A 55,076-nucleotide genomic window follows, 5' to 3' on the forward strand; every position below is an offset into this window, starting at 1 on the left:
CGACGGGGCGGTGTAGACGCCGGGCGCCAGCGTGAGTCCGCCGATCTCGGCCGAAGCGAGCACGTTCCCCGGTCCCCGGCCTGCCGCGTCGTTGTAGGCGGTGACGAGGTCGTTCTTCGCCTGAAGGGCGGCGGCGTTGGGGGCGATGCGTTGCACTCCGTTGACGATGCCGGGCGGAAAGCCGGTCACCGATGTGCCCGGATAGAGTCCCAGGTCGCCGTTGATGATGGTGGGGGTGTTCGTGTTGGTGACCGTCGAACCGGCCAGAACCGCGTAGTTGGTGGCGGTCCCCAGTCCCACGGGGGCTTCCGCGGCGTGAGCGTATTGCGGGACCAGAGTGGCCGCCGCAAAGAGCGCGGTGGGAAGCAGGAAGATGGTTCCCCGTTTGAGCAGTCTTTGTTGAGGCCTTCTGTCGGGTGGATCCGACTGAATGGCATCCAAGGCCATAGCAGGACCTTTCTGTTGCTTCGAGCCTCAGTCCTCCCGAAGGAGAACCTCGGGCGCCCGTGACGGTCACTGGACAGGGCGGAGGCCCCCCACCTGCGATCCCTCGTGGAGGCTCACCCTGGGCGGGGCGAGCGAACTCCCTGCCAGAGGTAGTAATACGCCGTTACCCGGCATTTCCCACGCATATTGCAGGGCAATACCCCGCATATCGTAAAAATGGGTCTACATGGGTGACAGAACGCCAGGATGCCGGAATTATCTCGTACACATATCCGAATCCATCGCTTCGACCATGCGCCCGACGATTCACCGGAAGGCGCTCCGTGAGCGCGAACTGGCGATGCTCTACCGCCCTTTGGGCACGAGGCGGCCGTGGCCCCGTACCGAAGGTGCCTGCCCGGAAACCCCATCGGACTTCCCTGCGCGAGGCCGGGCCGGCGGGGATGGATCCCTGTCGGGCTCGCTATTCGTGATCACAGCCTCAGCGCCACCTGAAGTCGGCGGGGCCGTGGTGAATCTGGTGCCGGTCGCAGGGCCGCGGGAGACTGGCGCACCCTACGGAGAGGGGCAGCGGTGTCGATGGACCGATGGCCTATGGATCTTGCGGCATATGTGGAGCGCACGCGGAGCGGTCCGTGCTTCGTCTGTGCCTTCCTCGCCGGGAACCCGGACTACTCGCACGAGACGGTATTCGAGGATGCCGATCACGTGGCGTTCCTGGATAGGTGGCCCACTGTGCCGGGCAAGGTTCTCGTTGCGCCGAAGGCTCATGTCGAGCATGCCGTGCGCGACCTGGGCAAGGAGGCTTACACCCGGCTCATGCTTTTCGTCCGGGAGGTCGCCCTTGCCGTCGAGGCTGTCTGCGAGCCGGAGCGGACGTACCTCTACTCACTCGGCAGCCAGCAGGGCAATGCGCATCTGCACTGGCACGTGGCCCCCCTGCCGGCCGGCGTCCCGTACTCGAAGCAGCAGTTCCACGCTCTGATGACGGAGAACGGTGTCCTGTCACCGTCGCCGGACCAGGCGGCCGAGACCGCCGCGCGACTGCGCGAGGCGCTCATCGCCCGAGGCATCGCTACGGAGGGGTAACCGCCTTTCAGGGAAGGAGACTTGCGAGAGTTCAGGCGCCAGGCCTTGCAAGGGTGAGAGGTCTAGACAACGACGAAGCCCCAGGTTGCTGACCTGGGGCTTCGTAGAAGAGCGGATGACGGGAATCGAACCCGCGCTATAAGCTTGGGAATCCCCGCTCTGTCGACCTTGATCATGCCCTTGACCTGTTGGTTATGGGGTGTGACGTTCCTCTTGCGGCCTGGCGCTTGACCGTCATTTGCCGCACGTGGCCGTCCCATGTGGTGCGCAAGTGGTGCGGTGGCAAGCCAGGTGCTGTCTACTCAGGCAGTACCTACTCGTTGACACCTAGAGTTGTGCGGGCCTGGTCGATAAAAGTGGTCATGGCCTCACGGTGCTCCTCCTGGCGCCGGGCACGCAGGGGGCCCAACTCGACCTTCACACAATCGAAGAGCAGAGAGTGCTTCTCCGCCGAGGTCAGGTCGGAGAGCTGCGAAAGAGCTGACTGGGCCTCGGAGAACAGCGCCTCTACGTCGTCGGCCTCGCTCAGGAATGCAGTGCGGAAGGCATCCAGCACTGGGCCGACGCCCGTGTACTCAGATCTGTAGCCGCCCACGGTGATCAGGCGCTCCCGGGCCCGTTCGGCTTCGGCCCGGTCTCGGGCGAGGCTGGCCAGCCGCTGAGCGGTCTCCACTACGCGGGTTGCAGCAGTGGTGAGAGCGATGGGAGCGACAAGCTCGACGGCTCCTTGGGCGTGGAAGAAGTCCTTGTAGGCCCTGTCCACGGCATCGCTGTCCGGCTGCGTGTACAACAGGTCGAGAGTTCGGGTGAAGTCCCGCACTGTGCGGAGCAGGTCCGTTATCGCGCTGGTCCTCTGGTCTCGTAGGGCGGCGGCGTGCGCGGCAGTCGCTGCACGGTCGGCTTGCTCCCGCACGGCCTGGAGGGTTGCGGTGGCGGCTGTCTCGGCAGCGTCCTTGGCAGCCTTGGCCTGTGCGAGGCCACCGCCGGCCTGGACCTTAGCGCCGAGCCACGCACCCCCGAAGCCGACCAGCACCGGAAAGACGGCGAGCAGGATCGTTGCGTGCTCTTTGAGGAAATCCATCACGCCCTTGATCCTGCCGTGCGGCAGAAGCAGGAAGGTCACGATTTCGCGCGGGATTGGCTCCTGTCGAGGCGAGTTGACCACTGGGCGTGGCGATGAGGAGCATGGCAACGGCGAAGCGTGGTGCCGACCCGTTCCGCCCCGCTGCTCGATGGCAGGGACGGGGTCAGGCAGGAGAGCTGAAGGCGTCGGCGACCTCCTGCATGCCCAGCACCACCACGTCCGCGCCGGCCTCCTTCAGGGATGCCCGATTGGGTTGCTTGTTCGCGTACCCGACGCTCCTCGCGCCAGCCGCACGCGCTGCTTCGATGGCTGTGACCGAGTCGCCCACGAGCACGGTGGCGCCAGGCGCCACTCCGAAACTCGAAGCGGCGGTGAGCAGTGGGTACGGCGATGGCTTCATCAGGTCAGGCCGCAGAGGGGGGCGCCCGATGATCTCGTCTACGACTCCCGCGATCCCGTGCTGATCGAGGTACTCCCGCACGCACTCGGTCGAATTGTTGCTCACGATGGCGACATGCCGGCCGGTGTCGTGTGCTGCGCGAAGGGCCTGAACGGACCCCGGCGTGGGGTTCCCAGCGACTTCCACGGCCCTGATCTCCGCGGCTGTGAGGGCAGCCTCCACAGCCGCGAGGACTGTATCGCCGCCCTCTTGGGAGAGGCGATGAACCTCCATTGGATCGTCCGTGCCTCGCGCGGCAGCCGCCAGGGCTGGAGCGAGGCGGGCAAGGAGGTCGCTCACGAGCGGGAGATCGCGACGGTGGAACAGGTGGATGCGCTGGCAGAAGCGATCGGCATTCGGTGGCGGCTGATGGTCTACCTCGGGGCATACGGCCCGATGCGTCCTGAGGAGCAGGCAGAGCTGCGACGGAAGGACGTGGACCTCGACGCGATGACGATCCGCGTACGGAAGGCGGCCCCGGAGCTGAACACCGGGAAGAGGGCCGAAGGTCCCACCAAGTCGGAGGCGGGTAAGCGGGTCGTCGTCCTGCCTGAGTTCCTTCGGGAAGACCTGCGCCGGCACGTTGCGTGGTACGCGGAGAAGGGCCCGGAAGGCCTCCTCTTCGTGGGGGAGAAGGGGGCGCCGTTCCGGCGTACGACCTTCGGGCGTAAGTGGGCCAAGGCGCGGGTGAAGGTGGGGATGCCGAAGTCGTTCAGGTTCTACGACCTTCGTCACACCGGGCACACCCTGTCGACGCGTTCCGGGGCCACACTCAGGGACACGATGGTTCGGGCCGGGCAGTCCTCCGAGAAGGCGGCGCTGATCTACCAACACTCAGACCACGAGCGCCAGAAGGAGGTGGCCGGCGGACTGGACGGGATGGTGCGGGCCGCCCGGCAGAAGGCCGCTGAGCAGGCCGAGAAGGAGTCAAGTGATGCGCAAGTGGTGCGGGACTCCTGAATAGGTCTAGGCAACGACGAAGCCCCAGGTCGCTGACCTGGGGCTTCGTAGAAGAGCGGATGACGGGAATCGAACCCGCGCTATAAGCTTGGGAATCTACTGCACGGAACACGGTTTCAGGGCCAGGCTGGCGTGAGCTGTCCAGAGTGCCTGCGAGTTGCCGTCGCTGGTAGGTGTCTGCCGCCTGGGATTGCTTCCGTGACCGGTCGACCGGGCGAGGCGGAGCGGTCTCTGAGCCCCGGGCCGCGACAAGCTCCCTGAGCCCCAGGGGATCGGGTGGGCGACCCAGGGAAGCCGGGCAACCGCTATGCCCTCGGCAGGATTCGAACCTGCGACACCCGCTTTAGGAGTGGGATCGAAGCCGTGCCGGGCGGCTCCGGACCGTGCCGCCTGATGCCGAACTTCTCCGTCCGCTCGCGCATCGCGCACGCATTCGGCCGGTGCACGCACGGGTGACGTTGCAGATCAGAGGCTCGTCCACGCGTCGAAGAAGGCTTTCCGCCTGGATGGGTCGGCTGATTTGTGGTCCGCGTGGAGGACGCGCCAGGCGGTGAGTTCGAGGTCGCGGAGCCACAGCTCGCCGATGACCTGTGTTTTGAGGTCGGGGAGGTGGTCGGACTCGGCGAGTGCCTGGCCGATGACCTCTCCGGCTGCGATGCGCTGGGGCGGGGTCATCTCGTCGAAGGCCGAGAGGATCTGGCCGGCCAGGCCGGTGCCTTCTCCTGCCAGCGAACTCAGTACGCACGCTTTGATGTTGGCGGGCAGTAGGTAGAGGGAGCCCGAGGACCTCCACAGTTCCGACCAGAAGTGCTCTCCGGACGCGGTGGGGGCGGGGAGCGCGGCCAGGAGGCCGAGGAGGTGTGCGGTGGCCGCGTAGCCGTCGGAGTGGGCCGATGCGACGACGGCGATGTCCGCGACGCGCTCCACGTCGATGTGGCCGGCTTCGAGACGTGGATCCAGCCCCAGCCGCTGTTCCAGCTGATGGCAAAGGGGGGCGGACGCGTGGGAGCGGAACTCGGGAAGCATCGGCGGTCCTTGGAGCGTAGGAGAGCGGAGAGGCCCGTTCGGAAGCCCAGATCGTTCCCCTGGCCCGCCGAATTACACGAGTTCCACGGATCCGGTTGGAGGAGTGCTGGCAGGACCGCGACTCAAGGTCGGTCGAACCGGCCGCACCCGGCTATGCCGCGCCGGAGGCTGGAGCCCACCTCGGGCGATGCCGCTCCGGACCGGCTCCTAGCATGGACTCATGGTTGCCAGTGACGCCCAGCAGCACGTATCAGGACGGGAAGCAGCGCCCCGGGACGACGCCGGAGCCGGCCATGTTGTCTCCGCACCGACGGATGGGGGAAGCGAGGGCTCCGAGCCTCCCGCCGACCTGCTCGGGCGAGCCGCCGATCTGGTGGAGCCGATCAAGCCGAAGCTACGGGGCTGGCTCCATGCCGGCATGGTCCCCACGTCCCTGGCCGCAGGCATTGTCCTCATCTGTCTGGCAGGAACACCGCAGGCCACTGCGGCGTGCACCGTGTACGCCGTCACCGCCTGGCTGCTGTTCGGGACGAGCGCCGTCTACCACCTGGGCACCTGGGGACCACTCGGAGAGGCCGTCCTGCGCCGCCTCGACCACGCCAACATCTTCCTGATCATCGCCGGCACCTGCACCCCGCTGGCCGTGCTCCTCCTCGGCCCTGATCAGCGGTCCGTCCTCCTGTGGGTCGTGTGGTCGGGCGCTCTGGCCGGCATCGCCTTCCGCGTCCTGTGGATCGGGGCGCCCCGCTGGCTGTACACGCCCTGCTACCTGGCCCTGGGCTGGGCACCGGTGCGCTACCTGCCCGATTTCCTGCACAGCGGCGGCGCGGCCGTCCTCACCCTGATCGTGACGGGCGGGCTGCTCTACAGCGCGGGCGCCGTCGTATACGCCCTCCGGCGCCCCGACCCCTCACCCCGCTGGTTCGGCTACCACGAGGTGTTCCACGCCCTGACCGTGGCAGCCTTCACCGCGCACTACATCGCCGTCTTCCTCGCTGCCCGCTGAGCACGACGACGTATCGATGCAGGCCCACCCATTCGTGCGGTGGCGGTGAGTTGCCGACCGGCTTCGGGTCAGGGCGCGGACGGCCGGTGCAGGGAGACGTAGTACTCGCCGACAGCGGACAGGTAGTCGTGTTCGGCTGTTTCGCTGTCGGTGATGAACCGTGGCGCGGCCTTGATCTCTTCCTGCGTGGCCGAGACCCTTACCGCCTGCACTTCGGCATCGATGCGCGTGACGGCGCCGGCCGGGATCAGGACGCTCTTGCCGAACACCCACACGCCGGTGTCGACCACCAGGTGTTGCATGCCGGACTGGTCCTGCTGGCGGTCCACGTGCCCGATGGCACCGTCAGCGGCTTCCACGGTGAATCCCACCAATGACTGCGCGGGCGTGTATCCGCTGTCCTGCGCGTACATCCACATCCTGCTCACAGACCGTCTCCTCGTCCCAGGCGACCGGCCGTGGTGGCTCGGTGCCCGACCGGTTCGCGCCTGCCCGACCGCATGCCCCGGTGCCCGCTGCGCGACCGGGTCCGCAGAGGATTCCTGGCGGGTACGCCAGTGCTGACCTCGCAGAGGCCTCGGCGCCCGAGTACCGCCCCGTCGCGGAGCCCAGGCTGCGGCGAGTAGGACGACGAGGCCGCGGTGGTGCGAACGTCGGTCCCCGGGCCCGTGCGGCGGGCGCAGCGAGCCATTCGGGTCCGGCCTGCGGTGCCGGAGGGTGGCGCCAAAGGGGCGGGCACGATCACCTCAGGCCGAGGTCGATGGAGCCGGCGCTTCGCTGGCTCGGCGGTACCCGGCGTTGATGCGTTGGGCTTCTTCGAGTTGGTCTTCGAGGATGATGATGCGGCAGGCGGCGTCGATCGGGGTGCCTTGGTCGACGAGTTCGCGGGCGCGGGCGGCGATGCGCAGCTGGTAGCGGGAGTAGCGGCGGTGTCCGCCGGCGGAGCGGAGCGGGGTGATGAGGCGGGCTTCGCCTAGGGCGCGGAGGAAACCTTGGGTGGTGCCGAGCATCTCTGCGGCCCGGCCCATGGTGTAAGCGGGGTAGTCGTCGTCGAGACGGCCGAAGGAGTCGTCTGCTGTCATTGAACCTCTTTCTGGAACGCGTGGAGGGGCCCTGGTGCCTATGGCACCAGGGCCCCGAAGGAACTGCTACACCATCTGCCAGCCCTCATACTGCGCTGGCTCTCTGTGTCCGCAGACCCGACTCATACGTGATCGGGGTGCGGGGATCGCGGTTGCTCGACCGGAGACCACCTCACTAGCGATGTCCTGCGGTACCCGGGCTTCAATCTGCCGGCCCGGCGATCCTGATGGCGGAAAAGCTCCTCCGTTCTTCCCTCGGTGATCAACTGCTTACCAAGTGGGGTACTTCGTCATGCGGGTAATACGTACTGCGAACCGCTTGTATTGCTCGCGGCCTGACCCAGCGCCGCTTCGGCAGCCAGCCCCGTCGCCCGTCCTGCGTCTGCTCTGGCTTGGAACCCCACTGCCGAACCTCCTGGTGGCCGCGCCTGCACTCGACGCCTTCACCAAGGTGCTGCTCACTGACTTCACTGCTGGGTACTGCACCTACGAGAACTGCACTTACAGGTACTGCCACTGCGTCAACTGCGGTACCGCTCGTGGTGGCCCCTGATGGCTGCGGGCCACCCGGTCCGGTCGTCAGTCCCGTCGCCGTCCTGCACCAGCCCTGGCTTCGGAACTCCACCACCGCACCGTCCTGCGCACTGCAACTGCGGGTACTGCGTGTACTACTGCCGGCAGTTCGTCTCTGCCAGGCCCTGCTGTCTCGCTGGGCTACGAGAGAAACCATAACCACGCCACGGCCCAATGTCTACTCCGGCCGAGATAGATTTGCTCTTGCCTGGTCAGGAGGTAATCGGGCTCGAATATGGCCGCTCCCTGAGGCTGCCGAGCTGGACCTGGACACCGGGCGCGCCGCCGAGTTCGCCACGCCACTGCGGCGAGCGGTTGTCGATCCCGGCCGCTCCAGAGGAGCGGGGGGAGGGGCCGTTGCGGCCAACCGGAAACGGTGTCCAACGGGGTGGAAGAATCGTTTTGACGAACGTGACGGATGACCATCGGGCATACCTCGACCGCAGTGCTCAGGCCGGCAGCGGCAAGCGCAGAGCCGCTGCCCGCCTTCCGGAACAGCTGCGCCGGTGGCCTTCCCCGTAGTCCGGCGCACGCCGGTGGGCAGGCCGGTGGAGAGGTCCCGGACGAGAACACACCGCTGTACGCGCGGCCGGCCGAGGAGTGGGCGGCCCGCGGCGCCACCGTCCCCTGATGCCCACCCTGCTGACGGCGCGGCCGCGTCGGTTCGATCGGAGGCACTCGCGTGATCCACGGCTCGCTGGTGTGCCGGGGCTGTTCCGGCACCCTCTACGCGGTTTCCACCACCTGCGCCCACTCGGCACCCATGCCCACCTGGGAAGTCGATCACGACCGCACCCGGTCTCCTGCCCCTTGCGGCCTCTCCTGCCCCTGGAAGGGGCGGCCGCTCACGTCTCCGAGCTCGTCCGCGCCGCTCACGTCCTGACCGAACCGTCCTGACGCGATCCCGGGTCACCGCCATGGCCCTGACCCGGGTCCTACGGCCTGCCGGCCACGGGCCCGCCCAGCCGGTCCGGTCCTGCGTACAAGGCACGGACCATCCGGGCGCGGCCTTGGACACGTGAGGTTCCCCCGGGATGCGGAGAGTGTTGACATCGGGTCAGATGGGACTCATGAGAGGACCAGTGGCCATGGCTGCACCCCGGAAATACTCGCTCGAGTTGCGTGAGCGTGCGGTACGGATGTATCGCACCGCGGAGCCGAAGCCCCAGATCAAGAAGCTGGCTGTCGACTTCGGCGTGCATCCCGAGGCCCTGCGCGGGTGGATCCGCCAGGCGGAGGCGGATGCCGGCGAACGCGATGACCGGCTCACCACCGACGAACGCGCCGAGCTCGCGGCCCTGCGCAAGGAGAATGTCCAGCTCAAGCGGGCCAACGACGTACTGCGGACGGCCTCGGCGTTTTTCGCGGCGCAACTCGACCCGACCCGGCCCAGGTGACGGCGCTCGTTGACGAGCACCCGTGCCTGGGAGTCGAGTGCGTACTTCGGGAACTGCACATCCCCTCCTCCACCTACTACCGCTGGCGCCGTGCAGAGGCCGAGCCGTGCGAGCGAAGGCGCCGTGACGTCGAGCTGACCGAGCGGATCAAAGAGATCCACGCGGATTCCGGCGGCAACTACGGCTCGCCGCGGGTACACGCCGTCCTCAAGCGTGAGGGTGTCCACGTGGGCCGCAAGCGGGTCGAGCGCCTGATGCGCGAGGCCGACATCGCGGGGGTCAGCCCACGGCGCAAGGGCTTCACGCGCCGGGACCCGAAGGCCACCCTGGCCCCGGACCTGGTCAACAGGGACTTCACCGCACCGGCTCCGAACCGGTTGTGGGTCACCGACCTCACCATGATCTCCACCGGTGAGGGGCCTCTGTGGCTCTCGGCGATCCGCGACGCCTTCTCCCGCCGGGTGGTCGCCTGGGAGACTTCCGCCCGCGCGGACGCCGACCTGGTGCTGACCACCCTGGAGTACGCCCTCGCGTCCCGCGAGGTCGAGCCCGGCCAGCTGATTCATCACGCGGACCACGGCTGTCAATACACGTCTATCAAGCTCACAACCCGGCTAATGAGAGCTGGAGTTGAAGCGTCCATGGGCTCGATCGGCGACTCATACGATAACGCTCTCGCGGAGAACCTCTGGATGCTCATCAAAACCGAGGGCCTCCGTGGCCGGACCTTCACCACCCGGGCTGAGGCGAACCTCGCGCTCTTCGAGTACATCGATGGCTTCTACAACTCCCGTCGCATCCAGGAACGGCTCGGCTTCCTCAGCCCGATCGAGTACGAAGAGAAGCACTACGCCAACCAGGCGACGGCCGAACCAGCGAACCTGAACACCCGTCAACCCCTCCTGACCAGCTAATCAGCAACTCCCGAACAACGGGGGAACCTCAACGGCGCACGCCGTCCTCCACCGAGATGACGGTCGCCGGTCTGTCTTCCCCGTCGGCCGGTCCCGCTCCAGACACGGATCAGGGCCGCGCGGCAAACGCTGCGCGGCCCTGATTCAGTACTCCTTGGATCCCGCCGGCCTCACAGACGTCCGCTGCCTCGGCGCCTGCGGGCTGTACGCACAGCCGTGAGCGCCGATCGCGGCGGCCGCGCGGGCGGGGTGGGGAGGGTCAGGCCGGATTGATGTTCTCGGCCTGGGGGCCCTTCTGGCCCTGGGTGACGTCGAACGTCACGACCTGGCCCTCTTGGAGCTCGCGGAAGCCCGAGGAGTTGATCGCGGAGTAGTGGGCGAAGACGTCCGGGCCTCCACCGTCCTGGGCGATGAAGCCGAAGCCCTTTTCAGCGTTGAACCACTTCACAGTTCCCGTAGCCATGTCTCATGCCTTCCAGTCGATGAACGCCTCCCGCTCCATGCGGAAGACGGAGGTGATCGTCCTGGTTCCTGCGGCACTGCACAGCAAAACGCCCACACCAAGGCGTGGGCAAGGGGGACTTCCGAACCACGACAGCTGACGCAGACGCTACACGCCCCCAACGGCCCGTCACCATAGGAAACAAGGTGCGTCATACCTCCGACACGCGCGGGCGGGAGTGCCCACCGCGATCGGCGGGCACGTCCACCTCAGGCCGCCGTGCGCGGGCGCCCTTCGGACGCGGGGGATTGGTGCTCGGCGTTGACGCGCTGAGCTTCCTCAAGTCGGATCTCCAGCATCACGATCCGACAGGCGGCCTCAATGGGAGTGCCCCGGTCGACGAGTTCCCGGGCGCGGGCGGCAATGCGCAACTGCGAGCGGGAGTAGCGGCGGTGGCCGCCCTCGGAACGCAGCGGGGTGATCAGGTGGGCCTCTCCAATGGCGCGGAGGAAGGCCTGGGTGGTGCCGAGCATCTCTGCGGCCCGGCCCATCGTGTAGGCGGGGTAGCCGTCGTCGTCGAGACGGCTGAACGAGTCGTCTGCTGTCATCGCACCTCACTGCGAAACAGGTGGAGGAAGGGGGGTCGGAACACGGGGAGGGGCCCTGGCGCGTACGACACCAGGGCCCCGAAGGAACTGCTGCACCATCTGCCGGCCCTGTTACTGCGCCGGCCATCTGTTTCCGCCGACCCGGCCGAGATGCTGCCGGGAACGCGGGGATCGCGGTTGCTTGACCGGAGACCACCTCACTATCGATGTCCTGCGGTACCCGGACCGAGGCTTACGTCCGGGCGATCCTGATGGCGCTTCAACTCCTCCGTTCATCCCTCGGTGTCAACTGCTTGAAAAGCGGGGGACCGCGTACTGCTGGTACTTCTTTCTGTACTGCGAACCGCTGTTACTGCTCGTGACCTGCCCTAGCGTCACGTTCGGCAGCCAGCCCCGTCGCCCGTCCTGCGTCTGCTCTGGCTTGGAACCCCACTGCCGAACTTCCCGGTGCGCGCGCCCGCAGCCGACGCCTTCACCGAGGTGCTGCTCACTGACTTCGCTGCTGGGTACTGCTCGTGGTGGCCCCTGATGTCTGCGGGCCACCTGGTCCGGTCGTCAGTCCCGTTGCCGTCCTGCACCAGCCCTGGCTTCGGAACTCCACCACCGCACCGTCCTGCGTACTGCACCTACGGGTACTGCCTGTACTGCTGCCCGGCAGTTCGTCTCTGCCCGGCCCTGCGGTCTCTCTGGGTTACGAGAGAAACCATAACCACGCCACCGCCCAATGTCTACTCCAGCGAGGATAGATTTTTGAGTGCGTGTCACTGAGGTAATCGGGTCCCGTCAGGTTGAACAGTCGTGGGTCAGGGAACAACGACCGGGCAGGCAAGGCCGGACACCGACAACAGACCCGGAGCGCGCGATGACCACGATGAGCGCCGAGTGCACAGCCCTTGCTTCGCCCTCCGCCGTCGCCGAGGCGCGCCAGGCCACCCGGACATTCCTCGGAGCCCTTGGGCCGTGGGGCATCGATCGGGATTGCGCCGACACCGTGATCCTGGTCGTCTCCGAACTCGTCACCAACGCCCTGCGCCACGGCGGCGGCGCCCACACGCTCCGGCTGGCCGTGCACCCCGACACCATCGAGGTCGCCGTCGAGGACTCCAGTCCCCACCCGCCGCGCATGCGCACACCCGACCTCGTCGACGGCACCGGCGGGTTCGGCTGGCCCATGGTCAAAGACCTCGCCCACGCCACCATCGTCACGCCCACGCCCGAAGGCGGCAAGACCGTACGAGCCCTCCTGCCCCGTCGGACGGGCGGATAGGCGGCGAGCCCGCGGGCGGGTAGCCGATCCAGGGCCCCTCCGCGCGGAGTCCTGGCGGTCAGGACTCGGGGCCGGGCTTGGCGGGGCGGTCCACCCGTCTGCGCTTCCATGCGGGTATGCGGAAGGGCCCGATCGGTGTGTGCCGGTCGGGCCCTGTTCGCTGTTCGGGTGGCGGCGTGCGCCGGCCTACCGGTCAGGCGGTGACGGGGGTGCCGAGCATCGCGGAGGCTCGCTGGAGCGGGCTGAGTACGCGTGTGGCGATGGCGGCCCGGGGAATGCTGCTGCCGCGGCAGGTGAAGCCGAGCTGGGTCATGGCGCGGAGGACTTCGCCGGCGCTGAAGTCGCGGCGGTCCTGGCGGGTGAGGACCTGGCCGACCTGCTTGACGGGGTAGGTGCGGCGGCCGATGATCACAGAATCGCCGATGACCTGCTCGGGCTTGATGCCCTTCATGGACTCCAGGACACCGCTCTTGGTCAGGTCGAACGGGAAGCGGGCGATGACACAGCGCATGATGCCTCACAGAGAGAAGAAGGGAACGGTCCGGCCACGGTGAGGTGGTTCAGCGGGCGAGGGCGAGGACGCCCAGAGCGCTGCCTTGTTCGTCTACGACGGCCAGGGCGGCAACGTTGCGGTAGCGCATCGCGTGCTCGGCCTCGGCCATCGCGGTCGTGGGCGAGGCGAACGGCTGGCCGTGGCCGAGGACATCGCGCAGACGGAGCCGGTCGGTGTACGCGGAGCTGTCGCGGATGGCGCTGAGCCGCGTCCGCGTGATCAGTCCGGTGCAGAGGCCGTCCTCGTCGCAGACGAGCAGATGATCCGTGCGGGAACCGGCCGTGACGGCCAGGGCCACCTCGACGGTCATGTCGTCGCAGACCTGCGGACCGGCCGCCTCCATGGCGTCGTCCACCGTCCTGCCGACGATGTCGACGTGCGGGGAGCGGGGCTGCATCTGGACCAGCGTCAAAATCTGCCTCCTGCAGAGATGGGTCAGTTTCCTGATCACGTGGTTCTCAGGCCGCCGCATCAAAGGCGGACTGCCGCGCGCTCGCACGCCGTGCGGCCGAAGCGGGACCGCGGCGGCCGCGGGAGGCCGTACTGCGCTTGGCGCGTTCGACGACCGGGGCGGTGATGGTGACCGGGATGCCGGAGGGTGCTTGCGCGCCGGTGATGCGGTTCAGGACCTCGTCGCCCGAGTGGACCTGAGTGGTTTCCGGGCTGATCCCGGCGGCCTGCATGAGGCGTGCCATCTCGCGGCGCTGGTTGGGGGTGACCAGGGTGACGACGCTGCCGGACTCGCCTGCGCGGGCGGTACGGCCGCCGCGGTGCAGGTAGTCCTTGGGGTCGGTCGGCGGGTCGACGTTCACGACGAGGTCGAGGTTGTCGACGTGGATGCCGCGCGCCGCCACGTTGGTGGCGACCAGGACGCTGACGTGCCCGCTCTTGAACTGGGTGAGGGTACGGGTCCGCTGCGGCTGGGACTTCCCGCCGTGCAGGGCCGCGGCGCGCACTCCGCTGCTGAGCAGGTGCTCGGTGAGGCGGTCCACGGCGTGCTTGGTGTCCAGGAACATGATCACGCGGCCTTCGCGGGCGGCGATCTCGGTCGTGGCGGCCTGCTTGTCGAAGCTCTGCACGTGCAGGACGTGGTGCTCCATCGTGGTGACCGCACCCTGCGAGGGGTCGACGGAGTGCACGACCGGGTCGGTCAGGTAGCGGCGCACCAGCAGGTCGACGTTGCGGTCCAGCGTCGCGGAGAACAGCATCCGCTGGCCCTCGGGGCGCACCTGGTCCAGGAGCGCGGTGACCTGGGGCATGAAGCCCATGTCGGCCATCTGGTCGGCCTCGTCCAGGACGGTGATCCCGACCTGGTTCAGCCGGCAGTCACCCCGGTCGATGAGGTCCTTGAGCCGGCCGGGCGTGGCGACGACCACTTCCGCTCCGGCGCGCAGCGCCTGCGCCTGCCGGTAGATGGGCATGCCGCCGACGACGGTGGCCAGGCGCAGCTTGACCGCCCGGGCGTAGGGGGTGAGGGCTGCGGTGACCTGCTGGGCGAGCTCACGCGTCGGTACGAGGACCAGCGCGAGCGGCTGACCCGACTCGGCGCTCTGCCCGGCGGTACGGGCCAGCAGGGCGAGGCCGAAGGCCAGGGTCTTGCCGGAGCCGGTGCGGCCGCGGCCCAGCACGTCACGGCCCGCGAGGGTGTTGGGCAGCGTGGCGGCCTGGATCGGGAACGGCGTGGCCATGCCCTCACGGGTGAGCGTGGCGAGCAGCTGGGCCGGCATGGCGAGGTCGGCAAAGGCCTCGACGGCGGGCAGCGCGGGGGTGATCGTCTTCGGCGGGGCGAACTCCCCCTGCAGTGCGGCGGGGCGACGGCCGAAGCCTCCGCCACCGGAGCGCTTGTGGCCGCTGGAGCGGCTGGGGGCCGGTGAGCCGAATCGGCTGACCCGACCCGAACCGGAGCCGGCGGCGAAAGCGGGGCCGCCGGTGCGGCTGCGGGTGCGGGAGGAGCGGTCGTTCGTACGTGTGGGGTTCATGCGGAACCTTCCTTGATGCGGCACGTATCAAGGAATTCCCGCAGCGTAGGAGCGGCGCAGGGAATTGCGAGAACGGGCCGAATTTGATGCGAAAGCGGATCTGGCAGACAGGAAATCTGTACGGGCTCAGGCGCTGGAATACGGTGGCGTCATGCGGACGCGACAACCAAAGCAATTGGCTCGGTGTGGCTCAGAGAGGGCCGGTCGGCCGAGTGTCTCCATGATCGATACCGCGGGTGAACGCACCGCGGGAAATGCGTGCAGCTGGGGCCCGCACCCCGAGGGATGCGGGCCCCAGCTGCAGAATGCGTGTCAGCGCTTAGGCGGGAACGATGTTCTCGGCCGTCGGGCCCTTCTGGCCCTGCGCGATGTCGAAGGTGACCTTCTGGCCCTCGTTCAGCTCGCGGAAGCCCTGGGCGGCGATGTTCGAGTAGTGGGCGAACACGTCAGCGCCGCCACCGTCCTGCTCGATGAAGCCGAAACCCTTTTCCGCGTTGAACCACTTCACGGTGCCAGCAGCCATGTCATATCTCCTTTGGGGCAATACATCGGCGACCACGCTGTGCGGACGCCGTGTCGCCGCGATGATGCCCCGCCCGGTAAACAACCGGGAAATACAAAGTGCTTCCAGTGGAACGAATTCCGGCTGGACGCGCTTGAAGTTCTTGGGTACCAAAACTGCAACCGAGATCGACAGTAGCACGCTGCAGGGGCCCGTGTTCGTTGAATATTTCCGTCAGTCGCGTTGCGGTAGAAACTCTCCTCACCGGATCCATTAAATCCTCAGACCGCGGCGACAGATATTGATTCGCCCTGACCGCAGTGTTTTTTGGTTGTTCGCTGCCGGCTGCAGGAGGTGGCGGCGAAGTCGGTTGGTGGAGACGTGGTCGGGACAGGTTCCGACGTGGCGGACCGTTGGACGGTGGTCCTCGCGGTGACGAAGTCCTGTACGGCAACGAACGCGCCTCGGGAGGGGCTCGACCACCGGCGCCATTGGCGGTTCGGAGGCCCGACAGCGGCCGCCCCAGCAGGCCCTGCAAGAGCAATCGCGCGCATGCTTTGCCCGCCGGGGCGCAGCGGAGAATAGAATTGACTTCTATGTCTAAGCCTGACGAGCTGCTCGTGAACGTCGCCGCCCTGGTGGAGTCCGGGCAGAGCAACCAGATGTCCCTGACCGTGGTCACCGGCGGTGCTGTGATCACCGGCCGGCTCGCCCCCGAAGCCGTGTGGAGAGAACGAGTGTCGGAGGTGCTGACGGATTCCGCCCGCCTGGGCGAGTTCTCCGCCATCTTCACTGCCACGACACCCAAGGAGGGTCCGCCCACACATCTGCACTTCCATGTGGCGCGGATCCTGCAGGGAACCGTGGGGATCCCGGAGACGGGCGGGATGTACCGCATCTCGATCAAGGACGTCAGCGCCTGGACCGTGGGCGACTTCAGCTACTCCGACAACTGACCTGCGACTACGGCGAGAACCCGCCCGCAGGACTGAGGGCCCGACCGGTGCGTCGGTCGGGCCCTCACCGCCGTATCGGAGCACCAGATCAGACGGCGAGCTGAGGTTGGCGCAGTTCCGCCTGGCCGAAGAGGAGGGCGTAGCCGCCGGGGAGCCGGCGCAGGATGCGGGCGAGCAGGTCGGGCCCCGCGAGGCAGGCGACGACGGCGAGTACCGCGCCGGTGTCCCAGCGTGCGGTGGCGGGGGTGGCGCCGGTGCGGGTGGCCAGGTCCTTGACGAAGCCCCAGCCGGTTAGCTGTTCGGTGTCGGGGATCTGGGCGGTCAGGGTGAGGGGCAGGCACTGGGCGAGGCCGACGCGTTCGTCTCCGGTGACTTGCCGGCCGAGGGCGGCGAGGACGGTGCGGACGGCTTCCTCGGCGCGTTCGCGGGTGGGGTACGCACCCTCGTAGCGCACACGTTCCAGCATCTGCTCGAACGACATGGCGGGCGGGGCCGGGTTCGGTCGAAGCTGGTCGTACATGGCTGCGATTGCCTTTCTCTTCGAGGTTTCGGGTCTGCGGCCGACTTCGCTCAAGTGGGCTGGGGGTGGCCGAAGAGGAGGTCGTAGCCGGGCGGGAGCTGGAGCAGGACTTCCCGGGTGAGGACGTCGCCCGCGGCGGCGGCGGTGGAGAGCACGGCGCCGATGTCCCACAGGGCCGTTTTCTCGGTGGCGCCCTCGATCCAGGCGGCGGTCGCACGGACGAATCGCTCCGGCGAGAGCGGTTCTGCGGCCTGGAGGGGGTTGAGGAGGATCAGGGCGTACGTCTCGGGCAGCCGGGCGGCGAGCTCGGCGCGGACACTGCCGACCAGGTGTGCGCCCAGCAGGGCCAGGACGACGCGGGCCACGCGATCGGCTTCTTCCGTGTTTTCGTACTCGCCGCGTTCCTGGACGTGGGCCAGGAACGACTCCCTGCGCATCGACATCACGACGCCTCCGAGAAGGGGTGAAGGGGTGAAACGGGGGTGCGGAGGGCGGGGTGCCGGAGGGGGATCGGCTCTCCCCCGCCCTCCGCTGCCGGCTGGTGCGGGTGGGTTCAGCCGGAGATCTGCTTGCGGCCGGACTCGCCGCCGATGCTGATCTTGCGGGGCTTGGCGCGCTCGGCGATCGGGATCCGCAGGGTCAGGACACCCGCGTCGTAGTCGGCCTCGATGCGCTCGGTGTCCAGGGTGTCGGCCAGCATGATCTGGCGGGAGAACACACCCAGGGGACGCTCGGAGAGCTCCACCTTCACGGAGTCGCCCTTCGCGACCGGGCGGCGCTCCGCCTTCACGGTCAGCATGTTCCGCTCGACGTCGATGTCGATCGCCTCGGTGCTCACCCCGGGGAGGTCGAAGGCGATCACGTACTCGTCGCCCTCACGGTAGGCGTCCATCGGCATCACCGACGCCTTCGACCACGTACCCGAGCTACCCGACAGCTGCTGGACGATCCGGTCCATCTCGCGGAACGGGTCAGTGCGCATCAACATCGCGAAACACCTCCAGTTGGTTCAGGCAGAAACTGCCAATGCGCTTCAACGTGCATCCGTTGGAACATGTCATCGAAACGATGACAAGCAAGGAGTCATCTGGAGGATGACGAGAGACGGAGAGTGTCATGAACGAGGCTGCAGAGCCGACCGCACCCGTCCCCTTCCTGGCCGCCGCCGCTGCCTTGGAGGCCATCAACCGGGCCGTCAAGGACGCGCAACACTCCTCCGCCAGAAAGCCGACGGCCGAAGCGACGCCCCCACCGGACTTGGGCTCCCACCCGGCTCTGGCTGCACTGCTTACGCTGCGGGAGGTCCGTGAACAGCTCGCAGGCTGGGAGAGCGGACTGATCGAAACCGCCCGCGTGCACGGAGCGAGCTGGGCCGATCTCGCAGGCCCCCTCCTTGCGCGTGAACCCATCGTCCGTTGCCGCAACCGCTGCAGCCTTCTGCGCTGTGGGGGTGGTCTTCGCGGCCTCGGCCCGATTCTCCTTGCCGAAATACAGCAGGGTCACCGCCAGCACTATCGCCACGTATCCGATAACGACCGCTGCCACGAGCGCCCCGCTCACAATGCTGCCGATCACGGTCGTGTATGACTTCCAGGGCGAACGGAGTGGTCGGATATAGACCGCCCGAATGTCATCCCACGGCACGGAATCGCTGCACCCAAGTTCGGCAGCAGCGTTCCGTCCTCTGTCGATGCGTTCTTCGGCGGCTGCGGTATAGCGGGCACGAACGCGGTCACGGTAGCCGGGCCGGGTTGCGGTTGCCGGCGGTAACGGAAGCGTCGGCGGGGCCGCGGTTACAGTCGGCACGGTCAAGGTCGTGGTCCTCTCTCGGGTCACTCAGGACACGCCAGCATCTGGGCCGCCGGTTCCGTTCGCCAAGGCACGTTCGAACGCCCGTGACGACGCGCTGCGCACCTTGCCGTGCCGGACTGGCTGAAGCGGTGTTGCAGGTAGCTGTCTGGCTTACCTCGGGCACGGGCCGGAGCCTCCTGTGAGGTGGTTCAGGCGCATCACGAGAGCGAACTCGGTTTCCGGGGTGGTGGGACGGCGCGAAGGAGTTCCCACAGGGGGCGCGAGCCGCTGGCCCACTGGGCGAGGAGGTGGCGGTCGACGAGGTGGAGGCGCTGGGACTTGGCGAAGTCGAGGGCGGGCCGGGAGAAGCGGCCGTTGGTGAGCATGACGAGGACGTCGCCGCCGTGTATCTGGCGGCCGGTGCCATTGAGGACCTGGAGGTCGGGGGTGCCGACCGCGGAGCCGGACCAGCCGGCCTTGCGGTGCTTGCACTGGATCACCCAGCGGCGGCCGAAGGGGTCAGTGGCCTTCACGTCCGCGCCGTTGTCGCCCCGTCCGCCCACTTTCTGCGCGTCGGCGCAGCCGTCGCGGTGCATGAGGTCCCGTATGGCGAACTCGAAGTCATTGTGGTGGAGGCTGTCGAGGTGCGCGACGGCGTAGCGCAGGCCCTGGGCCCGGACCTGGCCCCATCGCGCGGCCTCCTGGCGTCGGCGCATCCACAGTGCGCCCGCGGCACCGGCTGCGAGGAGGCCGAGTACCAGGACCCAGGGGTGGGCGGCAAGCCACGACAGCACCGCCACGACGAGACTGAGGGCCACGAGGCCGACCAGGCCGATGAGCCACAGCTCCTCCGAGCCGGTGGCCTTCCGGCGCCGCGCTGTGCTGGTGCGCTTGCGCCTCTTCGCGGGTGGGCGGGGGCTCACCTGCTGTTCCCCGTGCTCGGGAAGACGATCGGATAGGAGACCGTCGGTATGGGTTGGGGCGCTGGGCGGTTTTCCCATGCCGGCCACTTGATCGGGTAGACCACTGTCGACTGCGGCCTGGGTAACTCCTGACCCGCGCCTGCTCCGGCCCCCGCTGATGTTGTTCCATTCCCGAAGACGACCACTCCGGCGACGATCAGGCCGAGCAGCGCGGTCTCCCGCCGGGCCCCGGCAGGGAGCCGGACGTGGCCTTTGACCCGAGTGCCGTCTGCTCGAAAGTAGTCATTGATCCAGGGCACAGCTGTATCCCCCCACCAGTCGCGATGCGCCTCCCTGCGCACCGGATCCATGAAAGCACCCACCACTGACAACGCGTCACCTACTTGTCACCAGTCGTGATCATCTGCTGGGTCGGGGCGGGCCCGCCCGCGCTTTGGCGGGGAGCGCCTTCGGCGGCATCCGGAGGCGCGGGGGAGGGCGTCGCGTCGTCGCTAACTTGGCTGCGCAGGCGGTGTGGTTGAGGGCTTGCTTCAGGGTTGCGAACAGGCGAATCTGGGCGCACATGTGGCGCGGGTCACATGAAATGCGTCTCGCGATCCGAGACGATTCCGCGTCCGAGTGGTGCAGGTGGTGCACGGAATGCCCTCCGAGCAGGGCATTCCTGCGAGTTGGGGCACGCGGAGGGCACGGCGAGGCCGGATAGGTCTAGACAACGAAGAAGGCCCAGGTCGCTGACCTGGGCCTTCTTGCAAGAGCGGATGACGGGAATCGAACCCGCGCTATAAGCTTGGGAATCACCCGGCACTTGGAAGCACGTACGACCTCTGACCTGGTGAAACGTCCGGCGACGACTCGGCTTGGATGCCCTCGTCGGACCCTTGGTGACCCCTGTTTACCGCCCCTACTGGCACGTTGTGGCACGGCCCCGCGTGCGGCGTCAGTGGAGGTGCTGGCCAGGATGGGCGCGTTGGCGGGTGCAGTGGCATAGACCAGCGGAAGTCCCGGTCGCGGGTGCTAATAGCTTGCCGACCAGGTGCTGGGGTGCCCGGCATTGCGAGGCCGGCGGCGGGCTGGGGCCTTCCCGGAGGCCCCCTGAGCCACTGAGGGCTTTGGGTCGGGGTGGAATGGTGGTTCCCATGGGGCGGTGCTTGCTGCCTGCAGCACAGGAATGAGGGCACCTTTCGTTAACCCGTTCATGGCTTGGAAGACTTCTGGAATCGACCCGTGATTCTCATGGGCTCTTCATGCGCCGTTGTTTGCCTGTGTCCAGCCGGTTGACCCGGAAGGCACGAGCAGTGGAGGCGCATGGTGTTCCCGTCGAGGACGGCCACGGCCGGTGAAGGCCGGGGTGACGCCGTACGGGCGCCGTCCGGCCAGTGGGGAACGGCTGAGGAGCCGTTGCACGTGGCCAGCCGGCTGCACGCGTTCAACCGGTTCGAGCTGAAGTACCTGGTCCCCGTCGAGGAGGCGGCCGAGATCCGGGACGAGCTGGCCGAGCGGATGGACCGGGACCTGCACAGTCCGGTCGGCGGGTACGGCGTGTGGAGCCTGTACTACGACACCCCCCAGCTGCGGTTCTACTGGGAGAAGATCGAGGGCCTGAAGTTCCGCCGCAAGCTGCGCATCCGCCACTACGGCGACCTGGACGCCGTGACGGACGATTCCCCGGTCCGCGTGGAGATCAAGCAGCGGGTCAACAGGGTCACGCAGAAGCGCCGGATCACCCTGCCCTACGGCGTGGCGCGGGGACTGTGCGACGAGCGCCGGATGGTGAAGCACTCCCCGCAGGAGAGTGCCTTCGTACAGGAGGTCCTCGAACTGGTCGTGCGGCTGAACCTGCAGCCCACGGCGATCACCGGCTACCAGCGCGAGGCCCTGGTGGGCAGGGATGCCGACACCGGCCTGCGGGTCACCTTCGACCGCCGGGTCCGCGGCCGGGACCGGGACTTCCACTTCGGCATCGCCACCCCCCAGAACCGGTTCACGATCCCGCCGCACATGTCGGTCATGGAGATCAAGGTCAACGAGCGCACACCGCACTGGATCACCGACCTGGCCGCGCGCCGCAACCTCAACCTCGTGCGGATCTCGAAGTACGTGCAGTCCGTCGAGGCGTTCGGGCTGGCCCCCCGCTCGGTCTTCCACGTCAACGAGGCGGACTACCCGCCTCCCACCCCAACTCACAAGCAGCCGGCGCAGCACGATGCGCCTTCGAAAGCGGGAGTCCAGTGAACTTCGACCTCAACTTGCAGGAGCTCAGCGGCACCTTCAGTGTCGCCGATGTCGTCGCGGCGATGGCGCTGTCGTTCATCCTGTCCACGGCGATCGGCTACGTGTACCGGTACACGCACCGCAACGTCTCCTACAGCCAGTCCTACGTGCAGACCCTCGTCATCGTCGGCATGATCGTCGCCCTGATCATGCTGGTCGTCGGCTCGAACCTGGCCCGTGCCTTCTCCCTGGTCGGCGCCCTGTCCGTGGTCCGGTTCCGCAACGCGGTCAAGGAGACCAGGGACGTCGGCTTCATCTTCCTGGCCATGGCCATCGGCATGGCCTGCGGCGCCCGGTTCTACACTCTGGCCGTGGTCGGCGCCGTCGTGATCTGCTCCGTCATCCTGGCGATGTCGAAGTTCAACTGGTTCGCGCTCAACGTGCAGCGTCAGGTCGTCAAGGTCCAGGTTCCCGCCGGTGACGACTACACCCCGCAGATCCGTGACGTGCTGATCAAGTACACCAGCGAGTTCGAGCTCGTCAGCACCGAGACCATCCGCGGCGGAGCCCTGTGCGAGATCTTCTACACCGTGCGCCTGAAGAAGGGCACCGAGCCAGGTGACCTGGTCAGCGCCCTGCAGGAACGCACGTCCGGCCAGCGCGTCACCGTCCTGACCGGTTACGACACCACGGACCTCTGATGGGCGGCGAGACCGGGAGCGCCGTGCGGCGCGAGCGGCGGCTCAAGGACCGTGTACCGGTCCGGCTGCGCCACCACTGGAAGCCTGCCGCAACGCTCGGCGTCGGCCTGGCCGCGATGGTGTTCTTCCTCGGGGACGTGCGGGTCTCCCCGTACGTCACCTCGGCCTCTCGCGCCGAGGGCGACCCGATCACCGAGGACGTCCGGGGAACGGTGGGCCTGTACGACACCTCCGTGTCGCACTCGATCCAGCTCACCTACAAGCAGACCGACTTCGACAAGATGATGAAGGAGTTCAAGGAGGACGGGAACAAGGACTACATCGAGGCCGACCTGGTCATCGACGGTGTCTACCTCAACGACGTGGGGATCCGGCTGAAGGGCAACTCCACGGTGTCCTCCCTGCGCGGCAACCGGGGCATGCCCGGCGGGGGCGGGGCGGGCGGAGCCGGCGGCGACCGGAACCTTCCCGGCTTCCCGCAGGGCGCTCCCGGCGGCGGCCCGGGCCAGGCCACCGGGGGCCAGGCAACGGGAGGCCCCGGGCAGGCCACTGGAGGGCAGGGAGCCGGAGGCCAGGGACCGGGCGGCCAAGGGGGCGCAGCACAAGGTCAGGGGCCCGGCGGCGGCCGCGGTGGGATGGGCGGGATGGTGCAGTACAACCTTTCCGCGGACAAGCCCGAGGAACTGCCCTGGCTCGTGAAGATCGACGAGTTCGTCGAGGGCCGCGCCTACCAGGGCGAACGCGAGATCTCCCTGCGGCCCGGCAGCAACGCCCAGGTTCCCCTGAACGAGGCCCTGTCCCTCTCGCTGACCGGAACGAGCGGCCAGAAGGCCGAGCGGTACGCCTTCACCGAGCTCAAGGTGAACAACCGTCCCGCCGCCGCCCGCCTCATGGTCGAGGCACCCGACACCGACTACGCCGCTGACATCACCGACGGCAACGGGGTGCTCTACAAGGCGAAGGCCGGCGGCAGTTTCGAGTACCGCGGCGACGACCCCACCGAGTACGAGAACTCCTTCAAGCAGCTCAACAAAAAGGGCAGCCAGGACCTCGAGCCGGTCATGAAACTGATCAAGTGGGCGAACAGCGCCTCGGACGAGGAGTTCGCCCGCGACCTCGGCAAGTACGTCGACGTGGACTCCCTCGCGCAGTACGTCGCGTCGCAGAACCTGCTGCTGAACTTCGACGACATGGCCGGCCCGGGGAAGAACTACCTGCTCTGGTACGACCTGGACACGAAGAAGTTCTCCGTCCTGGGCTGGGACTACAACCTCACCTTCAGCGGGGACGCGGCCGCCGGCCCGGACGACTCCATCGGCATGGGCGGCGGCATGCCCGGCGGGAACACCGGCGGAAACACCGGTCAGGTCCCGCCCGGCGCCGCACAGGGCGGACCCGGCACCATGCCGGAAGGGATGCCCGAGGGCATGCCGGAAGGAATGCCCCAGGGGATGCCGCCCGGGATGCCCGAGGGAGCACCCGGCGGCGTCGGCGGCAACCAGCAGGGCGGGCCCGGCGGTGGCCGGGGCGGGATGTCGCACGTCCTGAAGACCAAGTTCCTGGCCCTGGACGCCTTCGACGAGGTCTACAAGAAGGCGTACCGCGAGCTGTACCAGAAGTTCTACGCCTCCGGCACGGCGGCGGAGAACCTCAAGGACATCACCGAACAGGCACGGTCGGCGGGCGCCAAGTCCGCCGACCTGGACACCTCCGCGGCCAAGCTGTCCAAGACGGTCACCGACCGTTCCGCGGCCCTGGCCAAGGACAAGGACGTGACCGGCTGATCAACCCGGCACCCCGGATGCGTCCCCGACCGGGCGCCACCCGGGGTGCCGGGAATACTCCATGTGCGGATTTCGGCGATGTCCGGCGTACGGTGGTCCGGCCTGACGCGGGCACCACGGCGGAGAAACGCCACTCCGCAGCTCCACTCCCCGCTCCCCGAGGTGCCAGAACGTGATCGACGAACAGCTCCCTCCCGACCGGCCGGGGACGAGGCACACCGTTCTGGTCGTGGAGGACGACACCAGCATCCGTACGCTGCTGACCTCCGCGCTGACCGCGGCCGGCTACGCCGTGGCGAGCGCCGGCAGCGGGCAGGAAGCCATGTTCGAGGCGGGCAGTCGGCGGCCCGACCTGATCATCCTGGACGTGATGCTCCCCGACACCGACGGCTTCCACGTCATCCGCGACCTCCGCGCCCAGGGCGTCTACACCCCCGTGCTGTTCCTCACCGCCCGCACCGGCGTCGAGGACCGCATCATCGGCTTGAGCTCCGGTGGCGACGACTACGTCACCAAGCCCTTCCACGTCCAGGAGATCCTGCTGCGCATCCGCGCCATCCTGCGCCGCAGCAACACACCCCCGTCCGCCGGCTCCGCCCGGCCGCCCCTGCGGTACGCCGACCTCACCCTCGACGAGAGCAGCCACGAGGTGCACCGGGCCGGACGACCGGTGAAGCTGTCGCCGACCGAGTTCCGTCTCCTGGTCTGCCTGCTCACCCACCCCGAGCGGGTGCTGGAGAAGGCGGAGATCCTCCAGCAGGTGTGGCAGTACGGCTTCTCCGGTGACACCCGGATCGTGGACACCTACGTCAAGAACCTGCGCCGCAAGATCGACCAGGAGCCGCCCGCACTGATCCACACGGTCCGCGGTGTCGGCTACTGCCTGCGCCTGCCCCGTGACGAGTCCCCCACGACGCCGCGATGAGCCCGGTGAGCCGACTGCGGCCCCGCTCGCTGCGCGCCCGCCTGGTCCTGATCTCCGGGCTGCTGGCCACCGCCGCCGTCCTGGTGTGCCAGTTCGCCGGGCTCACCGTGTTGCGCGGCTGGCTCATGGACCAGGTCGACGACCGTCTGGGCCACTTCCGTCCCCCCGACCGCGTCTACGAGGACCTCGCCCGCGGAGAAGCCCTGCGTCCACCGCCGAACCCCGGCGACTCGCTGCCCTCGGACTACCGCGTCTACTTCTACGACCAGGACGGACGCCTGCTCGCCAGTTCCCTGGGAACCGGTGAGGAGCCGGGGCCACGCCTGCCCGGCCGGGCCACCGACCTCCGCCTGCCCTCCGGCAAGCCGAGCACCCTACCCGGGCAGGACGACAGCGGATCCGACTGGCGCGTCGTTTCCTACGCCGGACCCGGCCAGATGCGGTCCGTCGTCGCCCTCCCGCTCGACACCGTGGACGGCGCCACGACCAAACTGCTCTGGCTCAGCCTCGGCCTCGGCCTGGCCGTCGCCACCAGCGTGGTCGTCCTCGGCAACGGAGCCATCCGGCTGGGCCTGCGCCCTCTCACCCGCGTGGAACAAACGGCGCAGCAGATCACCGACGGGGCACTGGAACTCAGCGTTCCCGTCGCGGACCCCGACACCGAGGTCGGGCGCCTGGCGATGGCCCTCAACACCATGCTCGACCGGCTGAGGACCGCCCTGCGCCGTACGGAGGACTCGGAGCAGCAGCTGCGGAACTTCCTCGCAGACGCGGGCCACGAACTGCGGACCCCGCTCACCGCCGTCCAGGGCTTCGCCGAACTGCTGCTGACGGACCCTGCGATGGACGGCCCCCGCCGCCACGAGGCGCACACGCTCATCGCGCACAACGCCGACCGCATGAGCCGGCTCGTCGATGACCTGTTCCTCCTGGCCAAGCTAGGCCACACCCCCACCCCCCACCACGAACCCGTCGACCTGCTCTCGCTGGCCGCCGAGGCCATCGCGACCACCGCTGTCCGCCACCCCGGCCGCACGATCACCCTGGAGCCGCTCACGGCCGACCCCGCAGGGCCCGGCGCGGGGACCGCCGAGCTCGACGTCATCGAGGCACCGGGTGACCCTCATCAGCTCGCCCAGATCCTGAACAACCTCCTGTCCAACGCCTGCACCCACACCCCCGCGGACACACCGGTCCATGTCCGGGTCGGCTCCCGCACGGCCGATCGGCCGGGGGCTTCGGCAGGCGTGCCCGTCAGCGTCGTCGAGGTCGCCGACGAAGGGCCCGGGATCCAGCCCGACGCCGCCCCCCATGTCTTCGACCGCTTCTACCGGGCCGCGGCCCCGGACGGACTCACCGAACCGGGTTCCGGCCTGGGCCTCGCCATCGCCACCGCGATCGCCGCCGCGCACGACGGCCGCCTCGAACTGGACAACCGGCCGGGCGAAGGCTGCACCTTCCGCCTCCTGCTACCCCACCGGCCACCGGCACCGCACGTGGAAACGTGGTGAACCGGGCGTCTTCACAGCGGATCCAGAGCTGACGCAAACGCGTTTCCCATACCGGATTCCTAGCGTCGCCTCATGGCACGCCACAGGCACTCTTCCCCGTCCCGGATACCCCGCTACCTCGCGATCGGCACGGCGGCCGCGCTCATCGGTGCGATCGGCTTCAGCTACGCGGATTCGGGTCCGCAGACGGGCCGAAACCCCGTGGAGACGGCCGCTGCAGTGACCGCGCTACCGAGTCCGTCGGCGACGGCGTCGGCGCAAGACGACGCCCGGGCCGAGCTCGCGGCGGACGTCGAGGCCGCGGTACGGGAGGCTGTGGCGGGGGCCGGGGGGAACGCGGCCGTGGCGGTGCTGGACCTGTCCACGGGCACGAGCGCGTCCGCCGGCACCACTGAGACCGACGATCACGAGTTCGACACCGCCAGCATCGTCAAGGTCGATATTCTCGCCGCCCTGCTACTGCAGGCCGACGACGACGGTCGGGCGCTCACCGCTCAGGAACGCGCGTGGGCGACGGTCATGATCGAGAACAGCGACAACGCGGCGGCGAACGCCCTGTGGGACGCCATCGGCGGCGGGCAGGGGCTGGCGAAGGCCAACGCCCGGCTGGGCCTGACCGAGACCGTTCCCGGCGACGGGGCCTACTGGGGGCTCACCCGGACCACGCCGGATGATCAGCTGCGTCTGCTCCGGGCGGTGTTCGGCGAGGACTCGGTCCTGTCCGCGGACGCCCGGGAGTATCTGTGCGGCCTCATGGGCTCGATCGCGGCCGACCAGGACTGGGGCGTTTCGGCGGCGGCGGACGACCCCGGGTCCGCGCAGCTCAAGAACGGCTGGCTCGCGCGCAGCGGGACGGGCCTGTGGGTGACCAACAGCATCGGCCGGGTGGAAGTGGCCGGACACACCCTCCTGCTGGCCGTTCTGTGCGACGGCCAGAGGTCGCAGGAGTCGGGCATGGCCCTGGTGGAAGACCTCGCGATGGCGGCGAGCCGCCCCTTCGCGGACGCCGCAGTTGCCGGTGCCGACGAGTGACCGACCGGGCGGGCTCCGTACCGACGGCGCCCAGGGGTCGGCGGGCACGGTCCCTAGCGAGCCGGTGACGGGAGCGTCCGCAGCTCGTCCCCGGTCTTCAGAGTGACGGTCTTGCCGTCGGACGTCTTCACGGTGACGGATTCGCCGGTCACCTCGGTGATGGTGCCCTGGACGAGTCCGGGGTTCTGCCGAGCCCCGCCCGGGACTTGCTGCCCGGAGGGCTGACCCTGGCCGCCGCCCCGGCCAGGGAACCGGCCCTGCCCCGCGCCGGCAGGGGGCTGCGGCCCCTGCCCGAAGCGTCCGGTGGACGCTCCGGGCCCGGCTTCGGTGTTCTCCCGGCCCCAGTGGCGGTCGGCGTGGATGCCGCCGACGAGGCCGCCGACGCCAAGGACGCCGACGGCCAGGAACGTGGTGAGCAGGGGCAGCTTGGGCCGGGGCGGATGGGCGGCCAGCGCCTCTTCGAGGCTGCCCGCGAACGGCGAGGTCCTGAGGATGTCGTGGGGGTCGGTCTGCTCCGGCATGGGCGTGAGCATCGCCGGGCTCCCTGTGGATCACGTGGTCAGGAGCTGTGAATTCGCTGAGAGACTCAGACCTGCACCTCGACGGTCACCGCCTGACCCGCCCGGACCGTCGCCGGAAGGTCCGCCAGGGAGATGAGGACGGTGTAGCGGACGACCTGCGTCGAGGACTGCTGCATCCCTCCCCCCGTACCGCTGCCCGAGCTCTCCGACGCGACGGGGACCGGCGACACGGAGGAAACGCTGCCCTGGACGGTGGTGTTCAGGGCCCCGAAGGTGACCGTGGCCTTCTGGCCGTTGTTCAGCTTGACGATGTCGGCCTCGGTGAAGTCGGCGCTGACCTGCAGCGCGGACAGGTCGGTGAGGGTGAGGACCGTCGCTCCCCGGGACACGCTCTGGCCGGCCTCGGCGTCGAGCGCGGTGACCGTCCCGGCGAACGGGGCGACGATCTTCGTCCCGTCCACCGCGCGCTCGGCCTTGCGGTAGGTGTTGCGGGCCTTGACGTAGGACGCGTACGCCTTCCGGTAGCCCTCGCTGCCGCTTTCGGACTCTTCCAGGGTCTCGGAGGCGGCGAGGTAGGAGGCGTAGGCCGCACTGCGGCTCTCGACGGCCTCGGTGGAGTCGACCTGGGCCAGGACATCGCCCTTCTCGACCTTCTGACCGGCCTTCACCTTGAGCGTCGTGATCGTGCCCTCGGCCGTGAACGACAGCGAGCGGGAGGTGAGGCTCTCGACCGTGCCCGACGCGGACGGGCCCGTGCCGGCCTCCACGTCCGGAACGGTCGGGGACGGGTTCTTGGCCGACGGGGAGGGGGTGCTCCCGTCGGCGTGGGCGGGTATCGCCGCACTGCCCATCAGGACGGCCCCGAGCACGCCGTACATGGCGGCCATCCGGCGGCCGCCCCCCGCTGCCGGCGTGCGGCGCCTTCTGCCTGTTGCCATGGGTCAGCCTCCGTTCTGCCGACTGTTGCCGCCGGGGCCGCCGCCCTGCTGGGGTCGCAGCGACGCGCAGGCCTGCATCGCCTCCTGCTGCTCGGCCGACATGCTCGGCATGCCCGAGGGCCGCCCCGACGGCGCACCTTCGGGCATGCCGCTGGGCGCACCCTCGGGTCGTCCGCTCGGGACGCCCTCGGGGCGCTGGCCTCCCCCAGCGGGCATGGTCACCCCGTGCTCCTGGAGGCATTCCTGAAACGCCTGCATGGGGTCGGAGGAGGGCTGCTGCTCGGACTCGGTACTGCCGCAGGCCACGGTGGTCAGCAGCATCGCCGCCACCGCCGCCCCGCCCAGCATCCGCTTCACCAAGGTCATTGCTGTGCTCCGTCCGTCGGGGCAGGGGCAGGGGTCTGGGTCTGGGCCGGGGCCGGGGCCGGGGTCTGGGTCTGGGTCTGGGACCGGAGCATGACGGAGTCACCGGTTTTGATCTCGACGGTCTTCCCGTCCTGGGTCGTGAGCTCCACCACCCCGTCCTTGATCTTGCTGATGGTTCCGGAGGACATCCCTTGGCGTGACTGGCCGCCCCCGCCGGGCATGCCCTGCATCTCGCCCTGCGGCCGGCCACCGGCCATCTGGCCGCCGCCCGGCATCTGGCCCCCGGACGGCCGGGTGCCTGACGTGTCCCCGGCACCCTTCTCCACGTACACGCCGGCGACGAATCCGCCGACGGCCACGATGCCCGCGGCCAGGAACAGCGCCACCCCCGGCAGGCGCCGCCGCGCCGGTGCGGCCTTGAGGTCGGCGTCGAGGTCCCCGGCAAACGGGGAATCGGCAAGCACGTCGGTGTTTGGGTTCACTGCTCTGTCCTCACTCATGGCGCAGCGCCTCGATGGGCCGCAGACCCGCGGCCCGGTTGGCCGGGTAGCTGCCGAAGAAGAGGCCGATGGCGACCGACACGCCGAGCGCGAGGCCGATCGACCAGGGGGCGATCACCGGCTGTACGCCGACGATCTTGAACTGGCCGCCGACGACTCCCACGACGACCCCGAGTACTCCGCCGATCAGCGACAGGATCGTGGCCTCGGTGATGAACTGACCGAGGATGGCTCCGCGGGGTGCGCCGATGGCCTTGCGGATGCCGATCTCGCGGGTCCGTTCGGTGACGGTGACCAGCATGATGTTGGTGACGCCGATGCCGCCGACCAGGAGGCTGATCGCCGCGACCGCGCCGAGCAGGACGGTGAAGGTCTCGCTCGATTCGGCGACGGCCGATTGCAGGCTGGCCTGGTTGAAGACCTGGAAGTCGGTGCTGCCGTGCCGCTGGTTCAAGAGGGTGGTGACCTCGGCCTGCGCCGCGTCGACCGCGCCAGGGGTCTTGGCCTGCACGACGATCTGGCTGAGCGCGCCGTAGCTGGTGAGCGTGCCCTGGACCGCGGTGTAGGGGGCGACGGCGATGTCGTCGGCGTCCTGGAAGCCGCTCGACGACGAGCCGGACTCCGCCAGCACCCCGGTCACGGTGAAGAAGGCGCCGTTGACGTTCATCTTCTTGCCGATCGGGTCGACCCGGCCGAAGAGCTCCTCGGCCACGGTCTGGCCGATGACCGCGACCTTCGCGCCGGCGGCCACTTGCTCGGCGGTGAAGAGCGATCCGCGCTGGATCGTCTTGTTGCTCGCCTTGAAGTACGCCGGGTCGCTGCCGACGAACTGGCCGATGCTGTGGCTGGTCGTCAGGTAGGTCGTGGTCTGGGAGCTGGCGTTGACCACCGGTGAGGCGCTCTCGACCGACGGCGTGTTCACCGGGTCGACCAGAGCCTTGGCGTCTTCCACCGTGAGCTTCTTCGCCTGGGTACGCGGTCCCGTACCGCTCTGCTGCTGTGCTCCGGCTCCGCCCGGGCCGCCGACCTGGCGCGATCCGCCGCCGCCCTGTCCGGTGGTCGAGGTGGAGACGGTCAGCGCTCCCGCGCCGAGGCGGCTGATGCTGTCCTGGATCTGCTGGGAGGAGCCGTTGCCGACCGCGACCAGGAGGATGACGGCGCCCACGCCGATGAGGATGCCCAGTGTGGTCAGGCCGCTGCGGAGCTTGTTGGCGCCCAGGCCGCGCAGGGCGAACCGCAGGATTTCGAAGGGGTTCATTGTCTGCGGTCCTCCACGATGTCGCCGTCGACCAGGCGGATGACGCGCCTGGTGCGTTTGGCGACCTCGTCCTCGTGGGTGATCAGGACGATCGTCCGCCCGGATGCCGAGAGCTGGTCCAGGATGTCGAGGACATCGAGGGTCGATTTGCTGTCGAGGTTGCCGGTCGGCTCGTCCGCCAGCAGCAGGGCGGGAGCGGTGGCCAGGGCCCTCGCGACGGCCACGCGCTGCTGCTGTCCGCCGGAGAGCTCGTTCGGCTCGTGTCCGGTCCGGTCGGACAGCCCGACCATCTCCAGGGCCGCGAGCGCCCGCCGGCGCCGCTCGGCCGGCTTGACCCCGCCATAGGCCAGCGGGAGCTCGACGTTGGCGAGGGCCGTCATCCGGGGGATGAGGTTGAAGCTCTGGAAGATGAAGCCGATCTTCCTGTTCCGCAGGATCGACAGCTGCTGCTCGCTGAGCCCGCTGACGTCCGTGCCGTCCAGGAAGTACTGGCCGTCCGTGGGCACGTCGAGGCAGCCCAGGATGTTCATCAGAGTGGACTTCCCGGAGCCGGACTGGCCCATGATCGCGACGTAGTCGCCCTGCTGGACGGTCAGACTGGTGCCGCGCAGCGCATGGACGGTGGTCTCGCCCTGCCCGTAGACCTTGGTGAGATCGCGGACCTCGATGACGGGGGCGCTCATCGGCCGCCACCGCCGCCCGCGGCGCGACCGCCACTGCCGCCGGGCGCCATGCCGCCACCGCCGAGCCCGCCACCGCCCGGCACCTGCGCACCGCTGCCGCCCGTGCCGGTGGCGACCGTGATGCTGACCTGCTCGCCCTCCTTCAGGCCGGACTTGATCTCGGTACCGGAGCTGCCGGCGATCCCGACCGTCACGGTCTTCACGACCGGCTTGCCGTTCTCCAGCACGGTCACGGTGGTCTGCCCGCCGGCGCTCGTCACCGCGGCGCTCGGCACGTACAGGGCGTCCTTCACCTCGGAGACGGTGACCGTCGCACTGGCGGTCTGCCCGATCCGCACCTGGGCCGGCTTCTCCTTCAGGCTGACCGTCACGGCGAAGGTCACGACGTTGTTCTCGGTCGTCGGCACACTGTCGATCGCAGCGACCTCGCCCTGCGTCGTGACGCCCGACAGCGCCGCGAAGGTGACCGTCGCCGCCTGCCCCACCTTGAGCTGGGTGGCATCCGCCTCGGTGAACTTGCCCGTGACCTGGACCGCTCCCGGATCCGCGAGCTCGATGAAGCCGCTCGACGAGGAGTTGGCGGATCCCGAGGATCCCGAGGATCCCGAGGACCCCGAAGACGCCGAGGCTGATTCCCCGACGCTGCCGTTCACGGCGGTGACCGTCCCGTCGAACGGCGCGTACAGGACGGTCCCGTCGAGGGCCCGCTGGGCCGCGCTCACCGCGTTCTTGGCCTGCACGTAACTCGCGTTGCCCTGCGCGGTACTGGTGTCGCCGTCGGCGGCCACGGCCAACTGCGCCTTGGCGGAATCGAGCTCCTCCTGCGCCTCGGTCCGGTCCAGCTCGGCCAGCTTCTGCCCCTTCTTCACCGTGGCACCGACCGCGACGTGGACCTTCGACACGTTGCCCGAGCCGCTGAAGGCCAGCGCCCGCTTCGTCGCGCTCTCCACCGCACCGGACGCCACCACCGAAGCGGTCAGATCACCCCGCATCACGGCCGTGGTCCTGGTGGTGGCCGAGGCCGTGGCCCCGTCGTCGCCGAGCGACACGTACGCGAAGCCGATGCCCCCGGCCAGCAGCACGGCCAGCGTGCCGTTGACCAGGACAGCCCGGCCTCTCATCACAGATCCCATGGGTCGCAAGGCTGGCCCGCGCACCTGTGGCCTCAATAGCGGTTACATGTGAATCTGCCATGAGACACGTGCTGTGCATCCCTGCCGTGGCACTGCCTCAATGGGGATGTCCGACATCCTGGAGCGGAACGGCGTCGGAGGGCCCTCCGCTGCCCGACGGCTGCCCCCGTCCCGTCACCTTGTTCCTATACGGTGCGCCGGTACATCTGCCGGAGTGCGGTCGGGGAGCAAGTGATGGGCGCGGTGTCGGGGCCCGCGGGTACGGGCGAGCTGAAGCGGCACCTGGGTGTCTTCGACGCCGTGGTGATCGGCCTGGGGTCGATGATCGGGGCGGGCATCTTCGCGGCCCTGGCCCCGGCGGCCGGCGCGGCCGGGTCGGGGCTGCTGCTCGGCCTGGCACTGGCAGCGGTGGTGGCGTACTGCAACGCGATGTCCTCGGCCCGCCTGGCCGCCCGCTACCCCGCCTCCGGCGGCACCTACGTCTACGGGCGGGAGCGCCTGGGCGAGTTCTGGGGCTACCTCGCTGGATGGGCCTTCGTGGTCGGCAAGACCGCCTCCTGCGCGGCCATGGCGCTGACCGTCGGCTCCTACGTGTGGCCCGGCCAGGCTCATGCCATCGCCGTCGCAGCGGTGGTTGCGCTGACCGCCGTCAACTACGCCGGGGTGCAGAAGTCCGCGTGGCTCACGCGCGCCATCGTCGCCGTGGTCCTGGCCGTGCTGGCCGCGGTGGTGGTCGCGGCCTTCACCGCGGGCGACGCGGACGCCGCCAGGCTGGACATCGGGGACGATGCGACCTTCAGTGGGGTGCTCCAAGCGGCGGGCCTGCTGTTCTTCGCCTTCGCCGGCTACGCCCGCATCGCCACCCTCGGGGAGGAGGTCCGCGATCCCGCCCGCACCATCCCCCGGGCCATCCCGCTCGCACTCGGCATCGCACTCGTCGTCTACGCCGCCGTCGCCGTCGCCGTCCTGCTCGTGCTGGGCCCGCAGGGCCTGGCGGACGCCACGGCTCCGCTGTCGGATGCCGCACGGGCCGCAGGCGCGGACTGGCTGGTGCCCGTTGTACGGGTGGGTGCCGCGGTGGCCGCGCTCGGCTCGCTCCTCGCCCTGATCCTCGGGGTCTCGCGCACGACCCTGGCGATGGCCCGCGACCGGCACCTGCCGCACGCGCTGGCCGCCGTCCATCCGAAGTTCCAGGTGCCGCACCGCGCCGAACTCGTGGTGGGCGCGGTCGTGGCCGTTCTCGCCGCGACGGCCGACCTGCGCGGGGCGATCGGCTTCTCCTCCTTCGGGGTGCTCGCCTACTACGCCGTCGCCAACGCCTCCGCCTGGACGCTCACCCCGGACGAGGGCCGCCCGGCGCGGTTCATCCCTGTCGTCGGGCTGACCGGCTGCATCGTCCTCGCCTTTGCCCTTCCCGCCTCTTCGGTGATCTCCGGCGCGGCGGTTCTGGCCGCCGGCGCCGCCGCCTACGGGCTACGCCGTGCGGTGACCGCCCGCAAGGCGTAACCGCACCGCGACGTGCTCTCCCCGTCGGTGGATTGCCGCAGCTGCCCCTCTGCCTCGCGAGAGGATCTCGGCACCCGGTACGTCCCCGTCGGGAGAGGGCATCCCCGCATGGCACACCTCAGCACCTGGCAGGCGAAGCTGACCGCCACCGACGCGCCCGCCGCGACGGTTCTCATCCGCCTGTACGTCGGCGCGGTCTTCCTCTTCGAGGGCATCCAGAAATTCCTCTACCCCGACCAGCTGGGCACGGGACGCTTCGACAAGGTCGGCATTCCCGCGCCCGGATTCCTCGCCCCCCTGGACGGCGCCTTCGAGATCGCCTGCGGCGCCCTGATCCTGGCCGGGCTACTCACCCGGCTCGCGACGCTCCCGATGATCGTGAACATGCTCGGCGCGCTGCTGATCACCAAGCTGCCGATCCTCTGGGGCGACGCCCTGCTCTTCGACGCGAAGTCGGGCTGGTGGGACTTCATCCACGAATCCCGGACCGATCTCGCCCAACTGTGCGGCAGTCTCTTCCTGCTCATCGTCGGAGCGGGCGCGTACTCGGTGGACGCCCACCTCCACCGGACGGACGGACGGCACCGCGCCGACCGATGTGGAGCCCGCGCGTCGTTGACCAGATGCAGCGCCCATGGGCATGTGGATCAACTGTCGCTTTGTGGAGGCGAATTCCCTCCATCAGCAGCGAGAGTGACGCAGGTCACGTGAAATGAGTCTCGCGATCCGAGGCGGCATCGCGGCCATGCGGTGCAGGTGGTGCACGAAAAGCCCTCCGAGCAGGGCGTTTCCGCGAGTTGGGGCACGCGGAGGGCATGGTGGGGGCTGAGAGGTCTAGACAATGAAGAAGGCCCAGGTCGCTGACCTGGGCCTTCTTGCAAGAGCGGATGACGGGAATCGAACCCGCGCTATAAGCTTGGGAATCTATGGCGGGCGGGGTATCTGTAATGCGCCTGACCTGCGAAAACAGCCCGCTGAGGGAGCTGCCGCGAGGGTCTGCGCGTGCCCGTATGGACCGCTGTTCACCGCTCCGCAGGGCACGGATGGGGCACGTGTCTGCCGGATTGGCGGGATGGGGCATTTCCCCCACTCGGTAGGCGAATCGCCAAGGGTTGCTGCTGAGGGCCACGTGCCACAGAGGTAGATCGTGCGTCGCCGCGTCGGTGATTGCGCCTTGCCTCCCGAAAACGTGAGAGTTGACGCAAGGGGACCGGGGCGAGAGACTGGTTGCGTGTTCTCTCCTTGGTCCGTGAGAGGAGGCGCAAGGAGGCGGGCATGGAATTTCTGTCGGTGAAACAGGCTGCGGCCCTGCTCGGGGTGGACGACTCCCGTGTTCGTCAGTTGCTGCATGACGGAAAGCTCCAAGGGCAACGAGTCGGAGGTCGTTGGCTGGTCGCAGGGGACAGCGTCCGGGATCGCAAGGACCGTGGCCCTCGTTCGCGGAGACCGCTGTCGGCCCGCAATGCCTGGGGCGTTCTGGCGGTGCTGGACGGCCATCAGCCGGTGGGTCTGTCCGATGCCGAGAAGTCCCGGGTGCGGATGCGGTTGCGGAATCTCCTTGCCCACGGGCAACTGGCGCCGGACCTGCTCCAGGAGCTTCTTGCTGCCCGCGCCGAGGTTCGCTCGTACCGCGTTCATTCAGGCGTACTGCCGGTTCTGCTCGCCGCTCAGGATGTGGTGAGGGGGGGAGCGAGCGCCGCGGCGCAGGCGGGGGCGGACTACGTCGCTCTCGGGCGTGCGGAGATCTACGTACATCCCGACAGGCTTGACAAGCTGGAAGCCGAGTTCGGCATGGTCCGTGACGAAGGGCGGGGCAATGTCTCGGTCCGAATCCCCCCGGCGGAGATGTGGCCGTTCCTGACCTCAAGGTCTGAAACGCCCGGGCAGGGCCGTGACGTCCCCGCCTCAGTGGTGGCGGCCGACTTGCTGGACCGCCATGAGGGCCGAGCCGACGCTGCCGCAGCCGGGTTGCTTGAGTCTCTGCTGGCTCGCTACGCGCAGCCTCGGAAGGTGTGATCATGGCGGCTGATCTGCCCGACGTACGACTGGAGTCGGACCTGTTCACCAGCCCGCTGGTGGAGTTGTGGGGCGTGCTGTTCGACCTTGCGGAGCAGGTGCCGGACGCCTGGTCGCTGATCGGCGGGCAGATGGTGCTCCTGCACGGCCTGGAGCACGGTCGGACCCCACCGGCGGCGAGCGCCGACCTGGATGTCCTGGCTGACGTGCAGTCGGACCAGCAGAGCTTGCGCCGTTTGGTTGCGGCGCTGGAACGGCTCGGATTCTCCCCCGCCGGCATGTCGCCGCAGGGCAATCTGTTGCACCGCTATCAGCGCGGTGTGGAGCCACAGCGGTTGGTGGTGGATCTGCTGGCGCCTGACAACCTCGGCCCCCGTGCAGACCTCACAACGACGCCGCCCGGTCGCACGCTGGAGGTGCCAGGGGGCCGTCAGGCTGCGCGGAGAACCGAGGCTGTGAGTGTGCGACTGGGGCCGCGGACCGGCCGGATCCGTCGCCCCAGCCTGTTGGGGGCGATCGTGGCGAAGGCTGCAGCGGTGAGCATCAAGACCGCTTCACCGGAGCGGCACTACCGCGATCTGGCGTTCTTGCTCTCGTTGCCCGCCAATCCACTGCAACTCAGAGATCAACTCGACAAGGGCGACCGTAAGAAGCTCGCGTTCGCGAAGGCCTTGAGCGAGCCGCAGCACGCAGCTTGGCGTCAACTGGCCGACGAGGGCGCCCGGGCGGACGGCCAGGCCATGTACGCGTTCTTGTCTCCGCCTGTGACGACGTGAGAACAGCCGAAGGCCCGCGACCTCGTCGCCGTCAAGGTGGTGCACAAGTGGTGCGGGACTCCTGAATAGGTCTAGGCAACACAAAAGCCCCAGGTCATTGACCTGGGGCTTTGTCGTGGAGCGGATGACGGGAATCGAACCCGCGCTATAAGCTTGGGAAGCTCATGTTCTACCATTAAACTACATCCGCATAGGCGTCCAGTTGTCTGGAGCGCTATCGTTTCTCACCCTACCCCATGATCTACCCCTGGTGAATTCGTCCCGGGAGTGGTGTCGCGTGTGGGATGCACGGAGGGGCGTGGGGGCGGGAGTTGGGGCGTACCGTGTGCGTGCGGAGCGGCGGCTGGAGTGGGTCTTGTTCATCCCCTAATGTGGCGATTCATCGCAGTACGGCTGGTTGGGGAAAGGGACTCGATGGAGCACACCGTCGTCCGTTGTGCCGAAGGGCACGTGTTCAGCACCGCTTCGTTCCCGCTGCAGCACCTCGGTGCCGGCCGGATCGGGCCGGGTCGGCTGCTGAGGTGTCCGCGCTGTGCGCGGCTGCGGCATGCCGTGCCCGTGGGAGCGGCGCCGAAGCGGTAGACACCCGGCGCGCGGGTTCCGCCTCGATTGGGGCGGCCCGCGCGCTCTGCGTATCCTCGGGACGTGCTTCTCTCTGATAAAGACATCCGGGCCGAGATCGACAGCGGACGGGTTCGCATCGACCCCTTCGACGAGTCGATGGTGCAGCCCTCCAGTATCGATGTACGTCTCGACCGGTTCTTCCGGGTCTTCGAGAATCACCGGTACGCGCACATCGATCCCGCGGTCGAGCAGTCCGACCTGACCCGGATGGTCGAGCCCGAGGGTGACGAGGCGTTCATCCTCCACCCGGGTGAGTTCGTCCTCGCGTCGACCTACGAGGTCATCTCGCTGCCCGACGACATCGCCTCCAGACTGGAGGGGAAGTCCAGCCTCGGACGGCTGGGGCTGGTCACCCATTCGACCGCCGGGTTCATCGACCCGGGTTTCTCCGGGCACGTGACGCTGGAGCTGTCGAACCTCGCCACGCTGCCGATCAAGCTCTGGCCGGGTATGAAGATCGGACAGCTGTGTCTGTTCCGGCTCAGCTCGCCCGCGGAGTTCCCGTACGGGAGCGAGAGGTACGGATCGCGGTACCAGGGCCAGCGCGGCCCGACGGCCTCGCGGTCCTTCCAGAACTTCCACCGGACCCAGGTGAGGCACGAGGCATGAGTGACGGAGTGAGTGAGGGAGTGAGCCGCGGAGTGCGCGAGAACCTTGATTACGAGGGATTCGGGCGGGCCGTGCGCGAGCTGGCGCAGACCATCGCCGACGACGGCTACGAGCCCGACATCATCCTGAGCATCGCCCGCGGCGGCGTCTTCGTCGCCGGTGGTCTGGCGTACGCGCTCGACTGCAAGAACATTCACCTGGTGAATGTCGAGTTCTACACCGGGGTGGGGACCACCCTGGAGATGCCGGTCATGCTGGCTCCCGTGCCCGAGGCGATCGATTTCACCGACAAGAAGGTGCTGATCGCCGACGACGTCGCCGACACCGGCAAGACGCTCAAGCTGGTGCACGACTTCTGCCTCGGGCACGTCGCCGAGGTCCGGTCCGCCGTGATCTACGAGAAGTCCCACTCGCTCGTGAAGTGCGAGTACGTGTGGAAGAAGACCGACGAGTGGATCGAGTTCCCGTGGTCGACGCAGCCGCCCGTCGTGAAGCGTGAGGGGCAGGTTCTCGACGCCTGACGTGAGGCGTGGGACGTGAGATGTGAGAGGGGGCCCGCCGCGCGGTGTGCGTGGCGGGCCCCTCTGCGTGTGCGCGTGCGCTAGATCGTGCCCAGCTTGATGATCGACAGCAGGGCGATCAGCTGGATCGCCGACGCGCCCAGGGCCTTCGGCCACGGCAGGTCGTGCGATTTGCTGATCAGGGAGACGAAGAGCGCCCCGGCCGCCACCCAGGTGGCCCAGCCCAGGATCTGGACGAGCATGTTGTCGCCGCTCAGGAACATGGCGAACAGCAGGCGCGGTACGTCCGTCAGACTCACGACCAGCATCGACAGGCCCACCGTCGGCTGCCAGGCCCCGTCGCCGCCCAGCTGGCGGGCCAGGGTGTGGGTGACGGCTCCGAGGATCAGGCCGCAGATCACGAAGGCCACGCCCGCCGAGAGGACGATCGGTACGGCCTGGGAGAAGGGGCTGTCGATGACGTCCTTGCGGGCGTCGTCGAGGCCGAAGACCGCGAGCGTGCCGTAGAGGAAGGTCAAGATCAGCGCCGGCCCCCAGACGGCGTAGTCGCGCATCTGCAGGAAGGTCTGGCCCGGGCGGGTCACGATGCCGCGGAGCAGCTCCTTCCACGGCAGCCGCGGCCCGGTGGGGCCGGCGGCCTGGGCGCCCGCCTGGTAGGTCGCGCCCTGGTTGTACGAGTACGGGTCCTCGCCGATGGCGAAGGCCTGCGTGTACCCCGGTGAGTCGCCCGGGCCGCCGGCTCCCTGGGCGGGGGGACGGCCGTAGCCGTATCCGTGGTCGTGCCCCTGCCCCTGGCCCTGGCCCTGGCCCTGGCCTTGACCCTGGCCGCCGTGGCCGCCGTGCGGGTCGAAGTATTCGGGCTCGCCCTGGTCCCCGGGGGCGCCCTGCTGAGGCCACTGCTGGGGTGGGTAGGGCTGCTGGCCGTACGGCGGCGGCGCCTGGGGCGCCTGCTGCTGACCGTACGGCTGCTGCCGCGGAGGTTGTTGCGGGGTGCGGTTGTTGTCCCGGCCGCGTCCGATCCTGAATCCAGCCACGTGATCGAAAGTACCCGCTCCGGAGCCGATGGAGGGCCGGGGTGCCGGAAGAAGCCCCCTTTGCGGCTGAGCTGTGACATCCCCTAGGGGGTACCTGGAGGGCCTTCTCAGGGTGGGTTACGTGGCTGCGCGGCAGTCTGCTGATCCCTGTTACATTTCCGACTGAATACGGACATACCGGCTCCGTAAGTTCGTTGACGCAGCCACCGCAACGAAGCACGAACGAGCACGAGAAGAGCCCCGTCATGCGTAGCCCGCACCGTCGTCGCACCACCCTCCGTACCGCCGCCGTCGTGGCCGGTGCGGCCGCCGTCCTCGCCCTTCCGGTCGGGTCCGCCTTCGCGGATTCCCCGGCGGTACCGGACCAGCAGGTCCTGCCCGGCGTCGAGCAGCCGACCGTGGACCCGCAGCAGCCGCAGGTGGACCCGACCGTCCCGCCCACCACGCCCCCCACCACGCCGCCGACCACCCCGCCGGTGAAGCCTTCCGTCCGGGCCTACGTGACGACCGTGAAGCTGGCCGACGGATCGGTCGCCCGGGTCTACCAGATCGGTGAGGGCCACTTCGAGGCCGAGATCTTCGCCGGTGGCACCAAGCTGGACACCCTGGTCAGCAAGGACGGCAAGGCCGCCCGCGGCCAGAACAACGGGCTGCACGTAGTCCTCCAGCCGAACGGCACCGTCACCTCGTGGGTCGAGGGCGCGACCAAGCCGGTCGAGAAGCCGAAGCCGGTGGAGGAGCGGGAGAACTCCGTCCAGGTCGCCATGCCCGACGGGCGCAACGCGCGGCTGATCGACGGCCCGAACGGCAAGCGCGTCGAGCTCTCGATGCCGAACGGGAACCTCCTCGGGACCATCGACCTGAAGCACCCGACCGCGACGAACGACGGCTGGACGTACAAGCTCGTCCAGGACGGGAAGCGCGTGAAGTTCGTCGTCATCGACGGCAAGAACGGCGGAAACAGCTGGGTCTACGACTTCACCAGCGGCAAGCTGATCGCGACCTACAAGGTCGACAAGGCCGACAAGGGCGGTTCGAAGGACGCGAAGCCCGTCGCCAAGCCGGTCGCCAAGCCGGTCGCCAAGCCGGTCGAGAAGAAGGCCGTGGAGCGGGTCGTGCCGAAGGGCGGCGTGAAGGCCGGCGCGGAGGGTGTCGCTCCGGTGTCCGACCACGCCGACGGCACGCTGCTGCTCGCCGCCGGCGGGGGCATGGCGGCGGTGGGCGCCGGGGGCCTCGGCTTCGCGATGCTGCGCCGCAGCCGGTCCGACCAGGCCTGACCCGGACCGGCCCGGACCCCGGACCCCGAACACCGGAACGGCCCGCCCCCACAGGGGGCGGGCCGTTCCGGTGTTCTGTGCTGCGCGGGCTACTTCGCCTCGGCGCCGGTCCCCGGCTCCGTGGGTGCCTCGGCGGGCTCCTCCGCCTTCGGCGAGGGCTCCTGGGCCTCGGCCGGGGCCTCTGCCTCGGCCTTCACCGGTGCCTCCGCCTTCGGAGCAGGCTCCGCAGCCTTGGCCGGTGCCTCCGCCGCGGCCTTGGGCTCCGTGGCGGCTTCCGCCTTGGGCTCGGCGACGGCCTCGGCCTTGGGCTCGGCGACGGCTTCCGCCTTGGGCTCGGCGACGGCCTCGGCCTTGGGCTCGGCGACGGCTTCCGCCTTGGGCTCGGCGACGGCCTCGGCCTTGGGCTCGGCGACGGCCTCGGCCTTCGGCTCCGCCACGGCCTCCGCCGCAGGCTCCGGCTCGGGCTCCTCCACCGGCTCCGGCGTCTTCACCGATTCCAGCAGCAGCTGCGCCACGTCGACCACCGTGACGTGTTCCTTCGCCTGGCCCTCGTTCTTCTTGCCGTTCACCGAGTCGGTGAGCATGACGAGGCAGAAGGGGCAGGCGGTGGAGACGATGTCCGGGTTCAGGGACAGGGCCTCGTCGACGCGCTCGTTGTTGATGCGCTTGCCGATCCGCTCCTCCATCCACATCCGCGCGCCACCGGCGCCGCAGCAGAAGCCCCGCTCCTTGTGGCGGTGCATCTCCTGCTGGCGCAGGCCCGGTACGGCCGACATGATCTCGCGCGGCGGCGTGTAGACCTTGTTGTGCCGGCCCAGGTAGCAGGGGTCGTGGTACGTGATGAGCCCGTCGACCGGCGTCACCGGTAGCAGCCGGCCCTCGTCGATCAGGTGCTGGAGCAGCTGCGTGTGGTGGATGACCTCGTACTCGCCGCCCAGCTGCGGGTACTCGTTCGCGATGGTGTTGAAGCAGTGCGGGCAGGTGGAGACGATCCGCTTGGCCGACTTCGGCTTCTTGGTCGACTCGTCCTCGTCGTCCTCGCCGAACGCCATGTTCAGCATCGCGACGTTCTCCGAGGCGAGCTGCTGGAAGAGCGGCTCGTTGCCCAGGCGGCGCGGGGAGTCACCCGTGCACTTCTCGTCGCCGCCCATGATCGCGAACTTGACGCCCGCGATGTTCAGCAGCTCCGCGAAGGCCTTGGTGGTCTTCTTCGCGCGGTCCTCGAGGGCGCCCGCACAGCCGACCCAGTACAGGTAGTCGAACTCGGAGAGGTCCTCCGCGTCCTTGCCGATGATCGGGACCTCGAAGTCCACCTCCTTGGTCCACTCGACGCGCTGCTTCTTGGCCATGCCCCAGGGGTTGCCCTTGCGCTCCAGGTTCTTCAGCATCGTGCCGGCCTCCGACGGGAAGGCGGACTCGATCATCACCTGGTAGCGCCGCATGTCGACGATGTGGTCGATGTGCTCGATGTCCACCGGGCACTGCTCGACGCACGCGCCGCAGCTCGTGCAGGACCACAGGACGTCGGGGTCGATGACCCCGTTCTCCTCGGCCGTGCCGATCAGCGGGCGCTCGGCCTCGGCCAGGGCCGCGGCCGGGACGTTCGCGAGCTGCTCCGGCGTGGCCTTCTCGTTGCCCTCCATGTCCTTGCCGCCGCCGGCCAGCAGGTACGGGGCCTTGGCGTGCGCGTGGTCGCGCAGCGACATGATCAGGAGCTTGGGGGAGAGGGGCTTGCCCGTGTTCCAGGCGGGGCACTGCGACTGGCAGCGACCGCACTCCGTGCACGTGGAGAAGTCGAGGATGCCCTTCCAGGAGAACTGCTCGACCTGGGAGACGCCGTAGACATCGTCCTCGCCCGGGTCCTCGAAGCTGAGCGGCTTGCCGCCGCTCGTCATCGGCTGGAGCGCACCCAGCGCGACGGCGCCGTCGGCGTTCCGCTTGAACCAGATGTTCGGGAAGCCGAGGAAGCGGTGCCAGGCCACACCCATGTTGGTGTTGAGCGAGACGACGATCATCCAGATCAGCGAGGTGCCGATCTTGATCATCGCGGTGAGGTAGATGGCGTTCTGCAGCGCGCCGAGCGACATGCCCTTGAAGGCCAGCACCAGCGGGTACGAGACGAAGTACGCGGGCTCGTATGAGTTCACGTGGTGGATCGCGCCTTCGAGGCCGCGCAGGCACAGGATCGCGAGGCCGATGGTCAGGATGATGTACTCGACGAAGTACGCCTGCCAGGCCTTCGAGCCCGCGAAGCGGGACTTGCGGCCGGCCCGCGAGGGCAGCGACGCGAGGCGGATCCCCATCAGGACGAGGATGCCGACCACCGTCATCAGGCCGATGAACTCGATGTAGAGCTCGAACGGCAGGAAGCCGCCGATGATCGGCAGCACCCAGTCGGCCTGGAAGAGCTGCCCGTACGCCTGCACCAGCGTGGGCGGCAGCGTCAGGAAGCCGATCGCGACGAACCAGTGCGCGAAGCCGACGAGGCCCCAGCGGTTCATCCGGCTGTGGCCGAGGAACTCCCGGACCAGGGTGATCGTTCGGGACTTCGGGTCGTCCGTGCGGCTGCCTGCCGGCACGGGCTGTCCGAGCTTCACGAAACGGTAGATCTGCGCCACGGCTCGGGCGAGCAGCGCGACGCCGACCACGGTCAGGACCAGCGACACGATGATCGCGGCGAGTTGCATGGGAAGGCTCCTCGGGCGGCACTTACTAAGCGGTAACTTATCCAGTCAAGGCTTGAGGTTACCCAGTCCCGACGCCGCAATGTAGCCGAGCGCGCGGTGATCTGCGTCGCTCGCCCCCGCCGCGACGGGCCGCGTCCCCGCCGGGCCCCGCCCCGGTCCCGCCGAGTCGCCGCCCCCGCTCCGCCTCAGGGCCGTCCGTGCCGCCAGGCCGCCCGCGGGGTCTGCGCGAGGATCGCCAGGTCCATCCCCAGCCAGTGGTTCTCCACATAGTGCCGGTCCAGCAGGTCCATCTCCTCCCACGGCAGGTCCGAACGCGCGCTCACCTGCCACAGCCCGGTCATCCCGGGCCGTACGAGGAGCCGCTCGGGCCGGTCTGACGCGCTGTTCCCGGGCCGCGGCCCGACCAGCGACATCTCGCCCCGCACCACGTTGAGCAGCTGCGGCAGTCCGTCCAGCGCGCACCGCTCCAGCGCCGCCCCGGCCCGGCCCTTGCCGACGCGGAACCGCCACGCCCGGTAGGGCCGCCCGGCCAGGCCCGCCGCCGGTTCCCGTACGAGGACGCCCGCGCCCTGGGTCGCGTACAGCAGGCCGGCGGTCAGCAGCAGCGGTACGAGGAACACCCCGAGCAGGAGCGCCGCTCCGGCGAGGTCGAGCAACCGCTTGGCCGAGGGCGGGGCCGGGAGCTGCGGCAAGGCGGGGAGCGGGAGCAGCTTCTGCATGCCAGCACGGTGCCGCACCCCTGCGGCGGTGTGCGGGCGCCGCGCGGCCGTGGTGCCCCGAATGGCGCCCTCGAGCGGGCCTGAGCGTAAGGGTGGCCTAAAGGTTGAGTCCCCTCGACTCACCTCTGTTGACACCTGCCGAGCGGTGGGGCACTCTTGAGTCTGTTCCACTCAAGTCAGCTGGAGGAATCAAAATGGCACGTGCGGTCGGCATCGACCTGGGCACCACTAACTCCGTCGTCAGCGTTCTGGAAGGCGGAGAGCCCACCGTCATCACCAACGCCGAAGGCGCCAGGACCACGCCGTCCGTCGTCGCCTTCGCCAAGAACGGCGAGGTCCTCGTCGGCGAGGTGGCCAAGCGCCAGGCGGTCACGAACGTGGACCGGACCATCCGCTCCGTCAAGCGCCACATGGGCACTGACTGGAAGATCAACCTGGATGGCAAGGACTTCAACCCGCAGCAGATGAGCGCCTTCATCCTGCAGAAGCTGAAGCGCGACGCCGAGGCGTACCTGGGCGAGAAGGTCACGGACGCGGTCATCACCGTCCCGGCCTACTTCAACGACTCCGAGCGTCAGGCGACGAAGGAGGCCGGCGAGATCGCGGGCCTGAACGTCCTGCGTATTGTCAACGAGCCGACTGCCGCCGCCCTGGCCTACGGCCTCGACAAGGACGACCAGACCATTCTCGTCTTCGACCTCGGTGGCGGCACCTTCGACGTGTCGCTCCTCGAGATCGGCGACGGCGTCGTCGAGGTGAAGGCCACCAACGGTGACAACCACCTCGGTGGCGACGACTGGGACCAGCGCGTCGTCGACTACCTGGTGAAGCAGTTCCAGAACGGCCACGGCGTCGACCTGTCCAAGGACAAGATGGCGCTCCAGCGTCTGCGCGAGGCCGCCGAGAAGGCGAAGATCGAGCTGTCCTCCTCCACGGAGACCTCGATCAACCTGCCCTACATCACGGCGTCCGCCGAGGGCCCGCTGCACCTGGACGAGAAGCTCACGCGCTCGCAGTTCCAGCAGCTGACCGCGGACCTGCTCGACCGCTGCAAGGCGCCGTTCCACAACGTCATCAAGGACGCGGGCATCAACCTGTCCGAGATCGACCACGTGGTCCTCGTCGGCGGCTCCACCCGCATGCCGGCCGTCGCCGAGCTCGTCAAGGAGCTCACCGGCGGTCAGGACGCCAACAAGGGCGTCAACCCGGACGAGGTCGTCGCCCTCGGCGCGACCCTCCAGGCGGGCGTTCTCAAGGGTGAGGTCAAGGACGTCCTGCTCCTCGACGTGACCCCGCTGTCCCTGGGTATCGAAACCAAGGGCGGCATCATGACCAAGCTCATCGAGCGCAACACCACGATCCCGACCAAGCGGTCCGAGATCTTCACGACGGCCGAGGACAACCAGCCGTCCGTGCAGATCCAGGTCTACCAGGGCGAGCGCGAGATCGCGGCGTACAACAAGAAGCTCGGCATGTTCGAGCTGACCGGCCTGCCGCCGGCCCCGCGTGGCGTCCCGCAGATCGAGGTCTCCTTCGACATCGACGCGAACGGCATCATGCACGTCACTGCCAAGGACCTGGGCACTGGCAAGGAGCAGAAGATGACCGTCACTGGCGGCTCTTCCCTCGCCAAGGACGAGGTCGACCGCATGCGCCAGGAGGCGGAGCAGTACGCGGACGAGGACTCCCGCCGCAAGGAGGCGGCCGAGTCCCGCAACCAGGGCGAGCAGCTCGTCTACCAGACGGAGAAGTTCGTCAAGGACAACGAGGACAAGGTCCCGGCCGACGTCAAGGAAGAGGTCGAGGCCTCCATCGCTGAGCTGAAGGAAAAGCTCAAGGGCGAGGATGCTGCCGAGATCCGCACCGCGACCGAGAAGCTCGGTGCCGTCAGCCAGAAGCTCGGCCAGGCGATCTATGCCGACGCCGGTGCCCAGGCCGCCGGTGGCGCGCCGACCGGTGACGCCGGTCAGGCCGACGCCAACGACGACGTCGTCGACGCCGAGATCGTGGACGACGAGAAGCCGAAGGGCGGCGCTGCCTGATGTCGGAGGAGACCCCGGGCTTCGACGAGAAGCCCGAAGTCCCCGCCGACGGCACGCCTGAAGACGACGCCGCCGAGCCGAAGGCCGCAGCTTCCTCCAAGGAGGAGGCCGCGGCCCCGGCCGGGGACTCCGCAGCAGCATCGGACGTCGCTCTCCTGGCCCAGCTGGACCAGGCCCGTACCGCGCTCGGCGAGCGCACCGCAGACCTCCAGCGACTCCAGGCGGAGTACCAGAACTACCGCCGCCGGGTGGAGCGGGACCGGATCGCCGTCAAGGAGATCGCGGTCGCGTCCCTCCTGACGGAACTCCTCCCGACCCTGGACGACATCGGCCGGGCGAGGGAACATGGCGAGCTGGTCGGCGGCTTCAAGTCGGTGGCCGAATCGCTGGAGACCGCTGCGGCCAAGATGGGCCTGCAGCAGTTCGGCAAGGAGGGCGAGCCCTTCGACCCGACGATCCACGAGGCCCTGATGCACTCGTACGCGCCGGACGTCACCGAGGACACCTGCGTGGCGATCCTGCAGCCGGGGTACCGGATCGGCGAGCGTACGATCCGTCCCGCGCGGGTCGCGGTGGCCGAGCCCCAGCCGGGCGCGGCGCCGAAGTCCGAGGCGGCGGAAGGCGAGTCCGCGTCGGACAAGGACGCGGATGCCCCCGACAAGGGCTGAAGCTGAACAAACAGAGGTACGAGAGGAGGGACACCGGGGATGAGCACGAAGGACTTCGTCGAGAAGGACTACTACAAGGTCCTCGGTGTCCCGAAGGACGCCACCGAGGCCGAGATCAAGAAGGCGTACCGGAAGCTCGCCCGCGAGTTCCACCCGGACGCCAACAAGGGCGACGCCTCGGCCGAGGAGCGCTTCAAGGAGATCTCCGAGGCGAACGACATCCTCGGTGACGCCAAGAAGCGCAAGGAGTACGACGAGGCCCGCGCCCTGTTCGGTAACGGGGGCTTCCGCCCCGGTCCCGGCGGGGGCGGCGGCTCGTTCAACTTCGACCTCGGCGACCTCTTCGGAGGCCAGCAGCAGGGTGGCGCGGGCGGCGGCTTCGCCGGCGGCGGCCTGGGCGACGTCTTCGGCGGCCTGTTCAACCGCGGCGGCGCCGGCGCGGGTGCGGGCACCCGTACCCAGCCGCGCCGCGGCCAGGACATCGAATCGGAGGTCACCCTCTCCTTCACGGAGGCGGTGGACGGGGCCACGGTCCCGCTCCGGATGTCCTCGCAGTCGCCCTGCAAGGCCTGTTCGGGCACCGGCGACAAGAACGGCACGCCCCGCGTGTGCCCGACCTGCGTCGGCACCGGCCAGGTGTCCCGCGGCAGCGGCGGCGGCTTCTCGCTGACCGACCCCTGCGCGGACTGCAAGGGCCGCGGCCTCATCGCCGAGACCCCCTGCGACATCTGCAAGGGCAGCGGGCGGGCCCGCAGTTCCCGGACCATGCAGGTCCGGATCCCGGCGGGGGTCTCCGACTCCCAGCGGATCCGGCTGCGCGGCAAGGGAGCTCCGGGCGAGCGCGGCGGCCCGGCCGGTGACCTGTACGTGGTCGTGCACGTCGACGCGCACCCGGTCTTCGGCCGCAAGGACGACAACCTCACGGTGACCGTTCCGGTGACCTTCGCGGAGGCGGCGCTGGGAGCCGACATCAAGGTCCCGACCTTGAACGGCCCCTCGGTGACGCTGAAGCTGCCCCCGGGCACCCCCGGCGGCCGCACGATGCGGGCCCGCGGCAAGGGAGCGGTCCGCAAGGACGGCACCCGCGGCGACCTGCTCGTGACGGTGGAGGTCGCGGTCCCGACCGAGCTGAACGACAAGGCCCGCGAGGCCATGGAGCTGTACCGCGAGGCGACCGAGTCCGAGGACCCGCGCTCCGCGCTGTTCGAGTCCGCGAAGGGAGCATGACATGGACGGCCGCCGTAGGAGCCAGTACCAGCTCACCGATGAGACCCCGGTCTACGTGATCTCGGTGGCCGCCCAGCTCTCGGGCCTGCATCCGCAGACGCTGCGCCAGTACGACCGCCTCGGCCTGGTCTCCCCGGGCCGTACGGCCGGGCGCGGCCGGCGCTACTCGGCCCGTGACATCGAACTGCTCCGCACGGTGCAGGCGCTGTCCCAGGAAGAGGGCATCAACCTGGCCGGCATCAAGCGGATCATCGAGCTGGAGAACCAGGTCGCCGCGCTCCAGCAGCGCGTGGCCGAGCTCTCCACGGCCGTCGACGGCGCCGCCGCCGTCCTCCAGCAGCGAGAGGCCCAGGTGCACGCCTCGTACCGGCGCGACCTGGTCCCGTACCAGGCTCCGCAGCCGGGCAGCGCCCTGGTCGTCTGGCGGCCGGCTCCGAAGCGGCCGCTGGGCTGAGCGGAGGCTGAGCGGGACACGTACGCCGGTACGCCCGCGCGCGCCGCACGCCACGTACGCAGGCCCCGTCCGGACCCTTCTCGAAGGGCCTGGGCGGGGCCTGCGCGCGTCCGCGCCGGCCGTATCCGCCCCGCACCCGCCCGTGGCCCTCAGCGGGGCTCCGTGAGCCCCTCGGCGTCCGCGGGGCCCGAGTCGTGCAGGATGCCGGACTCGGCGATGAGGTAGCCCAGCTGGGCCCTGCTGCCGCTGCCCAGGGCGGTGGCCAGTTTGGCGATGTGCGCGCGGCAGGTGCGCACGTTCATGCCGAGGCGCCGGGCGATGGCCTCGTCGACGTGCCCCTCGATGAGCAGCTGGGCGATGGAGCGCTGCACTCCGGAGATCCCGTCCGGGCTGTGCGTGTACGTGACCTTGTCGTTGAGCGGTACCGCCCTGCGCCACAGCTGCTCGAAAACCTTGATGAGGTACTCGATCAGTCCCGGGTGCCGCAGTTCCAGGGCGACGCGCCGGTCATGGCTCGCGGGGATGAAGGCGACCGTGCGGTCGAAGATCATGAGACGCTCGATCAGCTCCTCCAGTGTGCGGATCTCGACCTTTCCCGTGGAGATCCTGTCCACATAGGCGAGCGTGCCCTGACTGTGGCGCATGGTGTGCTGGTAGAGCGTGCGGATCTTCACCCCGCGGTCGATCATCGGCGAGGCGCGCTCCAGGGACTGGCTGAGGCTGAAGGTCGGCCGGGCGCCGCCCGGCTGGACGGTCAGGGCCTCGGTGTGGCACTCGGCGGTGGCCAGGTCGATGGCGGCGTTGATCTGGTCGAATCCCTCCAGCACCGTGATGGCGTGGGTGTTGGCGGGGCTCCGGGCACTGAGGGTGAGGAACGGCTCGAAAGCGTCGGTGAGATCCACGGCGGTCCGCCGGCGGTCCTGGATCTCGCGTTCGATCGGGTGGAGGCGTTGTGCGAGTGCGATGGACGGGGGAACCGCGCGGAGTTGGTTCGCGTCGTCCGGGTCGGGGCGCAACAGGGCGAATTCCAGCAGGCAGGGGGCGTTCACGACGTCGCCGCGGGCGATGCGGCCGGTGCTCAGGGCTGCCGCGTAGAGCCGGGTCCCCTCGGCGCACATCTCCGTGACGGGGTGGTGATGTGTCGGGTTTGTTGCGCTCTGCGGCATATCTCCACCCCCCAGGGTCCTGAACATGTAAGAACATGATGCATCGTCCCTGTGGCACTGACGTGCCTGAATGAGCCATCGTCTGTCAGTGCGGGGGAGAAGATTCCATCAAGTGAGGACGAAGCCGACCATGTATAAGAGAATGCTTCGCTCGGCGCTTGCCGTTGTTTTCTCCGTCGTCGCGATCTTTGGGGCAGTCGCTGCCGTCAACGGGGACACGGGAAGCGCTGTTGCCGGTGCGAGTGCGCCCGCCGAGAAGAAGGTCGGCAACGACTTCGGCTGGGACTCCGTCCAGAAGGACGCAGGGAACGACTTCGGCTGGAACACCACCCCCGCGCAGGTTTCCTGATGACCCCCGACGACCACGGATTCCGCCGTGAAATGGCATCGGCATACCGCTCCGGCTGGCAGTTCATCGATCTCACCAGTGCCATTCCTTACGCCGGCGACTCGCTGAAGGTCACCCTCTTCGGCCAGCCCATCGTCGTGGTGCGGGAAGAGGACGAGGACGTCCGTGCCTACCGCTGTCTGCGCCGTCCCCGGGGCGCGCCGCAGCCCGTCCGCTGCGAGATCCGGTACGGCATGGTCTTCGTCAATCTGGACCAGCGTGACCACCAACTTTTCGAACCCGACTCCGCCGCCACCCCCCGCAGTGCCTGAAGCGATTCCCCTGTCGTTGCAGATCGCTCAGGCGCTACCCCCCACACAGCGGCGCCATCGTGGACCTGACCACGATGGCGCCGCTGTGATGTCCGTGTCCAGAGGCCGGACCGGACCGGAATCGCACCGGCCCCGGCCGGACCCCGCCGGCTAGGCGCGCCCCATGGCCCGGTCCAGGCTGATCTCCACGACCACCCGGTCCGGATTCGGCGAGGGCGTCCGCCCGTACCGCTCCGCGTAGAGGCGTACCGCCTCCGCGACCGAGGCCTCGTCGTCACGGACCACCGCGCGCCCTTCGAGGGTCGCCCAGCGCCGCCCCTCCAGCTGGCACACCGCCACCCGGGCCCCGCCCCGCGGGTCGCCCTGCGACGCCAGCACGTTGCGGACCTTCTTGCTGTGCTTGTTGCTGATCACCCGTGCCAGCCCGGCCTGCGGGTCGTACGTCACGCCCACCGGGACCACGTGCGGGCTGCCGTCGGGGCGGTGGGTGGTCAGCGTGCAGATGTGCCGCTCCCGCCAGAAGGCGAGGTAGTCCGGCGTCGGGTTGAGTACGTCTTGGGTCGGGCGGGCCGTGCCGGCCGGGCTGGGAGTCGACATGCGCGAAGGGTACGTCCCTCCACCTTGAGTGGAATAGACTCAACTTTGTGCAGGTTACTCATGTAAAGCACACACAGGAGAGGGAAGGGAGAAGGCGCACGTGGATGCCGAGCTGACCAACAGGAGCCGGGACGCGCTCAACGCGGCCACGACCAGGGCCGTCAAGGACGGGCACGCGGACCTGACGCCCGCGCACCTGCTGCTGGCGCTCCTCGCCGGCGAGGACAACGAGAACATCACCGACCTGCTCGCCGCGACCGACGCCGACCAGGCAGCCGTACGCGCCGGAGCGGACCGGCTGCTCGCCGCCCTGCCCAGCGTCACGGGCTCCACGGTCGCGCCCCCGCAGCCCACCCGCGAGCTGCTCGCCGTACTGGCCGAGGCCGACGCGCAGGCCGGCAAGCTCGGCGACGAGTACCTCTCCACCGAACACCTGCTCATCGCCCTCGCCGCCAAGGGCGGCGCGGCCGGCGAGCTCCTTTCCGCCCAGGGCGCGACCGCCAAGAAGCTGCTGGCCGCCTTCGAGAACTCAAGAGGAGGGCGGCGGGTGACCACCCCCGACCCCGAGGGCCAGTACAAGGCCCTGGAGAAGTTCGGCACCGATTTCACGGCGGCCGCCCGCGAGGGCAAGCTCGACCCCGTCATCGGCCGCGACCACGAGATCCGCCGCGTCGTCCAGGTGCTCTCGCGCCGGACGAAGAACAACCCGGTGCTCATCGGCGAGCCCGGCGTCGGCAAGACCGCCGTCGTCGAGGGCCTGGCCCAGCGCATCGTCAAGGGCGACGTCCCCGAGTCGCTGAAGAACAAGCGGCTGGTCTCCCTGGACCTCGGCGCGATGGTGGCCGGTGCCAAGTACCGCGGCGAGTTCGAGGAGCGGCTCAAGACGGTCCTCGCGGAGATCAAGTCCAGCGACGGCCAGATCATCACCTTCATCGACGAGCTGCACACGGTCGTCGGCGCGGGCGCCGGCGGGGACTCCTCCATGGACGCGGGCAACATGCTCAAGCCCATGCTGGCCCGCGGCGAGCTGCGCATGGTCGGCGCGACCACCCTCGACGAGTACCGCGAGCGGATCGAGAAGGACCCGGCGCTGGAGCGGCGCTTCCAGCAGGTGCTGGTGGCGGAGCCGAGCGTCGAGGACACCATCGCCATCCTGCGCGGGCTCAAGGGACGCTACGAGGCGCACCACAAGGTCGTCATCAACGACAGCGCCCTCGTCGCCGCGGCCACCCTCTCGGACCGCTACATCACCTCCCGCTTCCTGCCCGACAAGGCCATCGACCTCGTCGACGAATCCATGTCCCGGCTCCGGATGGAGATCGACTCCTCCCCCCTGGAGATCGACGAGCTCCAGCGCTCGGTCGACCGGCTGCGCATGGAGGAGCTGGCCCTGAACAACGAGTCGGACCCGGCCTCGCGCGAGCGGCTGGAGAAGATCCGCAAGGACCTCGCGGACAAGGAGGAGGACCTGCGCGGCCTGACCGCCCGCTGGGAGAAGGAGAAGCAGTCCCTCAACCGGGTCGGCGAGCTCAAGGAGCGCCTGGACGACCTGCGCGGCCAGGCCGAGCGCGCCCAGCGCGACGGGGACTTCGACACCGCCTCCCAGCTGCTCTACGGGGAGATCCCGGCCCTGGAGCGCGAGCTCGTCGACGCCACCGAGGCCGAGGCCGAGGTCGCGCGCGACACCATGGTCAAGGACGAGGTCGGCCCGGACGACATCGCGGACGTGGTCGGCGCCTGGACGGGCATTCCGGCCGGCCGGCTCCTGGAGGGCGAGACCCAGAAGCTGCTCCGCATGGAGGACGAGCTGGGCCGGCGCCTGATCGGCCAGGGCGAGGCCGTGCGCGCCGTCTCCGACGCCGTACGCCGCACCCGCGCGGGCATCGCGGACCCGGACCGGCCGACCGGCTCGTTCCTCTTCCTCGGCCCCACGGGCGTGGGCAAGACGGAGCTCGCCAAGGCGCTCGCGGACTTCCTCTTCGACGACGAGCGGGCCATGATCCGCATCGACATGTCGGAGTACGGCGAGAAGCACAGCGTGGCCCGTCTCGTCGGCGCCCCGCCCGGCTACGTGGGCTACGAGGAGGGCGGTCAGCTGACGGAGGCGGTCCGCAGGCGCCCGTACTCGGTCGTCCTCCTGGACGAGGTCGAGAAGGCCCACCCCGAGGTCTTCGACGTCCTGCTCCAGGTCCTCGACGACGGCCGCCTCACGGACGGCCAGGGCCGTACGGTGGACTTCCGCAACACCATCCTGATCCTGACCTCGAACCTGGGGTCGCAGTTCTTGATGGATCCGTCCACGGGTGCGGACGAGAAGAAGGCCCGGGTCCTGGACGTGGTGCGGGCCTCCTTCAAGCCGGAGTTCCTCAACCGCCTCGACGACTTGGTCGTCTTCTCCGCCCTGAGCGGGGCCGAGCTGACGCACATCGCCGAGCTGCAGATCGGCCGCCTGGCCAAGCGCCTGGCCGACCGACGCCTGGGCCTGGACGTCACCCCCGAGGCCCTGGCCTGGCTGGCGGACAAGGGCAACGACCCGGCGTACGGCGCCCGCCCCCTGCGCCGCCTGATCCAGACGGCCATCGGCGACCGGCTGGCCAAGGAGATCCTCGCGGGCGAGGTCCGCGACGGCGACACCGTCCGCGTGTCGGTGGTGGGCGACGACCTGCTGGTGGGCAGGGCGCTGTAGCGATCCGCGCCGTCCGCGCCGGCCGCGGCGTCGGCGCCGTCCGCGCCACTTCGCGGTGACAAGGAGCTGCAATCCGGCGCAATACCGCCTCAGCCGGGCCCCGGGACCGCCGGGGCCCGGCTTACCCGGGCCATACTCCTGTCCGCCCTGCGCGGATCGGGACCTTCCGGGGTGGACACGAGGTGGGCGCGATGGGGGAGGATGGCGGCATCCGCACGAAGGGAAGTCACACGGTGAGCATCGACCCGGCCTCGATTCCGAACTTCGGAGGGCAGCAGCCCGATCCGCAGGCCACTGGACCGGCGGGCCCCGTCGTCCCCGACCAGGACCTGGTCAAGCAGCTCCTGGAGCAGATGGAGCTCAAGTACGTCGTCGACGACGAGGGTGACCTCGCGGCGCCGTGGGAGGACTTCCGCACGTACTTCATGTTCCGCGGCGAGGACGAGCAGCAGGTCTTCTCCGTGCGGACGTTCTACGACCGCCCGCACAAGATCGACGAGAAGCCCCAGCTCCTCGAGTCGATCGACGATTGGAACCGCCGCACGCTGTGGCCGAAGGTCTACAGCCACACGCACGACGACGGCTCCGTCCGCCTGATCGGCGAGGCGCAGATGCTGATCGGCACCGGCGTGAACCTGGAGCACTTCGTGTCCTCCACGGTCAGCTGGGTCCGCGCGTCGATCGAG

The 55,076-nt window shown here is 69.0% G+C and carries 55 protein-coding genes, 1 tRNA gene and 2 pseudogenes (2 of these 58 running past the window's edge); 29 read left to right on the forward strand and 29 right to left on the reverse strand.

The genetic code is table 11. The features are described from left to right. Positions 1–300, reverse strand: the 5' portion of a protein-coding gene (locus tag OG435_RS24345) for an ice-binding family protein (protein WP_266879705.1). 1,335 nt of this gene lie to the left of the window's left edge; 300 of the gene's 1,635 nt are visible here — the first part of the coding sequence; it begins with the start codon at positions 298–300; its stop codon lies beyond the left edge, outside the window. A gap of 741 nt (positions 301–1,041) precedes the next feature. On the opposite strand from OG435_RS24345, the gene OG435_RS24350 reads away from it, so the two are divergent. Next, a complete protein-coding gene (locus OG435_RS24350) occupies positions 1,042–1,536 on the forward strand; it encodes an HIT family protein (protein WP_266879707.1) in 495 nt (164 codons plus the stop codon). 313 nt (positions 1,537–1,849) lie between these two features. Here OG435_RS24350 and OG435_RS24355 read toward each other — a convergent pair whose 3' ends face one another. Together OG435_RS24355 and OG435_RS24360 are read right to left on the reverse strand one after the other, a co-directional pair. Further along, a complete protein-coding gene (locus tag OG435_RS24355; RefSeq protein ID WP_266879709.1) occupies positions 1,850–2,659 on the reverse strand; it encodes a hypothetical protein in 810 nt (269 codons plus the stop codon). A 124-nt stretch (positions 2,660–2,783) separates the two neighbouring features. Continuing rightward, positions 2,784–3,293 (reverse strand): HAD family hydrolase, encoded by a 510-nt coding sequence (locus tag OG435_RS24360; RefSeq protein ID WP_266879711.1) that lies wholly within the window; start codon positions 3,291–3,293, stop codon positions 2,784–2,786. A 45-nt stretch (positions 3,294–3,338) separates the two neighbouring features. Between OG435_RS24360 and OG435_RS24365 the strand changes: the two are divergent. After that, positions 3,339–4,019 (forward strand): annotated as a pseudogene (locus tag OG435_RS24365) (tyrosine-type recombinase/integrase); the annotation flags it as partial. Between the two features lie 465 nt (positions 4,020–4,484). Here OG435_RS24365 and OG435_RS24370 read toward each other — a convergent pair. Then, positions 4,485–5,045, reverse strand: coding sequence for a hypothetical protein (locus tag OG435_RS24370; protein ID WP_266879713.1), 561 nt, complete (start codon positions 5,043–5,045; stop codon positions 4,485–4,487). Positions 5,046–5,265: 220 nt separating this feature from the next. Between OG435_RS24370 and trhA the strand changes: the two genes are divergently transcribed. Continuing rightward, the gene (gene trhA, locus OG435_RS24375) at positions 5,266–6,051 is read left to right on the forward strand and encodes a PAQR family membrane homeostasis protein TrhA (protein ID WP_266879715.1); all 786 of its coding nucleotides are present in this window, start codon (positions 5,266–5,268) and stop codon (positions 6,049–6,051) included. Positions 6,052–6,119: 68 nt separating this feature from the next. Here the strand turns inward: trhA and OG435_RS24380 are convergent, their stop codons facing one another. Both OG435_RS24380 and OG435_RS24385 read right to left on the reverse strand, forming a co-directional pair. Continuing rightward, a complete protein-coding gene (locus OG435_RS24380) occupies positions 6,120–6,464 on the reverse strand; it encodes a PRC-barrel domain containing protein (protein ID WP_266879717.1) in 345 nt (114 codons plus the stop codon). A 333-nt stretch (positions 6,465–6,797) separates the two neighbouring features. Further along, a complete protein-coding gene (locus OG435_RS24385) occupies positions 6,798–7,133 on the reverse strand; it encodes a MerR family transcriptional regulator (RefSeq protein WP_266879719.1) in 336 nt (111 codons plus the stop codon). Between the two features lie 1,661 nt (positions 7,134–8,794). Between OG435_RS24385 and OG435_RS24390 the strand changes: the two genes are divergently transcribed. After that, positions 8,795–9,103 (forward strand): transposase, encoded by a 309-nt coding sequence (locus OG435_RS24390; RefSeq protein ID WP_266874686.1) that lies wholly within the window; start codon positions 8,795–8,797, stop codon positions 9,101–9,103. Continuing rightward, a complete protein-coding gene (locus tag OG435_RS24395) occupies positions 9,100–10,017 on the forward strand; it encodes an IS3 family transposase (RefSeq protein ID WP_266874687.1) in 918 nt (305 codons plus the stop codon). The genes OG435_RS24390 and OG435_RS24395 overlap by 4 nt, the downstream gene beginning before the upstream one ends. A 259-nt stretch (positions 10,018–10,276) precedes the next feature. Here OG435_RS24395 and OG435_RS24400 read toward each other — a convergent pair whose 3' ends face one another. Next, positions 10,277–10,480: a cold-shock protein gene (locus OG435_RS24400; protein WP_008735947.1), complete on the reverse strand. Its 204-nt coding sequence runs from the start codon at positions 10,478–10,480 to the stop codon at positions 10,277–10,279. A 248-nt stretch (positions 10,481–10,728) separates the two neighbouring features. Beyond that, the gene (locus OG435_RS24405) at positions 10,729–11,067 is read right to left on the reverse strand and encodes a helix-turn-helix domain-containing protein (RefSeq protein WP_266879721.1); all 339 of its coding nucleotides are present in this window, start codon (positions 11,065–11,067) and stop codon (positions 10,729–10,731) included. A gap of 862 nt (positions 11,068–11,929) precedes the next feature. Between OG435_RS24405 and OG435_RS24410 the strand changes: the two genes are divergently transcribed. Beyond that, positions 11,930–12,334, forward strand: coding sequence for an ATP-binding protein (locus tag OG435_RS24410; protein WP_266879723.1), 405 nt, complete (start codon positions 11,930–11,932; stop codon positions 12,332–12,334). Between the two features lie 193 nt (positions 12,335–12,527). Here the strand turns inward: OG435_RS24410 and OG435_RS24415 are convergent, their stop codons facing one another. The 4 genes from OG435_RS24415 to OG435_RS24430 form a co-directional block, all read right to left on the reverse strand. Then, complete coding sequence (locus OG435_RS24415) at positions 12,528–12,845, reverse strand: SCO5918 family protein (protein WP_266879725.1); 318 nt, start codon at positions 12,843–12,845, stop codon at positions 12,528–12,530. A 49-nt stretch (positions 12,846–12,894) separates the two neighbouring features. Continuing rightward, the gene (locus tag OG435_RS24420; RefSeq protein WP_266879727.1) at positions 12,895–13,299 is read right to left on the reverse strand and encodes a CBS domain-containing protein; all 405 of its coding nucleotides are present in this window, start codon (positions 13,297–13,299) and stop codon (positions 12,895–12,897) included. A 46-nt stretch (positions 13,300–13,345) separates the two neighbouring features. Further along, complete coding sequence (locus OG435_RS24425; protein WP_266879728.1) at positions 13,346–14,866, reverse strand: DEAD/DEAH box helicase; 1,521 nt, start codon at positions 14,864–14,866, stop codon at positions 13,346–13,348. A gap of 319 nt (positions 14,867–15,185) precedes the next feature. Next, complete coding sequence (locus OG435_RS24430) at positions 15,186–15,389, reverse strand: cold-shock protein (protein ID WP_008734853.1); 204 nt, start codon at positions 15,387–15,389, stop codon at positions 15,186–15,188. 575 nt (positions 15,390–15,964) lie between these two features. On the opposite strand from OG435_RS24430, the gene OG435_RS24435 reads away from it, so the two are divergent. Next, entirely contained in the window at positions 15,965–16,324 is a 360-nt protein-coding gene (locus tag OG435_RS24435; protein WP_266879729.1) for a hypothetical protein, read from the forward strand. A gap of 88 nt (positions 16,325–16,412) precedes the next feature. Here OG435_RS24435 and OG435_RS24440 read toward each other — a convergent pair whose 3' ends face one another. The 3 genes from OG435_RS24440 to OG435_RS24450 all read right to left on the reverse strand — a co-directional run bounded on the left by OG435_RS24440 (position 16,413) and on the right by OG435_RS24450 (position 17,832). After that, complete coding sequence (locus OG435_RS24440; protein ID WP_266879731.1) at positions 16,413–16,844, reverse strand: DUF2267 domain-containing protein; 432 nt, start codon at positions 16,842–16,844, stop codon at positions 16,413–16,415. 50 nt (positions 16,845–16,894) lie between these two features. Next, complete coding sequence (locus OG435_RS24445) at positions 16,895–17,287, reverse strand: DUF2267 domain-containing protein (protein WP_266879732.1); 393 nt, start codon at positions 17,285–17,287, stop codon at positions 16,895–16,897. A gap of 110 nt (positions 17,288–17,397) precedes the next feature. After that, positions 17,398–17,832, reverse strand: a complete 435-nt coding sequence (locus OG435_RS24450; protein WP_266879734.1) for an Hsp20/alpha crystallin family protein — start codon at positions 17,830–17,832, stop codon at positions 17,398–17,400. Between the two features lie 128 nt (positions 17,833–17,960). Between OG435_RS24450 and OG435_RS24455 the strand changes: the two are divergent. Next, positions 17,961–18,236: pseudogene (locus OG435_RS24455) on the forward strand (HSP18 transcriptional regulator); the annotation flags it as partial. A gap of 617 nt (positions 18,237–18,853) precedes the next feature. Here OG435_RS24455 and OG435_RS24460 read toward each other — a convergent pair. After that, positions 18,854–19,558, reverse strand: a complete 705-nt coding sequence (locus OG435_RS24460; protein WP_266879735.1) for a restriction endonuclease — start codon at positions 19,556–19,558, stop codon at positions 18,854–18,856. 1,404 nt (positions 19,559–20,962) lie between these two features. Here OG435_RS24460 and OG435_RS24465 point away from each other — a divergent pair. From OG435_RS24465 to OG435_RS24490, 6 genes are all read left to right on the forward strand, one after another. Then, positions 20,963–21,790 (forward strand): polyphosphate polymerase domain-containing protein, encoded by an 828-nt coding sequence (locus OG435_RS24465; protein ID WP_266879736.1) that lies wholly within the window; start codon positions 20,963–20,965, stop codon positions 21,788–21,790. Next, positions 21,787–22,470 carry a DUF4956 domain-containing protein gene (locus tag OG435_RS24470; protein WP_266879738.1) on the forward strand — a complete coding sequence of 228 codons (684 nt, stop codon included), beginning with the start codon at positions 21,787–21,789 and terminating at the stop codon, positions 22,468–22,470. The genes OG435_RS24465 and OG435_RS24470 overlap by 4 nt, the downstream gene beginning before the upstream one ends. After that, on the forward strand, positions 22,470–24,254 hold the full coding sequence (locus tag OG435_RS24475) for a CotH kinase family protein (RefSeq protein ID WP_266879740.1): 1,785 nt from the start codon (positions 22,470–22,472) through the stop codon (positions 24,252–24,254). Before OG435_RS24470 ends, OG435_RS24475 begins: the two co-directional genes overlap by 1 nt. A gap of 172 nt (positions 24,255–24,426) precedes the next feature. Further along, positions 24,427–25,179: a response regulator transcription factor gene (locus tag OG435_RS24480; protein WP_266879742.1), complete on the forward strand. Its 753-nt coding sequence runs from the start codon at positions 24,427–24,429 to the stop codon at positions 25,177–25,179. Next, entirely contained in the window at positions 25,176–26,690 is a 1,515-nt protein-coding gene (locus OG435_RS24485) for a sensor histidine kinase (RefSeq protein ID WP_266879744.1), read from the forward strand. Before OG435_RS24480 ends, OG435_RS24485 begins: the two co-directional genes overlap by 4 nt. A 72-nt stretch (positions 26,691–26,762) precedes the next feature. Then, the gene (locus OG435_RS24490) at positions 26,763–27,722 is read left to right on the forward strand and encodes a serine hydrolase (protein WP_266879746.1); all 960 of its coding nucleotides are present in this window, start codon (positions 26,763–26,765) and stop codon (positions 27,720–27,722) included. A gap of 53 nt (positions 27,723–27,775) precedes the next feature. Here OG435_RS24490 and OG435_RS24495 read toward each other — a convergent pair whose 3' ends face one another. From OG435_RS24495 to OG435_RS24525, 7 genes are read right to left on the reverse strand one after another with little or no spacing between them, the layout of a single operon-like run. After that, positions 27,776–28,255, reverse strand: coding sequence for a hypothetical protein (locus tag OG435_RS24495; protein WP_266879747.1), 480 nt, complete (start codon positions 28,253–28,255; stop codon positions 27,776–27,778). Positions 28,256–28,308: 53 nt separating this feature from the next. After that, positions 28,309–29,181, reverse strand: a complete 873-nt coding sequence (locus tag OG435_RS24500) for an efflux RND transporter periplasmic adaptor subunit (RefSeq protein ID WP_266879749.1) — start codon at positions 29,179–29,181, stop codon at positions 28,309–28,311. A gap of 3 nt (positions 29,182–29,184) precedes the next feature. Beyond that, on the reverse strand, positions 29,185–29,547 hold the full coding sequence (locus OG435_RS24505) for a hypothetical protein (protein WP_266879751.1): 363 nt from the start codon (positions 29,545–29,547) through the stop codon (positions 29,185–29,187). Next, positions 29,544–30,029 (reverse strand): hypothetical protein, encoded by a 486-nt coding sequence (locus OG435_RS24510; RefSeq protein ID WP_266879753.1) that lies wholly within the window; start codon positions 30,027–30,029, stop codon positions 29,544–29,546. Before OG435_RS24510 ends, OG435_RS24505 begins: the two co-directional genes overlap by 4 nt. Positions 30,030–30,039: 10 nt before the next feature. Continuing rightward, complete coding sequence (locus OG435_RS24515) at positions 30,040–31,305, reverse strand: ABC transporter permease (protein ID WP_266879755.1); 1,266 nt, start codon at positions 31,303–31,305, stop codon at positions 30,040–30,042. Then, positions 31,302–31,988 carry an ABC transporter ATP-binding protein gene (locus tag OG435_RS24520; protein ID WP_266879757.1) on the reverse strand — a complete coding sequence of 229 codons (687 nt, stop codon included), beginning with the start codon at positions 31,986–31,988 and terminating at the stop codon, positions 31,302–31,304. Before OG435_RS24520 ends, OG435_RS24515 begins: the two co-directional genes overlap by 4 nt. Then, a complete protein-coding gene (locus OG435_RS24525; protein WP_266879759.1) occupies positions 31,985–33,109 on the reverse strand; it encodes an efflux RND transporter periplasmic adaptor subunit in 1,125 nt (374 codons plus the stop codon). Before OG435_RS24525 ends, OG435_RS24520 begins: the two co-directional genes overlap by 4 nt. A gap of 246 nt (positions 33,110–33,355) precedes the next feature. On the opposite strand from OG435_RS24525, the gene OG435_RS24530 reads away from it, so the two are divergent. The 4 genes from OG435_RS24530 (at position 33,356) to OG435_RS24545 (ending at position 37,419) form a co-directional block, all read left to right on the forward strand. Further along, positions 33,356–34,627: an APC family permease gene (locus OG435_RS24530; protein WP_266879761.1), complete on the forward strand. Its 1,272-nt coding sequence runs from the start codon at positions 33,356–33,358 to the stop codon at positions 34,625–34,627. A gap of 108 nt (positions 34,628–34,735) precedes the next feature. Next, positions 34,736–35,338: a DoxX family protein gene (locus OG435_RS24535; protein ID WP_266879763.1), complete on the forward strand. Its 603-nt coding sequence runs from the start codon at positions 34,736–34,738 to the stop codon at positions 35,336–35,338. A 564-nt stretch (positions 35,339–35,902) separates the two neighbouring features. Beyond that, complete coding sequence (locus OG435_RS24540; protein ID WP_266879765.1) at positions 35,903–36,643, forward strand: helix-turn-helix domain-containing protein; 741 nt, start codon at positions 35,903–35,905, stop codon at positions 36,641–36,643. Between the two features lie 2 nt (positions 36,644–36,645). Next, positions 36,646–37,419: a hypothetical protein gene (locus OG435_RS24545; protein WP_266879767.1), complete on the forward strand. Its 774-nt coding sequence runs from the start codon at positions 36,646–36,648 to the stop codon at positions 37,417–37,419. A 116-nt stretch (positions 37,420–37,535) separates the two neighbouring features. Here OG435_RS24545 and OG435_RS24550 read toward each other — a convergent pair. Beyond that, positions 37,536–37,609, reverse strand: a tRNA-Gly gene (locus OG435_RS24550). A gap of 455 nt (positions 37,610–38,064) precedes the next feature. Here OG435_RS24550 and dcd point away from each other — a divergent pair. Both dcd and OG435_RS24560 read left to right on the forward strand, forming a co-directional pair. Beyond that, positions 38,065–38,652, forward strand: a complete 588-nt coding sequence (gene dcd / locus OG435_RS24555) for a dCTP deaminase (protein ID WP_243330723.1) — start codon at positions 38,065–38,067, stop codon at positions 38,650–38,652. Beyond that, positions 38,649–39,173 carry a phosphoribosyltransferase gene (locus tag OG435_RS24560; RefSeq protein ID WP_266879770.1) on the forward strand — a complete coding sequence of 175 codons (525 nt, stop codon included), beginning with the start codon at positions 38,649–38,651 and terminating at the stop codon, positions 39,171–39,173. The genes dcd and OG435_RS24560 overlap by 4 nt, the downstream gene beginning before the upstream one ends. Positions 39,174–39,253: 80 nt before the next feature. On the opposite strand, the gene OG435_RS24565 is transcribed toward OG435_RS24560, so the two are convergent. Beyond that, positions 39,254–40,207, reverse strand: coding sequence for a Yip1 family protein (locus OG435_RS24565; RefSeq protein WP_266879772.1), 954 nt, complete (start codon positions 40,205–40,207; stop codon positions 39,254–39,256). Positions 40,208–40,452: 245 nt separating this feature from the next. On the opposite strand from OG435_RS24565, the gene OG435_RS24570 reads away from it, so the two are divergent. After that, positions 40,453–41,484, forward strand: a complete 1,032-nt coding sequence (locus tag OG435_RS24570; RefSeq protein ID WP_266879773.1) for a hypothetical protein — start codon at positions 40,453–40,455, stop codon at positions 41,482–41,484. Positions 41,485–41,573: 89 nt separating this feature from the next. On the opposite strand, the gene OG435_RS24575 is transcribed toward OG435_RS24570, so the two are convergent. Further along, positions 41,574–44,171: a (Fe-S)-binding protein gene (locus OG435_RS24575; RefSeq protein ID WP_323187894.1), complete on the reverse strand. Its 2,598-nt coding sequence runs from the start codon at positions 44,169–44,171 to the stop codon at positions 41,574–41,576. Between the two features lie 185 nt (positions 44,172–44,356). Beyond that, the gene (locus OG435_RS24580) at positions 44,357–44,890 is read right to left on the reverse strand and encodes a sugar transferase (RefSeq protein ID WP_266879774.1); all 534 of its coding nucleotides are present in this window, start codon (positions 44,888–44,890) and stop codon (positions 44,357–44,359) included. Between the two features lie 194 nt (positions 44,891–45,084). Between OG435_RS24580 and dnaK the strand changes: the two genes are divergently transcribed. The 4 genes from dnaK to OG435_RS24600 are packed head-to-tail and all read left to right on the forward strand — an operon-like array spanning position 45,085 to position 49,281. Then, on the forward strand, positions 45,085–46,932 hold the full coding sequence (gene dnaK / locus OG435_RS24585; protein ID WP_266879775.1) for a molecular chaperone DnaK: 1,848 nt from the start codon (positions 45,085–45,087) through the stop codon (positions 46,930–46,932). Continuing rightward, a complete protein-coding gene (gene grpE, locus OG435_RS24590; protein ID WP_266879777.1) occupies positions 46,932–47,600 on the forward strand; it encodes a nucleotide exchange factor GrpE in 669 nt (222 codons plus the stop codon). Before dnaK ends, grpE begins: the two co-directional genes overlap by 1 nt. A 39-nt stretch (positions 47,601–47,639) precedes the next feature. Next, positions 47,640–48,827, forward strand: a complete 1,188-nt coding sequence (gene dnaJ, locus OG435_RS24595; RefSeq protein WP_266879779.1) for a molecular chaperone DnaJ — start codon at positions 47,640–47,642, stop codon at positions 48,825–48,827. Position 48,828: 1 nt separating this feature from the next. Next, positions 48,829–49,281 carry a heat shock protein transcriptional repressor HspR gene (locus OG435_RS24600; RefSeq protein WP_266879781.1) on the forward strand — a complete coding sequence of 151 codons (453 nt, stop codon included), beginning with the start codon at positions 48,829–48,831 and terminating at the stop codon, positions 49,279–49,281. A gap of 149 nt (positions 49,282–49,430) precedes the next feature. Here the strand turns inward: OG435_RS24600 and OG435_RS24605 are convergent, their stop codons facing one another. After that, complete coding sequence (locus OG435_RS24605) at positions 49,431–50,447, reverse strand: helix-turn-helix transcriptional regulator (protein WP_266879783.1); 1,017 nt, start codon at positions 50,445–50,447, stop codon at positions 49,431–49,433. Between the two features lie 112 nt (positions 50,448–50,559). On the opposite strand from OG435_RS24605, the gene OG435_RS24610 reads away from it, so the two are divergent. Together OG435_RS24610 and OG435_RS24615 are read left to right on the forward strand one after the other, a co-directional pair. Then, on the forward strand, positions 50,560–50,796 hold the full coding sequence (locus OG435_RS24610; protein ID WP_266879785.1) for a hypothetical protein: 237 nt from the start codon (positions 50,560–50,562) through the stop codon (positions 50,794–50,796). Continuing rightward, positions 50,796–51,107, forward strand: coding sequence for a (2Fe-2S)-binding protein (locus OG435_RS24615; RefSeq protein WP_266879787.1), 312 nt, complete (start codon positions 50,796–50,798; stop codon positions 51,105–51,107). The genes OG435_RS24610 and OG435_RS24615 overlap by 1 nt, the downstream gene beginning before the upstream one ends. Positions 51,108–51,257: 150 nt before the next feature. Here the strand turns inward: OG435_RS24615 and OG435_RS24620 are convergent, their stop codons facing one another. Then, positions 51,258–51,704, reverse strand: coding sequence for a pyridoxamine 5'-phosphate oxidase family protein (locus OG435_RS24620; RefSeq protein WP_266879789.1), 447 nt, complete (start codon positions 51,702–51,704; stop codon positions 51,258–51,260). 100 nt (positions 51,705–51,804) lie between these two features. Between OG435_RS24620 and clpB the strand changes: the two genes are divergently transcribed. After that, positions 51,805–54,390 carry an ATP-dependent chaperone ClpB gene (clpB, locus tag OG435_RS24625; protein ID WP_266879791.1) on the forward strand — a complete coding sequence of 862 codons (2,586 nt, stop codon included), beginning with the start codon at positions 51,805–51,807 and terminating at the stop codon, positions 54,388–54,390. A 233-nt stretch (positions 54,391–54,623) separates the two neighbouring features. Beyond that, a protein-coding gene (locus tag OG435_RS24630; protein WP_266879793.1) for a YbjN domain-containing protein crosses the window boundary here: on the forward strand, positions 54,624–55,076 show its 5' portion. Its footprint extends 102 nt past the window's final position; 453 of the gene's 555 nt are visible here — the first part of the coding sequence; its start codon is at positions 54,624–54,626; its stop codon lies beyond the right edge, outside the window.

The sequence above is a fragment of the Streptomyces sp. NBC_01264 genome (assembly GCF_026340675.1).
Lineage (GTDB): Bacteria > Actinomycetota > Actinomycetes > Streptomycetales > Streptomycetaceae > Streptomyces.

What these genes read in the sequence shown, in the direction of transcription:
- OG435_RS24600 (WP_266879781.1), top strand. Translation starts at nt 48,829, where the DNA reads ATGGACGGCCGCCGTAGGAGCCAGTACCAGCTCACCGATGAGACCCCG.
- OG435_RS24495 (WP_266879747.1), bottom strand. Translation starts at nt 28,255, where the DNA reads ATGCTCACGCCCATGCCGGAGCAGACCGACCCCCACGACATCCTCAGG.
- OG435_RS24485 (WP_266879744.1), top strand. Translation starts at nt 25,176, where the DNA reads ATGAGCCCGGTGAGCCGACTGCGGCCCCGCTCGCTGCGCGCCCGCCTG.
- OG435_RS24515 (WP_266879755.1), bottom strand. Translation starts at nt 31,305, where the DNA reads ATGAACCCCTTCGAAATCCTGCGGTTCGCCCTGCGCGGCCTGGGCGCC.
- OG435_RS24530 (WP_266879761.1), top strand. Translation starts at nt 33,356, where the DNA reads ATGGGCGCGGTGTCGGGGCCCGCGGGTACGGGCGAGCTGAAGCGGCAC.
- OG435_RS24540 (WP_266879765.1), top strand. Translation starts at nt 35,903, where the DNA reads ATGGAATTTCTGTCGGTGAAACAGGCTGCGGCCCTGCTCGGGGTGGAC.
- OG435_RS24380 (WP_266879717.1), bottom strand. Translation starts at nt 6,464, where the DNA reads ATGTACGCGCAGGACAGCGGATACACGCCCGCGCAGTCATTGGTGGGA.
- OG435_RS24450 (WP_266879734.1), bottom strand. Translation starts at nt 17,832, where the DNA reads ATGTTGATGCGCACTGACCCGTTCCGCGAGATGGACCGGATCGTCCAG.
- OG435_RS24410 (WP_266879723.1), top strand. Translation starts at nt 11,930, where the DNA reads ATGACCACGATGAGCGCCGAGTGCACAGCCCTTGCTTCGCCCTCCGCC.
- OG435_RS24445 (WP_266879732.1), bottom strand. Translation starts at nt 17,287, where the DNA reads ATGTCGATGCGCAGGGAGTCGTTCCTGGCCCACGTCCAGGAACGCGGC.
- OG435_RS24520 (WP_266879757.1), bottom strand. Translation starts at nt 31,988, where the DNA reads ATGAGCGCCCCCGTCATCGAGGTCCGCGATCTCACCAAGGTCTACGGG.
- OG435_RS24620 (WP_266879789.1), bottom strand. Translation starts at nt 51,704, where the DNA reads ATGTCGACTCCCAGCCCGGCCGGCACGGCCCGCCCGACCCAAGACGTA.
- OG435_RS24405 (WP_266879721.1), bottom strand. Translation starts at nt 11,067, where the DNA reads ATGACAGCAGACGACTCGTTCAGCCGTCTCGACGACGACGGCTACCCC.
- OG435_RS24390 (WP_266874686.1), top strand. Translation starts at nt 8,795, where the DNA reads ATGGCTGCACCCCGGAAATACTCGCTCGAGTTGCGTGAGCGTGCGGTA.
- OG435_RS24545 (WP_266879767.1), top strand. Translation starts at nt 36,646, where the DNA reads ATGGCGGCTGATCTGCCCGACGTACGACTGGAGTCGGACCTGTTCACC.
- OG435_RS24430 (WP_008734853.1), bottom strand. Translation starts at nt 15,389, where the DNA reads ATGGCTGCTGGCACCGTGAAGTGGTTCAACGCGGAAAAGGGTTTCGGC.
- OG435_RS24560 (WP_266879770.1), top strand. Translation starts at nt 38,649, where the DNA reads ATGAGTGACGGAGTGAGTGAGGGAGTGAGCCGCGGAGTGCGCGAGAAC.
- OG435_RS24525 (WP_266879759.1), bottom strand. Translation starts at nt 33,109, where the DNA reads ATGAGAGGCCGGGCTGTCCTGGTCAACGGCACGCTGGCCGTGCTGCTG.
- OG435_RS24570 (WP_266879773.1), top strand. Translation starts at nt 40,453, where the DNA reads ATGCGTAGCCCGCACCGTCGTCGCACCACCCTCCGTACCGCCGCCGTC.
- OG435_RS24605 (WP_266879783.1), bottom strand. Translation starts at nt 50,447, where the DNA reads ATGCCGCAGAGCGCAACAAACCCGACACATCACCACCCCGTCACGGAG.
- OG435_RS24535 (WP_266879763.1), top strand. Translation starts at nt 34,736, where the DNA reads ATGGCACACCTCAGCACCTGGCAGGCGAAGCTGACCGCCACCGACGCG.
- OG435_RS24350 (WP_266879707.1), top strand. Translation starts at nt 1,042, where the DNA reads ATGGATCTTGCGGCATATGTGGAGCGCACGCGGAGCGGTCCGTGCTTC.
- OG435_RS24385 (WP_266879719.1), bottom strand. Translation starts at nt 7,133, where the DNA reads ATGACAGCAGACGACTCCTTCGGCCGTCTCGACGACGACTACCCCGCT.
- OG435_RS24400 (WP_008735947.1), bottom strand. Translation starts at nt 10,480, where the DNA reads ATGGCTACGGGAACTGTGAAGTGGTTCAACGCTGAAAAGGGCTTCGGC.
- OG435_RS24575 (WP_323187894.1), bottom strand. Translation starts at nt 44,171, where the DNA reads ATGCAACTCGCCGCGATCATCGTGTCGCTGGTCCTGACCGTGGTCGGC.
- OG435_RS24505 (WP_266879751.1), bottom strand. Translation starts at nt 29,547, where the DNA reads ATGACCTTGGTGAAGCGGATGCTGGGCGGGGCGGCGGTGGCGGCGATG.
- OG435_RS24500 (WP_266879749.1), bottom strand. Translation starts at nt 29,181, where the DNA reads ATGGCAACAGGCAGAAGGCGCCGCACGCCGGCAGCGGGGGGCGGCCGC.
- OG435_RS24435 (WP_266879729.1), top strand. Translation starts at nt 15,965, where the DNA reads ATGTCTAAGCCTGACGAGCTGCTCGTGAACGTCGCCGCCCTGGTGGAG.
- trhA (WP_266879715.1), top strand. Translation starts at nt 5,266, where the DNA reads ATGGTTGCCAGTGACGCCCAGCAGCACGTATCAGGACGGGAAGCAGCG.
- OG435_RS24425 (WP_266879728.1), bottom strand. Translation starts at nt 14,866, where the DNA reads ATGAACCCCACACGTACGAACGACCGCTCCTCCCGCACCCGCAGCCGC.
- OG435_RS24370 (WP_266879713.1), bottom strand. Translation starts at nt 5,045, where the DNA reads ATGCTTCCCGAGTTCCGCTCCCACGCGTCCGCCCCCCTTTGCCATCAG.
- grpE (WP_266879777.1), top strand. Translation starts at nt 46,932, where the DNA reads ATGTCGGAGGAGACCCCGGGCTTCGACGAGAAGCCCGAAGTCCCCGCC.
- OG435_RS24415 (WP_266879725.1), bottom strand. Translation starts at nt 12,845, where the DNA reads ATGCGCTGTGTCATCGCCCGCTTCCCGTTCGACCTGACCAAGAGCGGT.
- OG435_RS24360 (WP_266879711.1), bottom strand. Translation starts at nt 3,293, where the DNA reads ATGGAGGTTCATCGCCTCTCCCAAGAGGGCGGCGATACAGTCCTCGCG.
- OG435_RS24490 (WP_266879746.1), top strand. Translation starts at nt 26,763, where the DNA reads ATGGCACGCCACAGGCACTCTTCCCCGTCCCGGATACCCCGCTACCTC.
- dnaJ (WP_266879779.1), top strand. Translation starts at nt 47,640, where the DNA reads ATGAGCACGAAGGACTTCGTCGAGAAGGACTACTACAAGGTCCTCGGT.
- dnaK (WP_266879775.1), top strand. Translation starts at nt 45,085, where the DNA reads ATGGCACGTGCGGTCGGCATCGACCTGGGCACCACTAACTCCGTCGTC.
- OG435_RS24580 (WP_266879774.1), bottom strand. Translation starts at nt 44,890, where the DNA reads ATGCAGAAGCTGCTCCCGCTCCCCGCCTTGCCGCAGCTCCCGGCCCCG.
- OG435_RS24440 (WP_266879731.1), bottom strand. Translation starts at nt 16,844, where the DNA reads ATGTACGACCAGCTTCGACCGAACCCGGCCCCGCCCGCCATGTCGTTC.
- OG435_RS24615 (WP_266879787.1), top strand. Translation starts at nt 50,796, where the DNA reads ATGACCCCCGACGACCACGGATTCCGCCGTGAAATGGCATCGGCATAC.
- OG435_RS24475 (WP_266879740.1), top strand. Translation starts at nt 22,470, where the DNA reads ATGGGCGGCGAGACCGGGAGCGCCGTGCGGCGCGAGCGGCGGCTCAAG.